Here is a 57,671-nt window from a genome sequence, read left to right as displayed (position 1 = left end):
ACTGGCAATTACGCGCCAACTACCGAAAGATTCGGTGGATACAGTCTTATGTAACCCACCGTATTTTAAAGATCGACCGCAGAGCGTTAAAAATCCAAATCCTCATTTGGCGATTGCACGGCATGAACTGTCCGCTAATTTAGATCAGATCCTAGCGGTAACTAGTGATTTGTTAAAAATGAATGGTAAAGCATATTTTGTTCATCGTCCTGAACGACTAGATGACTTGTTCAGTACCATGGCGACCAATCGGTTGGCACCCAAACGGATTCGGTTCGTCCATCCCAAAGCACAACGGGAAGCGAACATGGTTCTGATCGAAATGATCAAGGATGGGAAACGCAACGGTGTTCGAATCATGCCACCGCTTGTCGTTTATCGTGATGATGGTGAATACAGGGAAGAGGTGCACACATTACTCTATGGCAAGCACAAGTAAGCCGGCTGCGTCCACGACGGCAATCAAAAAATATTATTTTTATGTCCTATTATGTGCTGATCAAACGTTGTATGGTGGTTTTACGGATAACTTGCAGCGACGATTAGCAACGCACAATGCGGGCAAAGGGGCTAAATATACGCGGGTCAGATCACGGCGGCCTTTGCAATTAATTTATCATGAAACTTTCACTGACAAATCAAGTGCGTTAAAGGCTGAATATGCCTTCAAACACCAATCGCGAGCTGCCAAGCTAAAATACTTGTCAGCTCACGATGTAAAAATTTAGCGAAGTTTTCACAATTTATGATTCTATTTCTCGCATTTACTGTTATAATATTTACTGTATCAATATATAGGAGGAATTTTTGTAATGAAAATTATTGCATATGCTGTACGTGATGACGAACGTCCATTCTTCGATACTTGGATGAAAGAAAACCCAGATGTTGAAGTTAAATTAGTTCCAGAATTACTTACTGAAGACAACGTTGACTTAGCTAAAGGCTTCGACGGTGCCGATGTATACCAACAAAAGGACTATACTGCTGAAGTATTGAACAAGTTAGCCGACGAAGGGGTTAAGAACATCTCTCTTCGTAACGTTGGTGTTGATAACTTGGACGTTCCTACTGTTAAAGCACGTGGCTTAAACATTTCTAACGTACCTGCATACTCACCAAATGCGATTGCTGAATTATCAGTAACGCAATTGATGCAATTATTACGTCAAACCCCATTGTTCAACAAGAAGTTAGCTAAGCAAGACTTCCGTTGGGCACCAGATATTGCCAAGGAATTAAACACCATGACTGTTGGTGTTATCGGTACTGGTCGGATTGGCCGTGCTGCCATCGATATTTTCAAAGGCTTCGGCGCTAAGGTTATCGGTTACGATGTTTACCGGAATGCTGAACTTGAAAAGGAAGGCATGTACGTTGACACCTTGGACGAATTATACGCCCAAGCTGATGTTATCACGTTACACGTTCCTGCATTGAAGGATAACTACCACATGTTGAATGCGGATGCCTTCAGCAAGATGAAAGATGGCGCCTACATCTTGAACTTTGCTCGTGGGACACTCATCGATTCAGAAGACTTGATCAAAGCCTTAGACAGTGGCAAAGTTGCCGGTGCCGCTCTTGATACGTATGAATACGAAACTAAAATCTTCAACAAAGACCTTGAAGGTCAAACGATTGATGACAAGGTCTTCATGAACTTGTTCAACCGCGACAATGTTTTGATTACACCACATACGGCTTTCTACACTGAAACTGCCGTTCACAACATGGTGCACGTTTCAATGAACAGTAACAAACAATTCATCGAAACTGGTAAAGCTGACACACAAGTTAAGTTTGACTAATCTCGATTATCACTGAAAATGGCGTCACTCATCTGAGTGACGCCATTTTTTATACTTTCATCTAATGGGGCCTTTTCGAAGCGTTAACCCCAAGCGTACTTTCAATGCTGTTATTATCCATAACAAAAAGCCCACAATCGAGCTGGTTGCACGGCTGTGGGCTTCACAAGTGAGCGATTTTGTTAGCGATAACACAATTAAGTGTTGCTAGGTAAAGGTCTTGCTAGCACGTACTTACCGTGGTTGTTACCAGCATAAGTTGCTCGTAGCTTTAACGCCAGTATGCGTCTATGAAGCGCTGGCGGCTTGAAGAAGTGCTAGCAATAGTTCATTTAGTTCCGCTGGACTCTGGATGATTTGATCAGGAATTACGCTCGGTGTCACCTGGTCATTGCGCCGGTGATTAAACCAAAAAGTTTGCCACCCAGCGTGTTTGGCACTGGTCATGTCGAGTGCTGCATTGTCACCAACGTAAACGGCTTCGTTGGCCTTGATGCCAACCTGATGGGCCCACGTCGTGAAGATCGATGGGTCGGGTTTAGCAATACCCAATTCTTCTGAGATAAAAATGTTATCCGGATGCACGAAATGTTCAATTTGTAATTGATGTAACTTTTGATGCTGAATCGGCGCTGGCCCATTGGTAATGATACCAATTTTAAAAGCGTGACTGAGTTTAGTCAGCGTCGCACTCAGCCCATCGAAAAGGCAAATCTGATTTAGTTCCTGCTGATAGGCCATTTCAAATTGGATAGCCCGATCAGTGCTGATGTGGACTTTGCTGGGTGCTAACGCGTGTCGAATACGGGCGGTTTGCCACGCTTCCAGCGTCATAGTTGTATCAGTGACCTGGTTAAAGGTACGGTCATTAAAATCATGGAACCGGTTAAAAATTTGTGCCAATTCAGTGCTGCTCAAAGCCTGGTTAAAAGTTTTAGTTAAGGCAGCAGTGAACGGTGATTTTTGATCATACAACGTATCGTCAAGGTCAAAAATGATGGCTTTTATCATTATTAAGTGAGCCCCCTATGCGAGATTGTATTTTAACACACTTTCAGGAATTCACAAATTCTTGATGAAATTGCTTGCAAGCACTAGTAATTTTCGGTATACTAATTTTCGGTGTTAAAACCAATTCACACCTACTGCGATAATCATGGCGGTGCTCGGGAGAGTGCCATGATTAGTTGAACGGTGGGGAGGAATAAAACAAATTTTTTGGAGGCACATTTATTATGGCTGTTATTTCTATGAAACAATTGCTTGAAGCCGGTGTCCATTTCGGTCACCAAACTCGTCGTTGGAACCCAAAGATGAAACCATACATCTTTACGGAACGGAACGGCATCTACATCATTGACTTACAAAAGACGGTCAAGATGATCGACTCAGCTTACAACTTCGTTAAGGATGCTGCGGCTGATGATGGTGTTATCTTGTTTGTTGGGACTAAGAAACAAGCCCAAGATTCAATCGAAGAAGAAGCAACCCGTGCAGGTCAATACTACGTTAACCATCGTTGGTTAGGTGGGACTTTGACTAACTGGAACACTATCCAAACACGGATCAAGCGTCTTAAAGACTTGAAGAAGATGGAAGCTGATGGCACCTTCGAACGGTTACCTAAGAAGGAAGTTTCATTATTAATGAAGCAACGTGCCAAGCTTGAAAAGTTCTTGGGCGGTATCGAAGACATGCCTCGGATTCCAGATGTAATCTTCATCGTTGATCCTCGTAAGGAACAAATCGCCGTTAAGGAAGCTCAAAAGTTGAACATTCCGATCGTTGCGATGGTTGATACGAACACTGATCCAGATGACATCGACGTTATTATTCCTTCAAACGATGACGCAATCCGTGCCGTTCGTTTGATCACTTCTAAGATGGCTGATGCTGTCATTGAAGGTCGTCAAGGTGAAGACGAAGATGTTACTGAAGATTCTTTCAAGGACAACAAGGACGCTAAGAAGTCCGTTGACTCATTGGAAGACATCGTTGAAGCTGTTGAAGGCGACAACGACGCCAAGTCTGACAAATAATTAATTGAAATAATTAGGCTGCCTAAAAATCGCGGACCATTACGGCCTGATTTTGCGGGCAGCTTTTTATCTAAAATCAAGATACTCAAAGGAGAGTAAACTATGGCAAAGATTTCTGCAGCACAAGTTAAAGAACTTCGTGATAAAACCGGTGTTGGTATGATGGACGCTAAAAAGGCGTTAGTTGAAACTGAAGGCGACATGGAAAAAGCCGTTGACGTTTTACGTGAAAAAGGGGTTGCTAAGGCCGAAAAGAAGAGTGGCCGGGTTGCTGCCGAAGGGATTGCTGCTGTTGCAATCAAGGACAACAAAGCTGCCATTGTTGAAATCAACTGTGAAACTGATTCAGTTGCTTCAACTGACAAGTTCAAAAACTTGGTAACTGAAGTTGCCGACGAGATCGCTGAAGAAGAACCAGCTTCCGTTGACGACGCCTTAGCTTTGAAGACGGCTAACGGGACGGTTAAAGATGACGTCATCGAAACGACGCAAGTAACTGGTGAAAAGATCAGTCTTCGTCGTTTCCAAGTTGTTGAAAAGGGTGCTGACCAAAGTTTTGGTTCATACATCCACAACGGTGGCCAAATTGCAGCCTTAGTTGTCTTAGACGGTGCTGACAGTGCTACTGCTAAGGACGTTGCCATGCACGTCGCTGCTATCAATCCTGAATATGTTAACCGTGAACAAGTTCCTGCTGACCGGTTAGCTCATGAAAAAGACGTGCTTGTTAAGGAAGCCTTGAATGAAGGTAAACCTGAAAAGATTGTTGAAAAGATGGTTGAAGGCCGTTTAAACAAGTGGCTTTCAGAAATTAGCTTGGATGACCAAGAATTCGTTAAGGATTCTGATCAAACTGTTGCGCACTTTGTCGAATCAAAGGGTGGCAAGGTTAGCTCATTCATTCGTTTTGAAGTTGGCGAAGGAATCGAAAAGAAGGCTGATAACTTCATCGATGAAGTTATGAACCAAATTAAAGACTAATTACTGACTAAGGGATTAGCTAATTGGGGATTACGACGGAAAGCAATTTTCGGCGTAGTCCCTTTTTGTAAAGTAACGGGTTGAAGCCGCTTTAAAAAGAGAATTCGGTTAATTTTTGCGCCGGATTACGGCTGATACCAAACGCTTATTGAAATATATGGTAAAATGATAGACAGATAATTTCGAGGAGGACAAAACGATGTCGGAAGTTAAATATAAGCGTGTAATCCTAAAACTGAGTGGGGAAGCCTTAGCTGGTGAGAAGGGCTTTGGAATCAATCCCCCCGTCATTAAAACGGTGGCAGAGGAACTTAAGGACGTCTATGACATGGGCGTACAAATTGCAATCGTCGTTGGCGGTGGCAATATGTGGCGTGGCGAAGCTGGTGCCCAGATGGGTATGGAACGGGCCCAAGCTGATTATATCGGCATGTTAGCCACGATTATGAATGCCTTGGCACTCCAGGATAATCTCGAATCAATTGGTGTGCCGACCCGGGTTCAAACATCCATTGAAATGCGACAAATCGCGGAACCATACATTCGGCGGAAGGCAATGCGCCATCTAGAAAAACGCCGGATCGTTATTTTTGCCGGTGGTACCGGGAGTCCATATTTCTCAACGGATACGACCGCCGCATTACGGGCCGCTGAAATTAACGCGGATGCGATTTTGATGGCCAAAAATGGCGTCGATGGTGTTTACTCGGCTGATCCTAACAAGGATGCTAGTGCAGTTAAATTTGATACGCTTACCCATCTCGACATTATCAACAAAGGGTTACAAGTGATGGACACTACGGCAAGTTCCTTATCGATGGATAATGACATTCCTGTCGTGGTCTTTAACTTGAATGAACCTGGAAACATTCGGAAAGTCGTCGCCGGTGAACACATCGGGACAACAGTCAGGGGGAAATAATATGGCAATTACAGAACCAATTTTAAAAGAAGCACAGGAACGGATGAAGAAGGCGGAAGCCGCTTTACAACGCGAGCTCGGTAATATTCGGGCTGGCCGGGCTAACGCATCATTATTGAATCGGATTTCTGCAGATTATTACGGTGCGCAAACACCACTTAATCAGATGGCGGCAATTACAGTACCCGAACCACGGGTCTTAATGGTGACCCCATTTGATAAGAGTGCCCTTAAAGAAATCGAAAAGGCTATTTTAGCGTCAGACCTCGGTATTAGCCCAGCTAACGACGGTTCTGCGATTCGGTTAGTTATTCCGCAATTAACGGAAGAACGGCGTAAAGAACTTGCCAAGGACGTTAAGGCGGAAGGTGAACGTGCCAAGGTCGCCGTTCGAAACGTGCGTCGTGATGCAATGGAAGCCTTGAAGAAGGGCCATAAAGATGGTCAATTCACTGACGACCAGTTACATCAGTTAGAAGACCAAGCCCAAAAGTTAACGGATCAAGCGGGTAAGGACGTCGACGCGATCGTTGCGGACAAAGAAAAAGAAATTTTGGAAGGTTAATGACCGACCAATTTATTAAGGCTTGGAGAAATTCAAGCCTTTTTTTGTTGACGAATAGTTAATTAGTGCTTTTTTTGGTAAAATAGTGCATAGTTAAGCTATTTTTATGGAGGTGCGCCTTGTTCGCTTTTTTTAATAAGAATGATCCTGCAGATAACACCGACGTGCAATTGGATCCTGAACGTATTCCAGCCCATGTCGCCATTATTATGGATGGCAATGGGCGTTGGGCCAAAGCACGGCATTTACCACGAGTTGCTGGCCATAAGGAAGGTATGAACACGGTCAAAAAGATTACGATTGCCGCAAGTGATTTGGGCGTTAAAGTCCTGACGCTTTACGCGTTTTCAACTGAAAATTGGAAGCGGCCAACTGATGAGGTTAATTACCTCATGCAACTGCCAGTGAGTTTCTTTGATACTTTCGTACCGGACTTGATAAAAAATAATGTGCGGGTGCAAGTCATGGGCTACGTTGATCACTTGCCAGAAGCAACGCAAAAAGCAGTCCAAAATGCGATTGCAGATACCAAAGATTGTGATGGGATGGTGCTGAACTTTGCTCTCAACTATGGTTCACGGGCCGAAATCGTGACCGGGGTGCAAAAAATTGCCCAGCAAGTGCAAGATGGTCAATTAGCGGTTGGTGATATCGATGATGCAACCATCGACGCAGCACTGATGACGGCACCACTTGCGCCATACAATGATCCAGATTTGCTGATTCGCACGAGTGGTGAAGAACGCATTTCAAATTTCTTAATGTGGCAGATTGCCTACAGTGAACTGGTCTTTACTGATGTGAAGTGGCCGGATTTCACAGCGGCGACCCTTCAAGCCTGTATCGCGGATTTTCAGAGCCGTGATCGGCGCTTTGGTGGGTTGTCGGATCATAAATAAAAGGGAGTTTTTGGTATGAGACAACGAGTCATTACGGCTGTCGTTGCGTTAATTTTATTTATCCCAGTCATTTTTGTGGGCGGGGTAACCTTAGATATTGTGGCCATGTTGTTAGGGGCCGTTGCGATGAGCGAGTTACTCGTGATGCGTAAAAAATTATTGATTTCATTTGAAGCAATCGTAAGCATGCTTGCAGTTATGATTCAAATTGCACCGAATAACTGGTTCAATGGCTTACCAGACCAATTAAACAAGGAGTACGTGGTTTACTTCTTAGTTATCTTGCTACTGTTACACACTGTGTGGTCGCGGAATCGCTTTTCATTTGATGATGCCGGAATGTTGACGTTAGGCGTCCTGTACATCGGGATGGGCTTCAACTACTTCACGGCTGCGCGGGGTGTCAGTGTTTACATGTTACTCTTCCTGATGTTCATTGTCTGGCTGACAGATAGTGGGGCTTACATGGTCGGACGCAAACTGGGTCGGCATAAAGTCACACCGATCAGCCCCAATAAAACATGGGAAGGTTGTATTGGGGGTAGCGTGATTGGTGTGATCGTTGCCAGTGCCTTTGCAATTGGGTTTCACGTCGGCTATGCTAGCGTCATCAGTATGGTACTGATTACTTTAGTCTTATCAGTAGTTGGCCAGTTTGGCGATTTAGTAGAATCCGCGTTGAAGCGTTACTATGGTGTTAAGGATTCTGGTAAGATCTTGCCGGGACATGGCGGTATCCTAGATCGATTTGATAGTATGTTATTAGTTTTTCCAATTGCACATTTATTCGGCCTCTTTTAAGCTGAGTACCCGAAACGCGGGAGAAAGGAGCGCTTAATTGATCGTTACAATTATTACGTTCATTATCGTTTTCGGAATCTTGGTCATCGTCCATGAATTTGGGCACTTTTACTTTGCCAAAAAGGCTGGGATTCTAGTGCGTGAATTTTCTGTCGGGATGGGGCCCAAGGCGGTCGCGTTTCGTCGTAATGCAACAACTTATACGTTACGGTTTCTGCCAATCGGTGGTTACGTACGGATGGCCGGGGTGGCCGATGATGAAGATGAAGAACTCAAGCCCGGAACGCCAGTTAGTTTGCAAATTGGTCCGGATGGGATTGTTCATTCAATCAATGCTAGTAAGAAGACAACGTTGTTCAATGGAATTCCACTGTCAGTGACGGCGACTGATCTCGAAAAAGAACTCTGGATCGAAGGTTATGAGAACGGGGATGAAAGTGAAGTTAAACACTACGCCGTCGATCATGACGCTACGATCGTTGAAAGCGATGGTACCGAAGTTCAAATTGCACCGGTCGACGTCCAATTTCAATCGGCCAAGTTATGGCAACGAATGTTGACGAATTTTGCCGGACCGATGAATAACTTCATTTTGGCCATCATTACATTTGCAATTCTTGCCTTTATGCAGGGTGGTGTTACGAGTACAACGACCCACGTAGCGGCGACGACAGCAGACTCAGTTGCCCGTACGGCCGGTATTCAAAAGGGCGATCAAATCGTGGCGGTTAACGGTAAAAAAATGACGAGTGCCCAATCGATTTCGCTGTTGATTCAAGACAGCCCGAAGCAACGGTTGACTTTGACCATCAACCGGGCCGGTCAGACTAAAAAAATTGCGGTTACCCCTGCTGCCAAGACGGTCTCTGGTAATCGAATCGGTCAAATCGGGGTCCAATGGGCGACTAAGACCGACACGAGCCTGGGGGCCAAGTTAGCATACGGCTTTACTGGTTCGTGGGGAATTACCAAACAAATTTTTCAAGTGCTTGGTCGGATGGTCACTCACGGGTTCAGTTTGAACGATTTAGGTGGGCCGGTGGCAATCTTTGCCACGACCTCGCAAGCCGCTAAGTCCGGGGTGCGCACGGTGATATATTTGCTCGCCGTGCTGTCGATCAACCTTGGAATTGTTAATTTATTACCGATTCCAGCACTTGATGGTGGTAAACTATTATTAAACATTGTTGAAGGCATTCGGGGTAAACCACTACGGGTGGAAACGGAAAGTGTCATTACCTTGATTGGTTTTGGCCTCCTGATGTTATTAATGATTCTAGTAACTTGGAATGATATTCAGCGATATTTCTTCTAAGTGATATTTAATTTGGAACAATAAGGAGAAGATTTGTAGATGAAACAGTCGAAATTGTTAATCCCAACACTCAAGGAAGTGCCTAATGATGCCGAAGCCTTGAGTCATCAAATGATGTTACGGGCGGGCTATATCCGACAAATTTCAGCCGGAATGTACGCTTATTTGCCATTGGCTTACCGCGTATTGACGAATATTGAAAAAATCATTCGGCAAGAAATGGAAAAAATTGATGCAGCGGAAATGCTGGTACCAGCAGTCATTCCAGCTGAGTTGTGGAAAGCAACTGGGCGTTATGAGACATACGGTCCAGAACTATTCAAGCTGAAGAACCGCCATGACCGAGAATTTATCCTTGGCCCCACGCACGAAGAAACGTTTACGTCAATTGTTCGCGATGAAATCAAATCGTATAAACGGTTGCCATTGACTTTGTATCAAATCCAGGCTAAGTATCGTGATGAAGATCGGCCACGTTATGGGTTACTTCGTGGGCGTGAGTTCATCATGAAGGATGCCTATTCATTTCACGCGGATGAGGCCTCATTAGATGACACGTTCCAAGATATGGCGCAAGCTTATCAGAATATTTTTGAGCGGGTCGGCTTGAAGTTTCGTTCAATCATCGGTGATGGTGGGGCGATGGGTGGAAAGGATTCCCGTGAATATTCGGCCATCGCACCGGTTGGTGAAGATACAATTGTTTATTCGGATGCGAGTGATTATGCGGCTAATCTTGAAATGGCTCGGAGTTTATACGTCCCAAAGAAGTCACATGCTTCGTTAAAGGATATGGAAAAGATCGATACTCCCGGAGTGGGCACGATCGACGAACTGGCTGAGTTCTTAAAAGTTGGTGCTGACCAACTGGTTAAGAGTATTCTGTTTATTGCAGACGATCAGCCAGTAATGGCACTGGTTCGTGGCGATCATGAAGTCAACGATGTTAAGTTGAAGAATTACCTTGGTGCGGATTTTTTGGAAATGGCTACGCCAGAACAAGCCCAACAATATTTGGGCGCTAGCTTTGGTTCACTCGGCCCAGTTAACGTTCATGATGACGTTAAAATTGTCGCTGACCAGTATGTGAAGGACATGGTCAACATTACGGTCGGGGCTAACGAAGACGGTCATCACTTCACGAACGTCAACCCTGAACGTGATTTCCACGCGGAAGCTTACGTTGACATTCGCTTTGTTCAGGAAGGTGAGTTATCACCAGATGGTGCGGGCGTCTTGAAGTTCACCAAGGGTATCGAAATTGGACATATTTTCAAACTTGGCACCCGTTATTCTAAAGACTTGCACGCAGAAGTCTTGGATGCCAATGGACGTAATATTCCGGTAATTATGGGCTGCTATGGGATTGGTGTCTCACGGTTGTTGTCTGCCATCGCTGAACAACGCGCTGATGAAAATGGGTTGATTTGGCCAAAAGCAATTGCACCATTTGATGTGCACGTGATTCCGGTTAACCCGAAGAAAGCGGACCAGGTTGAGGTTGCCGACCAAGTTGAAGCACAATTAGAAGCCGCTGGGTACAACGTTTTGTATGATGATCGGAAGGAACGTCCTGGTGTGAAGTTTGCTGATTCCGACTTAATGGGCATTCCTGCTCGGATTACCATTGGGAAAAAGGCCAGCGAAGGAATCGTCGAGATCAAGCTTCGCCAGACTGGTGAGACTTTGGAAGTTAAACAGGAAGAAATCGCCAACAACTTGGCCGTTCTGCTCAAGAATATCGATTAAAATGCTGCAAAACTAAGTTAATAAAAATATGGCAACTACCCGTTGATAGTCGCCAACAACAATCACCTGGTTAGATTCCGTTGACTGGGTGATTTTTGTTTGCCGATTAATCACGTGGCTCAACGGTCAGACTGTGATAAAATAGTAACGTTTCAAGTGAACGATTTGTGCGTTCACTGAAGATTATTTCAGATGCCGTTAATCGCCGAGGCATCACGGTCTCGGTTAAGCAAACTGACAAAGTAGTGCCAACTGTGGACCGCGGCCCTGAGCACTTAATTGGGGTTCTAGTTAATATTAAAAGTCTTGCTTGGCGTTGGGTTAGTTGTTAGCGACTAAGTCATCGTTGAAACGGGATTCTGTTTCTAGTGGGTCACGGTTAGCAGCTTTTGATTTTAAGATTGGATTTGCTTTAATATATATGCAAGCGCAAATTAACAAGTACGGTGCGTGTCTTACTAACTGATTGTAATCAACAAAAGGAGGACCACTGGTGAGTTTAAACCAACAAGAAATGTTCGAGAAGTTACTCGAACAAATTGAAATGCCAACGGGTCCTGAATTTACAGAAGCAGCGATCGATAAATTGACCGTTCATCAAGCTTCCAAGGTTTGGGAATTTCATTTGCATTTCCAACATGTTTTACCTTATACACAATTTATGACTTTTCAAAACAAACTCCAAATCGCCTTTAAAGAAATTGCACGCGTGACCTTTACGATCGTGACTGATGATACCGAGGTCAATGGTCGTGAACTAGCTGAATACTGGGAATGGATCGTTCAGCACAGTGGGATCAAGTCGCCCCTGGTCCAATCATTGTGTAACAGCAACGTGCCGACTTATGAAGATGGTCGGGTTATTTTGTTGGCTGAAAATGAAGTTATTCAAAATTTTCTAACTAACCAAGCATTAGGGCCGATTGAGAGTACCTATCATCGCTTGGGCTTCCCGAAGTTCTCCGTCCACACGATGATTGATGAGAGTGCTTCACAGGCGAAGATCAAGGAATTTCATGAACAAAAAGCGAAGTCTGATCAAGCGTTGGCTCAAAAAGCGGAAGCGGCTATCAAAAAGGCCAATGAGAAACGGCAAAAGCAGGCGGATGCACCAGCACCAATTGATGGTCCTGTCCAATTAGGCAAGCAGATCAACCCGCAAGAGCCGGCTAAACAGATGGTCCAAATTACTGAAGAAGAACGGTCGGTCGTCGTGGAAGGCTATGTCTTCGATATGGAAGTGCGGACGTTGCGTTCCCAGCGGCAGTTATTGATTCTAAAGGTGACCGACTATAGTTCGTCAATGGTCGTCAAGAAGTTCTCACGGAATGCTGATGACGAGGCACAATTCGCGGCACTGAAGCCTGGAATGTGGGTACGTGTACGTGGTTCTGTGCAGGAAGATAGTTTTATGCGCGATTTAACGATCAATGCGTATGATATTAACGAAACGTCGCATGCCAGTCGGCAAGACACGGCGCCGGCAGATGAGAAGCGGGTTGAATTGCACTTGCATTCTAATATGAGTCAGATGGATGCAACCAACAGTGTCAGTGATTATGTCAAACAAGCCGCTAAATGGGGCCATCCGGCGATTGCGATTACGGATCATTCGGGGGCACAGGCGTTCCCAGAAGCGTTTGCGGCTGGTGAAAAAAATAATATCAAAATTTTATACGGTGTCGAAGCTAACATGGTTGATGACGGGGTGCCGATTGCTTATAATGACGCCCACGTTGATTTGAAAGAGTCCACCTACGTTATTTTTGATACTGAAACAACGGGGTTGTCCGCCATTTATGACCGGGTCATCGAATTGTCAGCGGTTAAGATGGTCAAGGGGAACGTCGTTGATCAGTTTGAGGAATTTATTGACCCTGGTTTTCACTTGTCGGAAACAACCACTAATTTGACGAGTATCACCGATGATATGGTGCGGGGCTCTAAATCGGAAGAAGAAGTGTTTAAACTTTTCCGCGAATTTTATGGTGATGCAATCGTGGTCGGTCATAACGTCACCTTTGATATTGGCTTTATGAATACGGGCTATGCCCGGCATCACATGGGGCCGATTACAAATCCAATTATTGATACGTTGACGCTGGCGCGGTGGCTGTATCCGAATTTACGCGGGTACCGCTTAAACACCCTAGCCAAAAAATTCAACGTTAATTTGGAGCACCATCACCGCGCCATCTATGATGCTGAGACGACTGGTCATTTGAACCACCTGTTTTTGAAAGATGCGGAGGACCGTTATCAGGTTCAATTCCACGATCAGCTGAATGATCATATGAATGAAAATGCGGCTTACCGCCATGCCCGGCCATTTCATGCGACATTGTATGCGCAAACCCAAGCGGGGTTGAAAAATCTCTTCCGAATTATTTCCTTGTCGAATGTTGAGTACTATTACCGCGTGCCCCGTGTACCCCGCAGTGTTTTAAACAAATATCGGGATGGCATCCTGGTCGGTTCGGCTTGTTCTAGTGGTGAAGTCTTTACTGCAATGATGCAAAAGGGGAAGGAAGAGGCCCGACAAAAGGCCGGCTACTATGACTTCCTGGAAGTACAACCGAAACCGGCATATTCGGCGCTGATCGAGAGTGGTTTGATTGCTGATACGGATCATTTGGAAGAAATTATCAGCAACATGGTGGAACTAGGCCATGAGATGAATATCCCGGTTGCTGCTACGGGGGATGTGCATTATCTGAATCCTGAGGATAAGATTTATCGTAAGATTTTGATTCATTCACAGCCCGGTAACCCGTTAAATCGGACTGAACGGCCAGACGTGCATTTTCGCTCAACGGATGAGATGCTTAAAGATTTCGATTTCTTAGGTACGGAGACGGCACATGAGGTCGTGGTTGACACGCCCCGCGCGCTTGCTGACCAATTTGAAATCGTGCGACCGGTCAAGGATAAGTTGTATACTCCGCGGATGAAGGGTGCCGAAGCGGAAATCGAAAAACTGACGATGGACCGTGCCCATGCGTGGTACGGTAATCCGTTGCCAGAAATCGTCCAAAAACGGGTGGATAAAGAGCTGAAGAGTATCATCGGTAACGGGTTCTCGGTCATTTACTTAATTGCCCAACGCCTAGTGTTTAAGAGTAATAAAGATGGTTACTTGGTTGGGTCTCGGGGGTCAGTCGGTTCGAGTATCGTAGCGACGCTGTCTGGGATTACTGAAGTGAACCCGATGCCACCGCATTATCGGTGTCCAAATTGTCAGTACTCGCACTTTTATACGAATAACGAGTATGGATCGGGCTATGATTTACCACCTAAGGATTGCCCTGAATGTGGGACTGACATGGTGCGTGATGGGCAAAACATTCCCTTCGAAACGTTCTTAGGATTTTATGGGAACAAGGTGCCGGATATTGATCTGAACTTCTCTGGGGACTACCAACCTATTGCCCATAATTACACCAAAGTCTTGTTCGGTGAGAAAAATGTGTACCGAGCCGGGACAATTGGAACGGTCGCTGATAAGACTGGTTATGGTTATGTCAAGGCGTATGAACGGGATACGAATCAAACACTTCGTTCGGCGGAAGTTGACCGATTAGCAAAGGGAACGACTGGCGTTAAACGGACGACTGGGCAACATCCGGCCGGTATTATTGTTGTGCCGGATTACATGGATATTTATGATTTCACGCCCGTCCAGTATCCGGCTGATGATCAGAGTGCGGCCTGGCAAACGACCCACTTTGATTTCCATTCGATTCATGATAATATTTTGAAAATTGATATTCTGGGACATGATGATCCGACGATGATTCGGATGTTACAAGATTTGTCGGGTGTCCAACCTGAGAGTATTCCACCAGTTGATCCGCACGTCATGAAGATTTTCTCCAGTCCTGAAGTTTTAGGAGTCACAGAAGACCAGATTTTCTCGAAAACGGGGACGCTGGGAATTCCAGAATTTGGGACGCGGTTTGTCCGTGGGATGCTCGAAGAGACTCACCCATCCACGTTTAACGAATTACTTCAGATTTCAGGACTTTCACACGGGACTGACGTGTGGTTAGGAAATGCTGAAGAATTGATCAAGGATGGCACGGTTACGCTGGCCGAAGTTATTGGTTGTCGTGATAACATCATGACCGACTTGATTCACTACGGCATGGAATCTGATATGTCTTTCCAAATTATGGAACACGTGCGGAAGGGTCGGGGGATCCCGGATGAATGGCAACAAGCAATGAAGGATGCCAACGTTCCCGACTGGTACATTGAATCTTGTCTAAAGATCAAGTATATGTTCCCGCGGGCCCATGCGGCAGCCTATATCTTAATGGCGTTGCGGGTGGCTTACTTTAAAGTGTACTTCCCGTTGATTTATTACACGGCTTATTTCTCAGTCCGTGCTGACGATTTTGACCTGGTTGCGATGGCCCATGGTAAAGATGCTGTCAAAGCGTCGATGAAGGCGATCACTGACAAAGGGATGGATGCTAGCGCCAAGGAGAAAAACTTACTGACCGTTTTAGAGTTAGCCAACGAAATGTTGGAGCGGGGCTTTAAATTCTCCATGGTCGACCTTGACAAATCTGATGCTTCGGATTGGCTGATCGATGGTGATACGTTGATTGCGCCGTTCCGAGCAGTTCCGGGGTTAGGGTTGAACGTTGCCAAGCAAATCGTTGCTGCCCGAGCGGACAAGCCGTTCCTGTCGAAGGAAGACCTGTCTAAGCGTGGAAAAGTGTCGAAGAGTTTGATCGACTTTATGACTGAAAATGGTGTGTTAAGTGATTTGCCAGATGAAAACCAACTCTCGTTGTTCTAGAAAACACGACAATTGTTAAAGTTTGATGAATTTTTGCGGTGGTTGATGCATTTAACAGCACTCAGACAGATTTATCTGATTTAGGGCCTGTAATGTTGATACACCGGCAATTGTCAGGCTGTTGAAGCGGAAGCTTACTGTGACTTGAAAGCTAACGGCTAAATGCTATAAATGGCGTAAACTTGCGGTTTCAACATAATTGTGCTAATATATGGGTTGTAATTTAAAACTCGTTAACGAGTGAGCAGCGATGCTCACTCTTTTTATTGGACTAATCTGAATAGGAGGCGCAGCCTTGAGTAGTAATGTTGTTGAAACCATTCAGCCAGTGGCCGCAGCCATTGTCAGTGCTCACCAGTTTGAACTCGTGGATCTTGAATTTGTTCGCGAGGGTCAAAGCTGGTATTTGCGATTATACATTGACAAACCGGGCGGCATTAATATTGAAGAATGTGCAATGGTTAGTGATGAACTTAGTGAAAAGCTAGATGCGATGGAGCCTGATCCCATTCCCCAAGCTTACTTTTTGGAAGTTTCTTCTCCTGGTGCGGAACGCCCATTGAAGAAGGAAGCAGATTTTCAAAATGCTATTGGTAAGTACGTGCACGTTGGCTTATACCAGAAGTTGGATGGCAAGAAAATTTTTGAAGGTGATTTGACAGCGGTGACGCCGACCACTTTGACCATCGATTACTTGGATAAGACACGTCACAAGACGGTGACGATCAACCGAGAACAAATCTCACAAGCCCGCTTAGCGGTAAAGTTCTAAATAAGTAAAGGAGTCTACACATGAGCAAGGAATTATTAGGGGCCTTAGACACCCTCGAATCAGAAAAGGGCATTAAAAAAGAAGTTGTCATCGAAGCCTTAGAAGCGGCACTCGTTTCAGCCTATAAGCGTAATTATGGCCAGGCTCAAAACGTTGAAGTTGACTTTGACCAAATTAAGGGTAATATTCACGTTTATGCCGTTAAAGAAGTGGTTGAAGACGTCTTTGATTCACGTTTAGAAGTTAGTTTGCAAGATGCATTGGCTATCAACCGAGCCTACGAAATCGGTGATGATATTCGATTTGAAGTAACACCGAAGAACTTCGGCCGAATTGCAGCGCAGACGGCTAAGCAAGTCATCATGCAACGAGTTCGTGAAGCAGAACGTGGCATTATTTATGACGAATACAGCCAGTATGAAAATGAAATCGTCACTGGTGAAGTTGAGCGCCAAGATAACCGATTTGTCTACGTTAGTTTGGGCAAAGTAGAAGCGGTCATGGGTCGTTCTGATCAGTTACCTGGTGAAGTTTATCGGATTCATGACAAAATTAAGGTTTACGTCTCGAAAGTTGAAAACGCAACGAAGGGCCCCCAAGTATTCGTTTCGCGGACTGCACCAGATTTGTTGAAACGTTTGTTTGAACAAGAAGTTCCTGAAATTTTCGATGGCATCGTTGAAATCGTTTCGATTGCACGTGAAGCCGGTGATCGGGCGAAAGTTGCTGTTCGTTCAAACAATCCTAACGTTGATCCAGTCGGTACCTGCGTCGGTCCCAAGGGACAACGGGTTCAAACGATTGTCAATGAATTACACGGCGAAAATATGGACATCGTGGAATGGACGGATGATCAAGCCGTATTTATCGCGAATGCATTGAACCCAGCGGAAGTTTTGGATGTTATTTTTGATCCTGAAAATGAGCGGGGTTGTACCGTGGTCGTTCCAGATTATCAATTATCATTGGCAATCGGTAAGCGTGGTCAAAATGCTCGTTTAGCTGCTAAATTGACCGGGTTCAAGATCGATATTAAATCGGAAACCGAAGCTTCTGATATAATGGATGCAAACCCTGATGATGTTGCAGTTGCCGAAACGGAAACGACTGAAGCAGCATCAGACGCGGCAGTGCAGTCCGATACCGGCGAAGATGAGGAACCAGCAACGTCCGACGCAGCCGTGGCGACGCCTGCCTCAGAAACTGCTGTGGATGAATCAGCAAGTGACGCTGAATAAGTTCGTCACTAAGTGAGTGAAGTAACTAAAGGAGGTCTGGGATTATGAAAAAAAGAAAAGTGCCGTTACGAAAGGACATTGTGACGGGTGAAATGCATCCCAAAAAAGACTTAGTCCGGGTCGTTAAGAATAAGCAGGATGAAGTGTCCGTTGATCCGACTGGTAAAAAGCCGGGACGCGGCGCCTACATTGCCTTAGACGTACAAGTTGCACAACGTGCCAAGCAAGAAAAGACTTTTGATAAGGCGTTTGGTATCAAAGTGGGTGCAGACTTTTACGATGAGTTAGTGGCTTATGTTGATCATCAACAAGCCCGAAAGGAACTCTTCGGAAATGACGCCTAAGCAAGCTTGTTTAAACCTACTGGGCCTTTCACGGCGTGCCAGCAAGCAAATTGCAGGCGAAGGGCTAGCCCTGGCTGCAATTCGTAATCAGACGGCTAAACTGGTCTTTATTGCCAGCGATGCCGGTCCCACGACTGCCAAAAAGTTTCATGATAAGGCCCAATCTTATGATGTTCCAGTGATCGATACCTTTACTAAAGCAGAATTAAATACGGCTACTGGTAATAAGCGCACTGTTTATGCAATTACCGATGCCGGATTTGCCAAGAAAATGGTGGCGATCATGACACAGTAAAGGAGGGTGAAGATATGGGGAAAAGCGAATTTATGAGTTAGCGAAGGAGCTCAACGTCCCAAGTAAACAGCTGATTGCGCAAGCACAGCAGTTGGGATTCTCCGTCAAAAATCATATGTCGACACTCGGTGACAGTGAGGCGCGCCAGTTACAAGGCACGACCACAGTTACCCATCCTAAATCTCAACCGGCTCCAGCTAAAACGAGTCGGGCTACGCAAGCCGTAGCAAAAAATGTGACACGAACTGCTAATCAGCAGCAATCCAACTCGCGTCATCAACAGAGTGGTGATTCTTTGAATAATAATCGTAATAATAACCAAAATAATAGTCAAAGTCGTAATAGTAACGGTAATCGAAGCAATAACGGCGGTAACCGTACTAACAGTAATAACGGCAATCGTTCGGCCAATGCTTCACGGAGCAACAGTGCTCGTAATAACGGTGGGAGCAATACGAACCGGTCTAACAACAATAATAATAATAACCGGTCTAATAATAACAATCGCTCAAATACGAGTAACAACCGCACCAACAATACTGGTAATCGAAGCAATAATGGTGGTCAGAACCGGAACAACAACCGGACTACGACGAACAACAGTAACCGGAGCAATGGGTCGAATAATAGTTCGCGTAATGGCAGCGGCCGCTTTGGTGGTAGTTTGAATAGCAACAATAACGGTGGTGGTCGTTATCGTGGCGGTAACAACAATAACCGTCGGCGTAACAACCGGAACAATAAGAGCCGGAACAATAAGAATCAACGGATCCGCCAGGTCAATAATAAGCCAGCGCCAGTTCGTAAGGACAAGCCGTTGCCAGAAACACTGGTTTACACGGTCGGCATGAATGCCCAGGATTTGGGTAAATTATTGCACCGTGAACCTGCTGAAATTATCAAGAAGTTATTCATGTTAGGGGTTGCAGTTAACCAAAATCAGTCCTTGGATAAAGATACGATTGAAATCTTAGCCACTGATTACGGGATCAATGCGCAAGAAAAGGTCCAAGTTGATGTGACCGATTTGGACAAGTTCTTTGATGATGAAGTTAATAATACCGACAATTTGGCGCCACGGGCACCGGTTGTTACGGTCATGGGACACGTTGACCATGGGAAGACGACCCTATTGGACCAATTGCGGCATACTCACGTTACAGAGGGCGAAGCCGGTGGGATCACTCAGGCTATTGGGGCTTACCAAGTTAAGCATGATGGTAAGGTTATTACATTCCTGGATACGCCAGGACATGCGGCCTTTACTGAAATGCGGGCGCGTGGTGCTGACATCACCGACATCACCGTGTTAGTTGTTGCTGCTGATGATGGGGTCATGCCACAAACAATCGAAGCCATCAACCATGCTAAGGCTGCTAAAGTACCAATCATCGTTGCCGTTAACAAGATTGATAAGCCGGGTGCCAACCCTAACCACGTGATGGAACAATTGACTGAATATGGTCTGATTCCTGAAGATTGGGGTGGCGATACAATCTTTGTTCAGATTTCAGCGAAGTTCGGTAAGAACCTAGATGAATTGTTGGATATGATTTTACTTCAGTCAGAAGTGCTTGAATTAACGGCCAACCCTAAGCAAAATGCTGCGGGATCTGTATTGGAAGCTAGTCTTGACCGTGGAAAAGGTTCTACCGCAACGTTACTTGTTCAACAAGGGACCATGCATGTTGGTGATCCAATTGTTGTGGGGAATACTTACGGAAAAGTCCGGACGATGACCAATGACCATGGTAAGCGGATCAAGGAAGCCGTGCCATCGACGCCAATTGAAATCACTGGTTTGAATGATGTGCCGGATGCTGGTGATCGCTTCGTGGTCTTTGATGATGAAAAGACGGCCCGTGATGCTGGTGAACAACGTGCTAAGCAGGCATTGATGGAAGAACGGAAGCAAACTGCTCACGTCACCTTGGATAACTTGTTTGATTCAATGAAACAAGGTGAACTTAAGGAAGTTGACGTGATTATTAAGGCTGATGTTCAAGGTTCTGTTGAAGCTTTAGCTGGTAGTTTACGTAAAATCGACGTTGAAGGTGTGCGGGTCAATATCATCCATACAGCGGTTGGGGCGATCAACGAAAGTGACGTGGCCTTGGCGGAAGCAAGTAACGCGATTATTATCGGGTTCAATGTGCGGCCAACACCACAAGCCAAAGCCCAAGCCGATACTGACGATGTTGATATTCGCTTGCATCAAGTTATCTACAACGCGATCGATGAAATCGAGAGCGCGATGAAGGGAATGCTCGAACCAACTTATAAAGAAGAAATCACTGGTCAAGCCGAAATCCGTGAAATCTATAAGGTTTCTAAGATCGGTACGATTGGTGGTGGGATGGTCACTGATGGTGTCATCCACCGGGATTCTGGTGTGCGGGTCATTCGTGATGGTGTCGTTATTTATGATGGCAAGTTAGCTAGCTTACGGCGTTTCAAGGACGACGTTAAGGAAGTTAAACAAGGCTTTGAACTTGGGCTTCGAATCGAAGATTACAACGATATTAAAGTCAACGATGTTATTGAAGCTTACGTGATGAAGGAAGTTCCAGTTGAATAACCTTTAAAAGGGGGATTAGCAGATGGCACAACATTATCGAGTTGGTCGTTTGGAACAGGAAATCGAACGCGAAGTTAATGATATTTTGTTAAAACGGGTTCGTGATCCACGGGTTGCGGGTGTAACCATTACCGGTGTAACGGTAACTGGCGACCTTCAACAAGCGACCATCTACTACAGTATTTTGTCAGATAAGGCATCCGATGGTGAAAAGACGGCGGCTGGATTGACTAAGGCGACGGGATTAATTCGTAGTGAATTAGGCTCACGACTTAGCATCTATAAAACCCCGGAATTAACTTTTGAACGCGACAACTCGGTTCAATACGGTAGCCGGATTGATGAATTAATTAATAACTTAAAGCGTCAAGATTAGGCGCTGGAAAAATAGTCGTTGTGAATCCAGATGGATTGTCAGCGACTATTTTGTGTTCAAATTGAATGGAGCCGTTCGCTGTCAATCACTGAGGTTCAGCGGTTTAGATGGTGCTGATTGTAGGGTCACACTAGTCATTCACACACTGCTTGAACGTTGTCGGTAGACTGACTAATCAAGGTAGCCTGCTCGCGACCGTCGCAAACAATTGGTTTAATGAGTAGTCGTACTGAAGACGATTTTTGTAAATAGTAGTAGGATGAGGCGAATTACGCATCGTGGCGCTTTTACAAGCGAAAATGATTTCTTAATTGCAAAATTAAAATGAAATTAGGGTTGACGAATCAAAATGAGAATGTTTTAATATAAACAATCAATGAAACGGAAAGGATAGATGATTATGACGACGTTAGCATTCAACGCAACTTATTATTATGGCTTTGCTTATTTTAGGTAGCGCCCGTGTTGGAACCTTAGATACGGACGGCACCTACGTTCGTGTCTAAGCGAAGTCAATTCATCTTGGCCAGCTAGACACCGTGAGTCTAGCTGGAATAATATCATCAATTAGGATTAAATTTTGATGAGCCGGCTAGATTTTCACAATCTAGCCGGCTTTTTTTATTTCCACGAAGGAGTTGTTATTCATGCGTCAGCACCAATTATCAATCAGTCTTTACTTAAACTACTTTATTCATGGTATTGGCTTAATTATTTTAACGCAAAATATGCAAGCGTTAGGTCAACACTGGCAGACCCCGTTAGCGACGGTTTCCTATGTCATTTCTGGGATTGGCATTGGGCGCTTACTGGCCTACTTTATTCTGGGAAATTTATCAGATCGTTTTGGCCGTAAAGTCTTCGTCAATCTTGGCATGGCTTGCTACTTCACGTTCTTTGTGGGGATGGCATTGGTCACTAATATTCAGCTGGCATACGGTTTGGCGATTTTGGCCGGTATTGCGAACTCCGCGTTGGATGCGGGAACCTACACGACGTTTATTGAAATGGGTGGGCGGCAAGGTTCAGCCAATGTCTTATTAAAGGCCTTCATGTCTGCCGGTGAATTCTTATTACCACTGCTCGTTGCCAACTTTGAAGCACAAAGAATCTGGTATGGCTGGTCATTTATCCTGGCCGCGGCAATCCTAGTGGTCAACAGTATCCTGTTGAACCGGCAGCAGTTTCCACTAAAAAATCAAGTTGCTCAAGCCGGAACGGGCGTATCCCAGCAACCACTTAAGAACCGGCGCTGGTTGGCGACAGTTGGTTTAGCTGGTTATGGGTATACTTCGATGGCACTTATGATCCTCTACACGCAGTGGGTCAGCTTGTTTGCCACTACGACGTTGCATTTTTCGTCAGTGTTAGCGCACTGGTTGCTTTCACTTTACAGCATTGGGTCAATCACCGGCGTTATTGTGATTTTCTGGTTGTTACGTCGTGGGGTGGCAGAAACCAAATTGTTGTTGGCAATGAATGGCGGCTCGCTGCTGGCGTTAGCGGTTATCTGTTATAGTCCAGCGGCTGGGCTGTCCATGCTGGCGGCTTTCGGGTTTGGGTTTACTGCTGCGGGTGGCGTGATGCAGGTCGGCCTCAATTTATTTATCAAAGGCTATCCCCACATCAAGGGCCGAATCACAGGAATTTATTTCACGTTTGGCAGTATTGCTTCCTTCACGATTCCGCTCGTGACTGGGTGGCTGTCAAAGCAAAATATTGCGACCGCGATGCGCTTTGATTTAGTTATTGCTGTCAGTGGTCTCGCCTTTGTCGGCCTAGCTGTATGGGCGCTACATGTCCCAACCACACTTAGTCAAGAACACCAACGTATCAATCATATTGACCAGCAAATCGTCCGATTACTCAATCAACGTTTTGAGACGGTTACAGCCATCGGGGAGTTGAAGCAACAACAGCAACTTCCGGTATTAGACCAGCAACGTGAACAACGGGTGTTACAACAAGTTGCGGTGAAGAGTATCCAGACCGCGCATACCCCTTATTTACAAGCTATTTATCAAGCAATTATGCATAACTCACGCGCATATCAGACGGATTTACACACGAATTTACACAAGGAGGATATTGATCATGATTAATTACGTTACGGCAGGCGAATCGCACGGGCCTCAATTGACAGGGGTGCTGACCGGTATTCCGGCTGGCTTACAGCTAGACATTGATGCCATTAATACAGGCCTCGCAGCCCGGCAAGGTGGGTTTGGCCGCGGCAATCGCCAGCAGATCGAACATGACACCGTCCAAATCACTGGTGGCGTGCGGCACGGTGTTACGCTAGGTTCCCCGATTGCATTAACGATTATGAATCGCGATCACGCGCACTGGGCAGCAATCATGGATCCGGTAAGTCCAGCTACGGCAACCAATACGTTGCGGCAAGTCACTCGTCCACGTCCGGGGCATGCTGACTTAGTAGGCGGAATGAAGTATGGTCATCGCGATCTACGAAACGTGCTAGAACGTTCCTCAGCTCGTGAGACAGCCATGCGAGTGGCTATCGGTCAGATTTGTAAGCAATTATTGGCGCAGCTAGATATTCACCTAGTTGGCTACGTTCAACAAATTGGCCCTAAGCAAGTGACGGCCGATTTAACACTATCCGTTGATCAATTACAAGCCCAAATCGCGCAAAATGATTTGCGATTACCAGATGCGGCCTTGGTTCCCGAAATCCATGAGCTGATCACAGCAACGAAGAAGGCCGGGGATACCTTGGGTGGTGTTATCCGGGTCGTTGCCGAAAATGTGCCGGCTGGTTTGGGCAGTTACACGAACTGGGATACCAAATTAGATGGACAGTTAGCTGCAGCAGTGATGGGAGTCAACGCCATGAAAGGTGTTGAAATTGGTGATGGATTTGCGGCTGCCAGCCATTATGGTAGCCAAGTGATGGATGAGATTAGTTGGGATGAACACGCCGGCTGGTCACGGTTGACCAATCATTTGGGCGGCTTTGAAGGTGGCATGACTAATGGAATGCCGATTGTTGTTAAGGCCGCCATGAAGCCGATTCCAACACTTTACAAACCATTACAAAGTGTGGATATCGCGACCAAAGTCAGCCAAAAGGCGAGCGTAGAGCGTTCAGACACGACGGCCATCGTCCCCGCCTCGATTGTGGTTGAAAGTGTGGTAGCGATTGAATTAACGCGAGCATTGACGGCAACGTTTGACGGGAGTAACTTAGCTCGCTTCCAGCAAACAGTGACGGCATACCGCGAAGAACTCCGACAATATTAGGAGGGCCTATGCAGATTCATACTTTAGGCCCGACCGCCACGGATAGTTACGCGGCCGCGCAAGTTTATAATCATCGCAACTGGCAGGACCAAGCGGTGATTGTCAAACACCCGAGCTTTGAAACCATTTTAACTGATTTAACGGCCTATTCTGGTGACCAACTGGTGATACCAGCTGCTTTCAAATCAGACACACTGAATGCCAGCTGGGGGGATATACATTACGCATTATTGTCCCAATTAACGTTGAGCAGTTGTTTTATGACCCAGCTCGATCCACTTGTCGTGCTCCAACGAGTAAATGCCGATAATCAAATTGGTTACACGCATGCAGCGACCGCCCAATTGTTGACGAGGGTCGTGCATCAGGTCGTGGTGCAAACAGTCGCCAGTAAGTATTTAGCGTATCAGGCTTATCAACGTAATCAGGCGGCCTACGTGCTAACTAATGAGAAAAACGTGACACTGACGACTCATGAACGTGAACTTGCACGTTTGACACCTTCGATGTTGTGGTGCGTCTATCAAATAAATTAGGTGATGATGATTAATGATAAAAAAACTAAGTATTCAACCAGCTAGTGGGTTACAAGGTGACTTAAGTGTACCAGGCGATAAAAGTGTCTCACATCGAGGCTTGATTTTAGGGGCAATTAGTCAAGGGACGACGACCTTGCACCACTTTTTGCCAGCCGCCGATTGCTTATCGACTTTAACGGCGCTGCAAAAGTTAGGGGTGCCAATCAAGCGTGTCGATACGACCGTTACGATCAGTGGCCGCGGCTTACGTGGGTTGACCCAACCACAACAACCATTAGACATGGGGAATGCGGGGACGGCCACTCGCTTATTAACTGGGTTGTTAGCCGGTCAACCGTTTGAGACGACCTTGGTCGGCGATACGTCCCTTAGTCAACGGCCGATGGAGCGAGTGCGTCAACCATTACAAGCCATGGGGGCGCAGGTACAATTAACAGCCGGGCACTTACCGATGACGATCACTGGTCGGACTTTACATGGTAGTCGTACCGAGATGCAGGTCGCTAGTGCACAAGTTAAGAGCGCCTTGATTTTAGCAGCCCTGCAAGCCGATCAGGCAAGTACGATTATTGAAAAATTACCGACTCGTGACCACACTGAACGGTTGTTGCAACAATTTGGTGGTCAAATTGAAACGGCGCCTGATCAACGAACAATCACGGTCCAACCGCAGCCAGCCTTGGTTGGTCAGTCACTAACGATTCCTGGCGATTTTTCCTCGGCTGCGTTTTTCGTGACAGCCGCGACGATTATTCCAAATTCACATGTCCGGTTAACGAACGTGGGACTGAATCCGACACGAACGGGTTTCTTAAACATTTTACGACGGATGGGTGGTCAAGTGACGGTCGATCATGAACACCGGATGGGCGAACCAGTTGGCACGCTTGACGTGCGGTTTGCACAACTGCATCCGGTCCAAGTCACTGCTACTGAAATTCCTGCCGTAATCGATGAACTGCCACTAGTTGCATTGTTGGCTGCGACTGCGAATGGTATTAGCACAATCAGTGGGGCTGCTGAATTACGAGTCAAGGAAACCGATCGCATTGCAACGATTGTGACCGAGCTTCGAAAACTTGGTGTTCAGATCACTTCGCAACCGGATGGCTTCGTGATTGATGGTCGCAAGTCTTGGCGGCAGCCGACCGAGCCATTAGCCAGCCATGGCGATCACCGAATCGGTATGATGGTGGCGATTGCAGCGTTGCGATTAGCCGCTCCCGCCGAACTAGAGTCCGCCGAAGCTGTGAACATTTCATACCCGACGTTCTTTGAAGATTTAGCACGTTTAAGCCAGGGGGTGTGAAGATGACAACTGTATTGATCAAAGGTTTGGGGCTAATTGGCAGTTCGTTGGCACTAAGCATTAAGCAGGCCCATCCCACGGTGCACATTATTGGGATTGATCGTGACGATGTCAGCCTGAGTTATGCGCGTCAACAGGGTATGATCGATGCTAGTGGCACTGATTTGGCCGCGGTCGCGAGCGACGCTGATGTGATTATTTTAGCGGGGCCAGTTGATGTGATCGTTGCTGACTTGCACCGACTGGCTATGATGCCACTCAAGGCAGGGGTGCTTGTGACGGATGTCGGGAGTACTAAACAAGTGGTGATGCATGCCGCGCTTGCCATACAACAGCACGGTGTGACTTTCATCGGCGGTCATCCAATGGCGGGTTCACATAAATCGGGTGTGACGGCTGGCCGCGCCAACTTATTCGAGAACGCCTTTTACTTGTTAGTGCCGGGCCGGACTAATCAAGCAGCCGTTCAACGGCTGCAAGCATTGTTAAAAGCGACTCACGTCAAATGGTTGACGGTCACTGCAATACAGCATGACCGGATTGTAGGACAGTTAAGTCATTTGCCACATATTGTCGCTGCGGCTTTAGTTGATCAGACTCAGGTGGCTTTGGCAGATTCGGCACTCGGGTTGCGATTAGCGGCTGGTGGGTTTAAAAGTATTACTCGGATTGCCAGTTCGGACCCCACGATGTGGGCGGCCATCCTGATGACTAATGCTGAACTAATAACCAATCAATTGCAGGATTATATTGACCAACTGTTGCGCATCAAGACAGCCATTAGGGTGCATGATCAAGCAACATTGTACGAATTTTTTGCGACAGCTAAGGTGACGCGTGATCACTTGGGACCGGAACAGTTGGGAGGACTACCAAACTTTTATGATTTGTTTTTGAACGTCCCCGACCGTGTTGGCGCTCTCGCGGATGTCACTCAGCGGCTCGCACAGGCTCAGCTGAGCTTAGTCAATATTCATATTTTAGAGATTCGTGAAGAGATTGATGGTGTCTTGCAACTGACGTTTAGTGATCTAAAGACGAGAACGCAAGCATCGTCGTTGTTAGCTGATGCGGGTTATCAGATTGTAAGGAGGAATTAAGAATGCGAGCAATTTTAATTGGATTTATGGGTAGTGGGAAAACAACGGTCGGTCGGCTTTTGGCGGCCGGGTTAGCAACTAAACATGCTGATTTAGATGATTTGATTGTTCAGCGGGCGGGACGGTCGATTACGACTATTTTTGCGGAGCAAGGAGAGGGGTACTTCCGGCAATTGGAGCATCAGACTTTGCTCCAAGCACTCGAAACACCCGGGATTTTATCGACCGGTGGTGGTACTCCGACCATTGCAATGAATGCAATTAGTCTGAAACAAAGCACGGTGCCAGTTATCTGGTTGACGGCTAGTGATCAAACCACTATTAACCGTGTTAAAAATGATACTAGCCGACCACTTGTCAATGAATTGGATACAGGGGCACTGATTGCGTTGAAGCAACGGCGCCAAGCCTTATATGCCGCTGCGGCCGATTTGACGATCGCAACCGATCAACTGACACCCCAGCAGATTGCCCGCCAAATTCAGCAGTGGCTGAATCAGCAACCAGTTGCGCTCCAGGCTTGAAGAACCATGTAACTGTCAACTGTGGTTAGCGTGCCGGTTGCATTTTAAGACGATAACATTGAATAAGCGTACATCAGCCACACTAAGGTCGTTGCACGCTTTTTTGATGGCAGCATATGTTGAAAGTCATCGGCGTAATTAGGGACGGTCCCGCGCGGTATCCTTTTGATAAGGGGACTAATTTGTGCGATTCTTGTTTTTCAGTCGTTTTATTTGACTAATAGGGATTAAGCTCACGGTTTTCTGGATCAATGAGTTAAATACAGCTTTGCCAGGCACATACGTGGTCGTCAGTGGCACCGGACCAGCGTGTCGATTTGGGGTATCTTAGTTGCGGTGCTCAGGGCCTTGAATTCTGTGATAATCCGCTTACATATTTGTGAGGTGTGGTATACTGAAAACCGTCGATTAAGAACGATCGAATCCGTGGCACGGCGATTGGCTGCCACTAGAAACCGAATTTAAATGATTGAAGGCGTTTTTTATGTTGAACGGGATTCTACCATTATATAAACCTCGTGGGATGACGAGCTTTGACTGTGTCGCTAAAATCCGACGACTCTATCAGACCCGCAAAGTAGGTCATTCAGGGACACTGGACCCAAATGTGGATGGCGTTTTACCGATTTGTATTGGGAATGCGACTAAAGTTGTGCAATTTTTAGTGGCTTCTGGCAAAGAATACCAAGGGAGCATTACCCTCGGATTTGCAACGACTACTGAAGATTTAGATGGTGAGGAGATTGCGCGCCAAGCGGTCACAGAGCCGTTCACAAGTGACCAAGTTGATGCTGCGCTGGCACAGATGACGGGGGCCATTACGCAAATTCCACCGATGTTTTCAGCAGTAAAAGTAAATGGGCGGCGTTTATATGACTATGCGCGCAGTGGTGAAACTGTCGAGCGCCCAGAACGGCATATCACAATTAGCAGCTTCAAGCAACGGCAGGCATCTACCTATGACTCGGCAACCCAGACTCAGACGATCTATTTTACGGTCGCTTGTAGTAAAGGGACTTATGTTCGCACGCTAGCGGTGGATGTCGGCAAAGTGCTCGGGGTACCCGCTGTGATGAGTGATTTGACCCGATTAAAGAGTGGCGGCTTTACTTTAGATGAAACCGTGACCTTTGAGGAAATCGCGGCCCACGTCGATGCTGGAACGGCCGGAGCATTATTGGCGCCAATTGATAAAGCTTTAAGTCAGTACCCGCGAGTCACGTTAACGGATGAGCAGTGGCAACGGGTCAAAAATGGGGCCTTTATTACGGCGGCAGAAGGGCAACAAACTGATCCAGATGCGAACACGATGGTTGCGTTAGTTTACCAAAACAGCCTAAAATGTCTATATAGTTATCGACCGGACGAACAGCGGTACAAGCCGTTCAAAATGTTTGCGGTCAATTAAGGAGTTTTTGTCATGCAGGTGATTAATTTAAAGTATCCCGTGGCGTTGAGTCAGATTCCCGAAGGACCAATCGTATTGGCCTTAGGATTTTTTGACGGCGTTCACCGTGGACATCAGCAAGTCGTTGCAACGGCACGCCAGGCCGCTCAGGCGCAACACGCCAAACTAGCGGTGATGACGTTTGACCAGCATCCGTCAGTTGTTTTTAAACACACTGATCCGCAGCAAGTCCGTTATTTAACGACAATTGATCAAAAAACGGCATTGATGAGTGAGCTCGGCGTTGACATCTTATATGTACTTCACTTTGATGCCACGGTCGGTGCCATGCCACCCCAAACGTTTGTCGATCAGTTAATTGTTGGATTACACGCACAAACGGTGGTTGCTGGTTTTGATTACACGTACGGGCCAGCTGAAATTGCAAATATGCAGCGTTTGAATGACTATGGTCATAACCGGTTTGAAATCATTGAAGTTCCTAAGGCGGAATTAGATGCTGAAAAGATCAGTTCCACGCGGATTCGCCGCGCTTTGGACGCGGGAGATATCGATACGGCTAACCGGTTACTGGGCTATCAATATGAAACTGCCGGCGAAGTAGTTCATGGTGAAGCGCGGGGCCGAACGCTCGGCTTTCCAACGGCCAACGTTGCTCACGGGCCCAATACCCGGGTTCCCGGAATTGGCATTTACGCGACGATGGTGCAGATTGGGACACGCTGGGTTATGGGAATGGCCTCAGTTGGACGAAATGTCACGTTTGGTGATCACCGACCAATCACGGTTGAAATATACTTATTAGGTTTCCAAGGAGATCTTTATGGCCACAATTTAACGGTGCGTTGGGGGCACCGGATGCGCGGTGAAATTAAATTTGCTGGGGCGGATGCCTTGGTTGCGCAATTAAAGCGGGATGAACAAAACACCCGTGACTATTATGTGGCGCATCCCTTTGTGGTCACACCCCGGATTCAAGTTGCACAACAATCAAATCGTTTGGAGGCACAATGAATGGACACAACAACAATTTTTCAACACGGCACATTAGGCTTACTTGTTCCCGGATTATTTGACGGGACGATTACGGCTGGTGAACTCTTAACCCATGGTGATACGGGTATTGGGACGTTAGACGGTCTCAATGGTGAAGTGATTATTCTAGGAGGTCACGCCTATCAAGCACGTGAGGATGGTCAAATTCGGGAAATTCAGCCCGAAGAGACGTTACCATTTGCATCGGTGCACTTTGAAAAGCCTGATATTAGTGCGCAATTAGCTGCAATCACACAAACTGATTTCGAGCAACAAGTGGTTCATGACTATCGTTTGACCAACGTGTTTGCGGCTATTCGCGTCGATGGGACCTTTGCAAAAGTCAAGACGCGAGTCGCGCCTCGTCAGGAGCCACCGTACAAAACATTAGTCGCGGCAACGGCAACACAACCGGAATTCACCGGTGAACATGTTGACGGAACGATTATTGGCTACTACGCACCGCATTTGTTCCAAGGCGCTACGGTCGGTGGCTTTCACTTACACTTTCTAAGTAAAGACCATCAATTAGGTGGACACTTGCTGGGGTTTGAAGTCGAACAAGCGACGCTGAAAGTTCAACATTTTGCTGACTTTCATGTGCACTTGCCAATCGACAATGAAGCGTACTTACAAGAACAATTTGATAATGAAACCATTGATCATGCCATTAATAAAGCTGAACGTTGATTAGTTTGAAAGCTGATTACCGTTAAGGCCAGGTTTCACTAGAATGTCTGTTGGCAATGTACATCAGGCTAGTCAAAAATCTCGAGAGTCTGTAACTCTTGAGATTTTTTTGTTGTGGCTGGTGTGCTGAGTAATGGCAGCAGAAAAGCGAGTAGTCTGCTAGGCACCATGCTTGCATTGTGAAGGGTGAGGGTGTATATTAGCACTCGTAAGTAAGGAGTGCTAATTGGGGGCGACGGTCAATTAAGTCCAGTCATAGTGGGACTGGTGTCCTAATAATTTAAGCATTCTTTTCTAGAAATACTTTGTCTTTCCTTGACTTTCATCAGGGTGGTTGTTATATTAGTAATTGTGTTAGCACTCCATTAAGTTAAGTGCTAAAAAGAGGTGATGATCACGTTAACTGAACGACAAAGCCTAATTTTAAAGGCCATTGTCCGTGACTATACCGAGGGCGGTAATCCAGTTGGATCCAAATCGCTAGTTCAAGAACTACCGATCAAGGTCAGTTCAGCGACGATTCGTAATGAAATGGCCCGACTAGAAGATTTAGGATTAATCGTCAAAACGCATTTGTCTTCAGGGCGAATTCCATCGATTAAGGGGTATCGGTACTATGTTGACCATATCCTAAAGCCTGAAAAGGTGGATGGCAAAGACTTGAAGGTGATTCAACATTCATTAGGCGGTGAATTTCACAAGATCGATGAGATCGTTGCTCAGTCGGCGGATATCTTGTCGCAACTGACAAGTTACACGACCTTTACATTGCGACCTGAACTTAAAGATAGTCGGTTGAGTGGTTTCAGACTCGTTCCGTTGGGGAATCATCAAGTAATGGCGATTCTAGTGACGAATAATGGTGACGTTGAAAACCAGACGTTTACTATTCCTAGTGACATTACCGGCGATGAGCTGGAACCGGTCGTTCGTTTCATCGACGATCAACTGGTTGGCCTGCCGTTACAAGACGTCCTCCGCCAATTAACGCATGAGATTCCGTTAAAACTTGCACAGTATTTGCAAGATCCAGATGGTTTCTTAGATATTTTTGGCAGTGTGTTGTCCAAGGCAGCTTCCGAGCGCTTTTATGTTGGTGGTAAGTTGAATTTGTTCAACTATACGGACCAGCAGAGCCCTAAAGAGTTACAGTCATTGTACTCGTTACTCGACCAAACGGACCGGTTAGCTAACGTGATTGGTCCACCCGGTCAACGGATTCAAGTCCGAATCGGTAATGAGATCACCAACGATTTGTTGAAGAACTACAGTTTAATTACCGCGACTTACGATGTTGATCAACACGGACAAGGTGTGATTGCCTTGCTCGGGCCGACCGCCATGCCGTATTCACGGATGATTGGACTGATGGGTGCGTTCCAACGAGAATTAGCCCGCAAATTATTAGATTATTACCGGTACTTTGACGAGTGACGGACAGGGAGATGAAAACATTGGCAAAGAAATCAACGCGGACGACGCCGGAAGATTCACAAGCGTCAACAACTGATTCAGCAGCAATGTCAACTGCCAGTGAAGCGACACAGGCAGCGACGAGTGCGACTGATGATCAAGCTGAGCAAACGACAGCGGTCGATCCGACACAACAAATTACTGATCTCAAAGCGCAATTAGATGCGAAAGATGACCAGTTATTGCGTGCACAGGCGGAGATCGTCAACATGCAAAACCGCAACAAAAAAGAACAAGCGGCGCTGTTGAAATATGACGGTCAAGCACTTGCAAAGGATGTCTTACCAGTTCTGGATAACTTGGAACGGGCTTTGGCAACGCCAGCTGACGATGAAGCGGCCCAACAGTTGAAGAAGGGTGTCGAAATGGTCTATGGCCATTTACAGGATGCTTTGAAAAAACATGGGGTCACCGAAATTGCGGCTGCGGGCGAAAAGTTTGATCCCAATATTCACCAAGCTGTTCAAACGGTGCCAGTTGATGATGATCATCCAGCTGATACGGTAGTACAAGTCTTACAACGGGGTTACCTATTGAAAGACCGGACCCTCCGTCCAGCAATGGTTGTTGTGGCACAGTAATTAATCAATAAAAATACTAAATTAAAAAGAGGTTTGTTAATTTATGGCAAGTAATAAAATTATCGGGATTGACCTCGGGACTACTAACTCTGCGGTAGCGGTTCTTGAAGGTAATGAACCTAAGATTATCACCACTCCTGAAGGTGGCCGGACGGTTCCTTCAGTTGTGGCATTCAAAGATGGCGAAACTCAAGTTGGTGAAGTTGCCAAGCGGCAAGCAATCACTAACCCGAATACGGTAGCTTCAATCAAGCGTCACATGGGTGAAGCTGGTTACAAAGTTAGCATCGAAGGTAAGGACTACACCCCACAACAAATCTCAGCAATGATTTTGCAATATATCAAGGGCTTTGCTGAAGATTACTTGGGTGACACGGTTGAAAAGGCCGTTGTGACTGTTCCAGCTTACTTTAATGATGCCCAACGGCAAGCAACTAAGGATGCTGGTAAGATTGCCGGCTTAAACATTGAACGGATTATTAACGAACCAACGGCGGCAGCTTTAGCCTATGGTTTGGATAAGACCGACAAAGATGAAAAGATTTTAGTCTATGACCTTGGTGGTGGGACTTTTGATGTTTCCATCTTGGAATTAGGCGACGGGGTCTTCGAAGTATTATCCACAAATGGTGATACCCACCTTGGTGGTGATGACTTTGACCAAAAGATTATCGACTGGTTAGTTGATGGCTTTAAAGCTGACAACGGTGTTGATTTATCAAAAGACAAGATGGCCTTACAACGGTTAAAGGATGCTGCTGAAAAGGCTAAGAAGGACCTTTCAGGTGTTTCTGAAGCTCAAATTAGTTTGCCATTTATTTCCGCTGGTGCTAGTGGCCCATTGCACTTGGAAACCACGTTAACACGTGCTAAGTTCAATGAATTAACTGCTGACCTAGTTGAAAAGACGCGCATTCCTGTTGAAAATGCCTTGAAGGATGCTGATTTATCGGCTAGTGACTTAGACGTTGTCATCTTGAATGGTGGGTCAACTCGGATTCCAGCTGTTCAAGAAGCTGTTGAAAAGTGGACTGGCAAAGAATCTAACCATTCTATCAACCCTGACGAAGCGGTTGCTTTAGGGGCCGCTGTTCAAGGTGGTGTGATCACTGGTGATGTTAAAGACGTTGTTTTGCTCGATGTTACGCCACTTTCACTTGGTATTGAAACCATGGGTGGGGTCTTCACTAAGTTGATTGACCGTAACACGACGATTCCAACCAGCAAGTCGCAAGTATTTAGTACGGCGGCTGATAACCAACCAGCTGTTGACATTCACGTGCTCCAAGGTGAACGGCCAATGGCAGCGGATAACAAGACGTTAGGTCGCTTCCAATTAACGGATATTCCGGCTGCACCTCGTGGTGTTCCTCAAATCGAAGTTAAGTTTGACATCGATAAGAACGGGATCGTTAACGTATCTGCTAAGGATATGGGAACTAATAAAGAACAAAAGATTACCATCAAGAGTTCATCGGGTCTTTCTGACGACGAAATTGATCAAATGGTCAAGGAAGCCAAGGAAAACGAAGAAGCCGATAAGAAACGTAAAGAAGAAGTTGACTTGAAGAACGAAGTTGACCAATTGATCTTTACTACCGACAAGACTTTGAAAGATCTTGAAGGCAAGGTTTCAGAAGATGAAGTTAAGAAAGCCAAAGATGCTCGTGATGCTTTGAAGAAAGCTCAAGATGATAACAACATTGACGAAATGAAGGCCAAGAAGGACGATTTGAACAAGATCGTTCAGGACTTATCAGTTAAGTTGTATCAACAAGCTCAAGAAGCTCAGGGTGCACAAGGCGGTGCCGACAGTAATGCTGCTGGCAATGCCGACTCAGCCAAGGGCAGTGATGACAACACGGTTGACGGTGATTTCGAAGACTTGGATAAAGACAAGGATAAGAAGTAGCACCGGCAGAACAAAAAGGCCAAGGCCACGTGGCTTTGGCCTTTTTGCTTTAAATATGCTAGTATTAATGAGACTTAATTAAGGTTCATTAGGAGGTTACAATGGCAGAGCAAGACTTATATAAGGTTCTGGGTGTTGAAAAGGATGCCAGTCAGGACGAAATCAAGAAGGCGTACCGCAAGCTTTCGAAGAAGTATCATCCTGATTTGAATCATGAACCTGGCGCGGAAGAAAAGTTTAAAGCTGTCAATGAAGCGTACGAAACGTTAGGCGATGCCCAGAAGCGGGCACAGTATGATCAATTCGGATCGACTGGTGGCCAACAAGGTTTCGGTGGCGCCGGCGGTTTCGGCGGTCAAGACTTTGGTGGCTTCGGTGGCGGTGGCGGCTTTGAAGATATTTTCAGTTCCTTCTTCGGTGGTGGCGCTGGTGGTTCACGGCGTTCTAACCCAACGGCCCCGCAACAAGGCCGAGACTTACAGTATGAGATGACACTGAAGTTTGAAGATGCGATCTTTGGTAAGAAGACGACCATCACCTACAATCGTGAGGAACAGTGTGAGACTTGTGGTGGCTCTGGTGCCAAGCCAGGAACGTCACCAGTGACCTGTTCGAAATGTCATGGTGCTGGCTATATTCAGGTACAGACTAATACGCCACTCGGTCGAATGATGAGCCAACAAGTTTGTGACGTTTGTCATGGAACTGGTAAAGAAATCAAGGACAAGTGTGCCACTTGTGGTGGCTCTGGTCATACTGAACAAAGTCATTCCATCAAAGTGACGGTTCCTGCTGGAGTTGAAGAAGGCCAACAAATGCGGCTTCAAAATCAAGGTGAAGCGGGAACGAATGGTGGCCCTTATGGTGATTTATTCATTATCTTCAGAGTTGAGCCAAGTAAGGACTTTGAACGGGATGGCGCGACGATTTACTTCAAGTTGCCGATCGACTTCGTTCAGGCCGCTCTTGGTGATGAAGTTCAAGTTAAAACGGTTCACGGGGACGTTAAGTTGAAGATCCCAGCTGGTACTCAGACGGGGACAACTTTCCGGTTACGTGGTAAAGGTGCACCACGATTACGTGGCAATGGCAACGGCGACGAACGCGTTACCGTTAATATTGAAACGCCAACGCACTTGAACAAGGGTCAAAAAGAAGCTTTGAAGACCTTTGCTAAAGCTAGCGGCAAATCAGTTGCTGGCAATGGCAAGAGTTCGTTATTTGACAAGCTTCGGGGTGTTTAACCGAGCGAACTAATTCCAGAAATATACAAAAAGCTGGGCGATGCCCATCACAAAAATGTGATGAGGATTGTTCAGCTTTTTTTAGTGTCAATCAAGCACTCCGGCCTGTTTATTAAGTGACCTTTCAGTAACACGGTTTTTGTGCAAACTGTTTCGTTATCCTGTCGTCCGGGGATTAGTGAGTGCTAGAATTAGTCAAGGAGGTGAAGTAATACGCTGCTAGCTTACGGGGGACGTAACGTTGATGTTACAAAACCGTTACAAATATGTCGTATCAGCGAACGAAAATGCAGGATTTTGATCTTTTTGAGCCGGCCTAACCGTTATTGGTCGGTAGGTTGTTACACTATAACTTGAACTTACGTCCTATTGGCGGCGTAGCTAATATCACCAATCGGTTCGTAATTGATAGCTAATGGGGAGGTCAATCATTGTGAAGCAAAGCAAACTTTTAGTAACAGTTTTGCTTGGACTGCTGATTGTGGGTGCTGGTGGCGGCTACTATGTTTATCATACAGAGCGGCAAGCAGCGATTGCTAAAAAGCGTCAAACTGACAAAGCATTGAATAAGAAAGCGGCATTAAAAAATAGCCAGCTTAGTCGTAAGATTAACCAGACAACGTTTTCGAATAATAAGAACACGGATGAGCAAGTGACTAAGGCTTTAAACCTAAGCCATTTTGTGGGGTCAGCATTAGTTGTTAAGAATGACCATGTCATTTATAATCGTGCCTTTGGTTACGCAAACAAGGCTAAAAATCAACGTAATAAAGTCAATTCAAAGTATCAAATTTTATCGATTCAAAAGTCAATGACGGCGGTTGGCATTATGCAGTTGGTGCAGGCGGGGAAAGTTAAGCTGACTGATCCGATTTCGAAGTATTATCCAACTTTAAAGCATGGGCGTCAGACAACGCTTCGCCAAATGTTAGATATGACAACAGGGTTCCGTTTGAAGAGCGGTTCAAAAGAATTCTTACCAGAAAATCAAGTGATTGATTTTGCGGCTCACAATGTTTTTTACTACCCAGATAAAAATGGAATTTATAATTATTCATCCGTTAATTTTCTGTTGCTAGCTGGCATTATTCGCAAGGTAACTGGTCAATCATATCAGCACTTCTTTACAACACATTTTATTGACAAGTTGAATCTGAATGAAACGGGCTTTTTGATTCATGGTCAAGGTCAAGATGCGACAACTGGTTACCGAGCGCTTGCAGACCAAACACTTCCGAATTATGATCAAACAATGCCAGAAAGCAAATCACAAATGGCCAATGAGTTAGGTACTGGGCAAGTTTATATGAGTACAGCGGATTTATTTACCGTTGAAAGTGCCATTCTTAAAGGGCAGTTGCTGTCAAAAAAGAACGTTGCAATTTTGCACACGCGCACAGCCACAGGTGAATATGGCGGTGGTGTTTATAACATGAGTAATGGTATTCGGTCACACGGACTTGGTTATGGCTATGAATCCAGCATCTTCCTCTCACCGGATGGGAAGACTGGTGTTGTATTAATGAGTAACTACTATCGCAAAGCTGCTGGTATTCAAGCAACAGCCAACAAGATTTTTACGGAATTAATGAAGGGTGATATTAAGTAACTGACATTGGGTTAGTGGAGGAGGTGATGGCATGTTTGCAAAGTTGAAAAGCTGGTTTCAACGTCCGGTCGTTCAATTCATTGCACTTACAGTATTTTACTTTGCTGTCATGCTCGCCTTGGTTTATCTTTACGGTTATAGTGGGATCAACCAAGCGAAGTTTATTTACAACGAATTTTAAAAATGGATGCAGTAACACTATTGTTTGGGGGGAGTTTTAATTATGATTAAGAACATCATTACAACGATTGATGATTATGCACGGACGCAACCCAATAACGTGGTTTATGATGTGCAAGGTGTAACGCACACTTATGCGGAATTAAAAGCTTATTCAGATGCCTTGGCGGCGCATCTTGACACGCTCGATTTACCAGCCAAGGATCCAATTATTGTGTTTGGTGGTCAGACGTTTGAAATGATTGCGACTTTCTTAGGAGTTGTTAAGTCAGGTCGGGCGTATATTCCAATCGATACACATTCACCAAATGAGCGGTTAACAATGATTAATGAGATTGCTAAGCCAGCTGCCGTTATTGCTGTTGCTGATTTGCCAACCGGTGTCGGGACAACCCCCGTGATTACACCAGATCAATTGGCGGCTATCTTTGCGACTCCCGTTGATTATCAAGCGGATCATGTCGTTAGTGGCGATGATAATTACTATATTATCTTTACTTCTGGTACCACTGGGATGCCAAAGGGGGTCCAAATTAGTCATGATAACTTGGTCAGTTACGTTGACTGGATGTTGAGTGATGACTTCGGATTGCCTGACCAGCCGAACTCGCTGTCGCAACCACCATATTCATTTGACCTATCCGTGATGGACGTTTACCCAACCTTAGCGTTAGGTGGGACACTATACGCATTACCGAAGGCCGTGACAGATGATTTCAAACAATTATTTGCTGCGTTGCCGACGTTACCAATCAACGTTTGGGTCTCAACACCATCATTTATGGACATTTGTTTGCTAGAACCAAAGTTTAATGCTGAAAACTTGCCAACTTTGACGCACTTCTTGTTCTGTGGTGAGGAACTCACACATAAGACGGCGGCGACACTCAAGAAACGGTTCCCAGATGCCCGGATCTTCAATACGTACGGGCCAACTGAAACCTGCGTCGCGGTAACTCAAATTGAAATTACGGATGCCGCATTAGCGCAGTATGATCGGCTACCAATTGGTTATGCCAAAGCTGATACGCGGATACTTGTGGTTGATGAAAATGGTGAGGCGGTTCCAAATGGCACGGAAGGTGAACTGATTATCGCCGGACCATCCGTTTCGAAGGGGTATTTGAACAACTCTGAAAAAACTGCCAAGGCTTTCTTTGAATTAGACGGGCAACCCGCCTATCATTCTGGTGATATTGGCACGATGGATGCGGACGGTCTGTTCCGTTATCGTGGCCGCGTTGATTTTCAAATTAAAATGCATGGTTACCGCATCGAACTAGAAGAAGTGGATCACTTCTTAGCACAGCAACAGCATATTAAACAAGCCGTTGCCGTTCCAAAATACGATAAAGAGCACAAAGTAACGCAAATGATTGCGTACGTGGTACCAAAGCCGAATGACTTCGAAAGTGACTTTGCTTTGACCACTGCAATTAAAAAGGACCTACAAGGAATGATGATGGAATACATGATTCCACAACGGTTCGTCTATCAAACGAGCTTGCCATTAACGCCTAACGGTAAGATTGATGTCAAGTCGATCATTAAAGAGGTTAACCCAGAATGATTTCTTTTGACCCATATGGTAACCCAACGTACTTTGTGCTGCTCTTTATCGCGTTGTTACCGTTAATGATTGGTCTGTTATATGGTCGGCGATCCCATTGGTATGAATCATTGATATCGTTTATCTTCTTAATGCTGACCTTTGGCGGTGTTAAGTGGCGCACTGGGATCGCGTTAATTATCTATTTGGTCTATCAGATCACACTAGTTTGGTTGTACTCAAAGTATCGACAACGACCAGATTCACCTAATAAGGGCTGGGTTTTCGTTGTCAGTGTGATTTTAGCGATTATTCCACTAGCTGTCGTTAAGATCACACCAGCCGTGGCACATGGTGCTAATTCAATTATTGGTTTCTTAGGAATTTCCTACCTGACTTTCAAAGTGGTCCAGATGATCATGGAGACCCGTGATGGGGTGATTAAAGAATTCCATCCGGTACTGTTTGGCCAGTTCTTGCTGTTTTTCCCAACGATCTCGTCTGGGCCGATTGACCGGTATCGGCGGTTCGTTAAGGATTACGATAGTGTCCCGACCCGTGAAAAGTATCTCGGGTTAGTTGAAAAAGGGGTCCGCTACATTTTCTTGGGATTCTTATATAAGTTCATTTTGGCTTATATCTTTGGTACGCGGATGCTACCTGTCGTTGAACACGCGGCCTTGCAAGCTCACGGCATGTCATGGGCGTTAGTCGGTGTGATGTACGTCTATAGTATGGATTTATTCTTTGATTTTGCGGGTTACAGTTTGTTTGCCGTCGGTATCAGTTACCTGATGGGTGTTGAAACTCCGATGAACTTCAATCAACCGTTTAAGTCAAAGAACATCAAAGACTTCTGGAATCGTTGGCACATGACGTTGTCCTTCTGGTTCCGTGATTTCATCTACATGCGGTTGGTATTCTTTATGATGAAACACAAGGTCTTTAAGAGCCGGATCACAACGGCCAACGTGGCATACGTTATTAATATGTTGATCATGGGGTTTTGGCACGGGGAAACATGGTATTACATCGTTTATGGGCTATTCCATGGTTTAGCAATGGTTGTCAACGATGCTTGGTTACGGTACAAGAAGAAACATCAAGCGCAGTTGCCGTCTAATAAATTTACGGAATACTTTGCGATTTTCCTAACGTTTAACGTCGTTTGTTTCAGTTTCTTGATCTTCTCAGGATTCTTGAACACGTTATTCTTTGGAGCCCGGCCATAATATAATTACAATAAGGGAGCGTAATGACAATGGATGATACAAAAGCAACGGTTTTATCAATTTTAGCAGACTTAACGGGGGAAGATGTTTCCAGTAACATGGACGTTAACCTGTTTGATGAAGGAATCTTAGATTCAATGGGTTCCGTCCAACTTTTATTGGAACTTCAAAATCAATTAGGAATCGAAGTGCCGGTCTCTGAATTTCAACGGTCAGAATGGGATACACCGGCTAAGATTGTTGCAAAGGTTGAGAACTTGCAATGAACGTTGCCAAACGCCTTTTTAAGATTTTTGGGCCAATTATTTTGGCAGCCGTCTTATTATTGGCCGTACTGCTTTCACCGTTCTCATTTGGATTAAACCATATTTCTAAGGATACTGAGAAAAAAGCGGCCGTTTCCTTGTCAGCCAACGTATTAAAAGGTCGGTTAGTTAAACGACAGGCGCTGGATGATGGCTATGTCCCGTTCTTTGGTTCTTCAGAATGGTCACGATTTGATCCAATGCATCCGTCCGTACTGGCAACAAAATATCACCGCAATTACCGACCATTTCTACTCGGTGCGCGGGGGACCCAGTCGTTGACGCAGTATTTCGCGATGCAATCGGTGAAAAAGCAGATTACAAATAAGAAGGCCGTCTTTGTAATTTCGCCACAATGGTTTGTGCCACAAGGAACGCGGAAAGATGCGTTTTCGTACTATTACTCACCACTGCAGACCATTGATTGGTTACAGGATGAGCAGAATACGGCAATGGACCGGTATGCCGCTCAACGTTTGTTACAGATGCCATCGGGTTCTTCTGATCGCATTTTGGAAGGCGCCCTGGCACGTGTGGCAGCTGGGTTTAAACCAACGAGCGCACAAATGACGTATATTAACTATAAGGCACGTGTCCTTGGCAGTGAGGATGAGTTCTTCTCACGTTTTGGAATTGCGGGCAAAAATTTACGGACTGTCAATGCGCAAGCTAACAAGTTACCAGCGACATATAACTTTAATCAGTTAAACCAATTAGCCGGTAAAATCGGTGCGGCGCAAACGGACTCGAACAGTCTTGAAATCAGCAATCAATTTTGGAACACGAAGTTAAAACGTAATTACAAGCGACTCAAAGATTCACAGCGACACTTGAATTACACGAAGTCACCAGAATTTGCCGATTTTCAACTGGTTTTGAATCAGTTTGCAAAGACACACACCGATGTCTTGTTCATCATTCCACCAATCAATCAGCGCTGGTCTGCTTATACCGGACTGTCAATGAAGATGATTGCTCAGTTTGACAAGAAGATTCAGTACCAGTTGAAGAGTCAAGGGTTTAATAACGTCTTGGACCTGACCCAGGACGGTGGTAAGGACTACTTCATGACTGATACGATTCATCTTGGCTGGCGTGGTTGGTTAGCCGTGGATCAAAAGGTTGATCCATTCTTGACTAAGAAGACGAAGCCGGTTCATTATCAGATTAATGACGACTTCTATTCAAAAGAATGGCAATTACTCAAACCCAGTGAAATCAAGGATTTTGAATAACCTACTAAAAAGTACAGGCCATATTGGCTTGTACTTTTTTGTTACGTCATTTATTCAGTGGCGCAGCGGGGTGTCTGGAGCGGTCTGATAGAAAAATTGTGCTTGTGCCACTAACTTGGTATAATTGTAGGGATTAGGATTTAGGAAGAAAGTAGGAAAATCAATGGATAAAGCGACAATGCAAGACCGACAACAACATATTCGGAATTTTTCAATCGTCGCCCATATTGATCACGGCAAATCGACGTTGGCGGATCGTATTCTGGAACTAACTGATACGATTTCCAAACGTGAGATGCAAGACCAAGTGTTGGACTCAATGGACTTGGAACGTGAACGTGGGATTACGATCAAATTGAATGCGGTAGAGTTACACTATCAAGCAAAGGATGGGGAGACTTATATCTTCCACTTGATCGATACACCTGGACATGTTGACTTCACGTATGAAGTCTCACGGAGCCTCGCAGCCTGTGAAGGGGCGGTTTTAGTCGTGGATGCGGCGCAAGGGGTCGAAGCCCAGACGCTAGCCAACGTGTATTTAGCCATTGATGATGACTTGGAAATTGTCCCGGTGATCAACAAGATTGACTTGCCATCGGCTGAACCTGAAAAGGTGCGCAAAGAAATTGAAGATGACATTGGGATTGATGCGGAAGATGCTGTTCTAGCTTCAGCGAAAGCCGGTATTGGTATCGAAGATCTGCTCGAGCAAATCGTGCATAAGATTCCGGCTCCTCAGGGGGATCTTGATGCGCCACTCAAGGCCCTAGTGTTTGATTCCGTCTATGATGATTATCGGGGCGTGGTGCTGAGTGTTCGGATTCATGAAGGCATCGTTCGTCCAGGAGATCGGATCCGGTTGATGAACAGTGGTAGTGAATATGAAGTGACGGAAGTCGGCGTTAATTCACCGAAACCGTTAGCACGGGATTATTTGATGGCGGGGGATGTTGGTTACATTACGGCTAGCATCAAGGATATTCAGGATACCCGAGTAGGTGATACGGTCACGAACGCGAAAAATCCGGCCGAAAAGCCATTGGCGGGTTACCGTGAAATGAATCCGATGGTCTACGCTGGGATTTATCCGACTGATAATGCCAAATTCACCGATTTACGGGAAGCGTTGGAAAAATTAAAATTGAACGATGCCGCATTGGAATTTGAAGCGGAATCATCACAAGCACTGGGCTTTGGGTTCCGGTGTGGATTCCTGGGACTGCTACACATGGACGTCATTCAGGAGCGCCTCGAACGGGAATTTAATCTTGAACTAATTACCACGGCGCCGTCCGTAACGTATCATGTGCGGATGACTGATGGCACGGAGAAAAAGGTGGAAAACCCGGCTGAAATGCCTGAGGCGTCTGCAATCAAGGAAATTCGTGAACCGTATGTGAAAGCTCAGATTATGGTGCCTAATGATTACGTTGGTGCGGTCATGGAATTAGCCCAGCGTAAACGGGGCGAGTTTGATACGATGGAGTACTTGGATAGTAATCGGGTCAACGTGGTTTATCACATTCCGTTGTCCGAAATCATTTTTGACTTCTTTGATAAATTAAAGTCGAACACGCGCGGCTATGCCTCGTTAGATTATGATTTAGACGGCTACCGTGCCAGTGATCTCGTTAAGATCGATATCTTATTAAACGGTGACCAAGTTGATGCTCTGAGCTTTATCGCACATCGCGACTTTGCACCTGCGCGTGGACGCGAGATTGCCGCCAAGCTCAAGACGATTATCCCCCGGCAAAACTTTGAAATTCCGGTACAGGCAACGATTGGTTCTAAAGTCATTGCTCGGACGAATATTAAAGCTTACCGTAAGGACGTGACGGCCCATCTGTACGGTGGTGACCGGACGCGGCGGATGAAGTTACTTGAAAAGCAAAAAGCTGGTAAGAAGCGTATGAAGGCTGTCGGTAAAGTCGAAATCCCGCAAGAAGCGTTCATGGCGGTTCTGAAAACTGACGAAGACGAAAAGCCGAACTGATTAAGTTTATAAAAAATGGTAGCGACATCGATTGATGTCACTACCATTTTTTGCGTTATTGTTTAGATGCAATTGTAATCTGATTAAGATGGTTGTAAGCACCAATTAACCCCAAACATCATCCATATGCGGTAGTTGTAATAAGCCATCGCTAGTCGGGTCAGTTGTGCCGATGGTCTTTAAATGCCAAGTGCCCTGATCGTCCTTGGTCGCAACGACTTTTTTGCGTTTGCCTTCTTGATTTTTGTAGAAGCAGTTTTCACTATCCGCACCGATTTCGCGGGCGAGGACTTCGTTGGATGTGACATAACCGTCATTGGTTTGAAATTTTTCGATTTGGTCGACCGTTGTCAACTGTTCATGACCACGACGATAAATTCTTTCGATGAGTATCATCAGTAAATTCCCCCTAATATTGATAACCTTACTAATTTAATCATATTTTACCATACTCGGATACGCGGCAAAAACAATTCTGAAATGGTTAGCAAATTTATAAGAATTAAAGTTCGATACTTGCTAAACCAATGGCAAATTGGTACACTACTTGTTTAAAGTCTGCTATAATAATAGCTAGATATGAAAATATACTAACGATAAATTAATTTATTATTTAATCAATTTCACATTGTGAAGGAGAGATCAACGACATGTTAAAACGCACGAAACAGTTTCTGCGATCAATACATTATGACTACGATAAAACATATATTAGACCGCTGATGGTGCCCGACAGCGTTTACGTGTTGAAATTCGGTAAGGACCATCGCAACAATCGGGTGGTCGTTAAGTACAGTCATACTTGGACCGGGCGAATCAAAATCAATGAGATCGCGGTTCGGTTGCACAAGCAAAAGCACCCGCGGATCTTTAAGCATGAAGCCGACATGATTAAGTATTTGAATAAGCATCTAACCAAAAAGACCGCAAATAATGATTAAATGAACATGAGGACGGACTAGCAAGGTGGCTAGTCCGTTTTCTATTAGGGGCGAGTAAAACAAGTTATGATAGCAATCGAACGATTTTTAAGCACACGTACGACACCTGAAATTGCGGTGAGCCTACTGGGTAAACAGTTGCGCTTACAGACATCTAGCGGTGTATTGACCGCCTGGATCACAGAAACAGAAGCGTATCTTGGTGCCCGTGATGCAGGAGCTCACGCGTATCAGAACCACCAAACGCCGCGCAATCGCGCACTCTGGCAATCAGCGGGAACAATTTATATTTATCAAATGAGGGCCTGGTGCTTACTGAATATTGTGACACAAGCTGCCGGTACGCCAGAATGTGTCTTGATTCGCGGAATTGAACCAGATGCGGGGCTTGAACGAATGCAACAGCAGCGGCCAGTGCCCATTGCGAACTTGACCAACGGACCGGGCAAGCTAATGCAGGCGCTTGGGTTAGATAAAACGTTAAATGGACAAACGCTGCAACCGGCGACCTTATCATTGGATTTGAGTCATTATCGCCAACCGGAACAAGTTGTGGCGACTCCGCGAATTGGAATTGTCAACAAGGGTGAATGGACAACGGCACCATTGCGGTACTTTGTGGCTGGCAATCCATTCGTATCCAAGATTTCTCGCCGGACCATCGATCATGAACATCATGGTTGGATGACCAGGTGATTGTCAAGTTAATCAGGCTTGTTATATAATTGTTACTAAGAAAAACGTGATAGTCTTAAGCGATGGCGCTTGGCGCTCTAGCTTTCGATGGGAGGAAAATATAAAGATATGAAATGGACTGAAGTAACGGTCAGTACTTCTAATGAAGCTGTCGAAGCGGTGGCAAACATTTTAATGGAAGCCGGGGCCAGTGGCGTCAAAATTGATGATGCCTTGGATTATCAGAATTTAAAGCCTGATCGGTATGGTGAGATCATCGATTTGGCGACGATTCCACACGTTACCAGTGGGGCGAAGATTTCTGCTTATTATCCTGAGACGGTGTTTGTACCGGAAGTCATTCCAACGATCAAGCAGCGGGTTAGTCAGCTGACTGATTTTGGGTTGAATCCAGCACCTAATGAAGTCAGTATGACGGCTTTATCGGATGAAGACTGGGCGACTGCCTGGAAAAAATACTATCACCCCGTCCGAGTTACGCGCTATTTGACGATTGTGCCAAGTTGGGAACAGTACCAACCAGTGCAATCAGGTGAGCTTGTGTTGCGACTAGATCCTGGTCAGGCTTTTGGTACCGGAACGCATCCGACAACCAAGCTCTGTTTGCAGGCGCTTGAAACTGTGATCAATGGTGGTGAACACTTGATCGATGTGGGTACTGGGTCCGGGGTATTGAGTATTGCGGCCAAAGCGATGGGCGTCGGTGCAGTAGAAGCTTACGATCTTGACGATGTCGCTGTGGCATCAGCTCAAACGAATTTGGACTTGAATCCAGTTGCCAAAGATGTTCACGTGGCTGCCAATGATTTATTAGCTGGGATTGACACGCAGGCTGATATTATCGTTGCCAACATTTTGGCTGAAATTATTATTCCGTTGGTACCACAAGCCCGTCAAAACTTAAAACGGGGCGGCTATTTCATTACCTCTGGCATCATCGATGATAAGTTCCAGGTCGTCATGACGACAATTAAGGAAGCGGGCTTCCAAATTACACAACATACGCAAATGGGTGACTGGCACGGTATCGTGGCTTATCTACCAACAGCTGAAGATTAGTGGAGGACTGAAATGCAACGATACTTTTTATCAACACCGATTACGACAACGATCGGGCAAACGTTCACTATCACGGGTGAGACGGTCAAACACTGGGTCAAGGTGATGCGCGCACAACCGGGGGACACTGCGGAATTCGTTACGACGACACATCAAGTCGTGCTGGCGGATTTGGTGAAAAGCGATGGTCGAACAGCTACAGCGACAATCACGGCCGTTACGACGCCCCATGTTGAATTGCCGTTGCCAGTGACTATTGCTTGTGGGTTGTCTAAAGGCGATAAACCCGAACAGATCGTACAACGTGGTACTGAATTAGGTGCGAGCGCCTTCGTGTTTTTCGATAGTCAGTGGGCAGTGGCTAAATGGGCAGCGAATAAGCGGGCCCGCAAGTTGGCCCGCTTGGCGAAAATTGCGCAGGGCGCGGCTGAACAGTCACACCGGACGATGATTCCTAGTGTGAGCTACGCAACGGATTTAAACCAGTTGTTAGCACACGTGTCATATGATACCGGGGTCGTAGCGTGGGAGGAATCAGCCAAACAAGGTGAGAGCAGCCAACTGGTGCAGACGTTAAAAACGATGACCGCACCACAACGACTGCTGGCGATTTTTGGTCCTGAAGGGGGCTTGGCACCACAAGAAGTGGCGACATTACAAACTGCTGGTATCGCGGCAGTGGGCCTGGGTCCACGAATCATGCGGGCCGAAACGGCACCCCTCTACTTACTAAGTAGCGTTTCTTTTTGGTGCGAACTAGTGTAATTTTGCGGTCGGTGGTGTACAATAAATAATCATAGTCATTTAGCAATAAAGCGTAAGCGAGGGAGTTAGTTTGACGGAAAAAATTCGTAAGTTTAATGGCCAGTATTGGCTGATTGCGCTTGTCGTTGGGGTGATGATACCATGGTTGCTACGATTTACGAGTATTAGCCGGTTTCATCAGATTGTATGGCTACTCTTTGTAGTTGACTTTGTGCTGGCAGCAGTCGTTGGCTGGTGGATTCGTCGGACTGAACGGACGGGCTGGTTAGTCTGGCTATTCCCAGTGGGCTGTTTTGTCGGGCTCTATCTATTTTTCCCAACGTATGTCTATTACTTAGCGTTAGTTGATTTAGGCATATCCTACTTAGCATATGGGTTAACTGGTCCCCGCGCGAGTTTGCGTTAAAACGGTTGTCAAGGCACGTTGGGTGGGAACCTCACGTGCCTTTTATTAAATAGAATCTTTGTGGAAGTCGTGGTGATAAAATGCCCAAACAACCTACCTGGACTGCCCAGGATGTCCTGGACATGGTTCAAAAGTATATGAATAGTGATCACGTCGCGTTAGTTAAACGGGCGTGTGATTTTGCAACTTATGTGCATAAGGATCAGTATCGCCAATCTGGTGAGCCGTATATTATGCATCCGATTCAAGTTGCTGGTATCTTAGCTGAATTGAAGATGGACCCTGAAACCGTCGCTTCGGGTTTCTTACACGACGTTGTGGAAGATACTGGTGTTACTTTAGGAGACGTTGAAGAACTGTTTGGTCATGACGTGGCCGTTATTGTTGACGGGGTCACCAAGCTGGGTAAGATTCGGTACAAGTCCAACAAAGAACAGCTTGCTGAAAATCACCGTAAATTACTGTTGGCGATGTCTAAAGATATTCGAGTCATGATTGTCAAATTAGCTGATCGCTTGCATAATATGCGGACATTGCAGCATCTGCGGCCCGATAAACAGCGGCGAATTGCAAATGAAACGTTGGAAATTTACGCCCCCATTGCCGATCGATTAGGGATCAGCACGATTAAATGGGAACTAGAAGATATTTCACTACGTTATTTGAATCCTCAACAGTATTATCGCATTGTCCACTTGATGAATTCGCGGCGTGAGGACCGTGAAAAGTACATCGAGATTGCCATTCAAGACATTCAAAAGGCGCTCCATGATCTGGAACTACCAGAAGCTGAAATTTATGGTCGTCCGAAGCATATCTATTCAATTTATAAGAAGATGCGGGACAAACACAAACAGTTTAGCCAACTTTACGATCTGCTGGCAATTCGGGTGGTCGTGGATTCAATCAAGGACTGTTATGCAGTTTTAGGTGCGATTCACACACAATGGAAGCCCATGCCGGGGCGTTTTAAAGATTATATTGCGATGCCCAAGGCCAATATGTATCAATCTTTGCATACCACGGTGGTCGGTCCTGAAGGTAAGCCCCTCGAAATACAGATCCGGACGTTTGAAATGCACCGGGTCGCTGAATACGGGGTCGCAGCACACTGGGCGTATAAGGAAGGTAAACGCGACGAGGTCCAAGAGACTCAGTCGGGCAACAAGTTGAACTTAGTCAAAGAAATCATTGAGCTACAGGATGAAAGTAAGGACGCTGCCGACTTTATGGAGGGCGTCAAGGGCGACCTCTTTAGTGACCGGGTCTATGCTTTTACGCCCAAGGGTGACGTGACAGAATTACCAAAGGGCGCTGGACCACTGGATATGGCATATTCGATCCATACGGAAGTGGGTAACCATACGACTGGTGCGAAAGTCAATGGCAAGATCGTTCCATTGGATTACCAAATCAAAAATGGTGATATCGTGGATATTTTAACGTCCACTAGTTCAACTGGTCCTAGCCGTGATTGGCAGAAATTAGTCTATACGCGGCGGGCCCGTAATAAAATCAAACAGTTCTTCCGCAATGCTGACCGTGAGGAAAACATCATTACGGGTCGTGATTTGCTTGAGAAGCAGCTACGTGATTTAGAGTTTAATCCAAAAGAAATCATGACTAAGGACAAGGTGACGGCGGTCGCTCAAAAGATGCACTACGGTAGTGAGGATGATTTGTTCGCGGCCTTGGGGTTTGGTGACGTCCAACCGGTAGGGATTGCTAACCGGTTAACGAGTGATGTTCGTAAACAGCGCGAGGCTAATCGGCAGCGTGAACGTGAGGAGGCCATTTTGGCAGACTCTACGGAAGCGCCAGCGAAGAAGAAATCGAAAGATCATCATAATGAGGATCAGGAGAAGCAGGATCGGAAGCGGCAAAAGGTCTCATCTTCTGGTGGGGTGATTATTCAAGGCGTCGACAACTTACTCGTACGTCTAAGTCATTGCTGTTCTCCAATTCCGGGTGATGAGATTGTTGGTTATATTACGAAGGGGCGCGGTGTTTCGGTTCACCGTGTTGATTGTCCGAACGTTAAGAGCGCAGAAGCAAATGGTGAACGGTTGATTGATGTTCAGTGGGAGAATCCCGAGGGTGACCGAACGAACTACAATTCTGATTTGGAAATTCAAGGTTATAACCGTAATGGCATGCTCAACGATGTGTTGAAAGTTATCAATAATCACACGAAATTTTTGACCAATGTCAACGGTAAGGTCGATCACAACAAGATGGTCATTATTAGTGTTTCGTTGGGGGTTCGCAACTTGGAACATCTCCAACGAATCATTGACAGTCTGAAAAATGTTCAGGATCTTTACGTTGTCGAACGGAAAATGTTTTAGGAGGCTTCTATGCGAGTCATTGTTCAGCGGTCACAGCAGGCACAAGTTAGTATTGATGGGAAAGTTCGGGGCACGATTGACCACGGTTTCGTCCTATTGGTTGGTTTTCAAGATGGCGACGGTCAAGCCGAATTGGATTACATCGCGCATAAGATTTTAAACCTCCGCGTTTTTAGTGACGCAGATGGAAAAATGAATTTGAATATTCAACAAGTCGGTGGAGCAATCTTGTCGATATCGCAGTTTACGTTATACGCGGAGACGCGCCATGGTAATCGACCAAGTTTTACAGCGGCGGGTAATCCTGAATTGGCTAGCAAATTGTATGATACATTTAATCAGCAATTAGCTGCCAGTGGCGTGACCGTTGCGACTGGTGAATTTGGTGCCGATATGCAAGTTTCCTTGGTTAACGATGGGCCGGTCACGATTTGTTATGATACTGATCAACGTTGAAGTAAAAGCTGAAAGACCAATCCGGTACTTTCAGCTTTTTGGCTATTACAATTATTAGCGGGAGTGAATGAGATGCGTGAGTTTTTATGGGACCTCGATGGAACCTTGTTAGATACTTATCCAGCCATGGTCCAAGCTTTCCAAAAAGCAGTTGCCGAGTTAGGTGGGACTATTCCGGCTGATACAACGTACCAGCTGATGCGGCAACAGTCAGTTGGTTATGCGGAAAGAATGGTTGCGGCTCAGTATGGTTGGGATTGGCATGATTTACGGGCGGGCTATCAACGTTGGGAGCCACAATTACAGCATGCACCGGCCGCCTTTGCGGGTGCTCAAGCGGTGCTTGAAAAAGTTATCGCAGTTGGTGGTCACAATTATTTGATGACCCATCGTGACGAAAGCGCACAAGCCTATTTACAACGAGCGGGTTTAGCCCAATATTTCACAGATGCGGTCACGGCTGCTCAGCCATTCCCACGTAAACCTGATCCAGCTGCGTTGAATTATTTATTGAATAAACACCAGGTCGACCGTCAACGCGCCGTTATGGTGGGTGATCGCAACTTGGATATCGATGCCGGTCACAATGCTGGGATTGCCGGATATTTATTTGATATTGACTGCCTGATTACGGTGACTAGTGCCCCGGAAGTTCAAGTTACGGATTTAAACGACTTATTGACCTTTGTCGACTAGTCTAGACACTCGAAATATTGTGATAGCTGATGATTGTAGCTAAAAAATTGTATACAAGCCTCGTGACCGAGTCCTCTCAATGAGCTGCACGGGTCGCGAGGCTTGTATTAATATTGCATGAGAATTCGGTCAACGGCTGGTCCGTATGTTTCACCAAAGAGGTTCAGGTGGGCCAGTAAATAATAGAGTTGGTAGCTTGGTAGGCGGTCTTGCATACCGGGCGCAACCGGGTAGGCTGCTTGGTAAGCCTGATAAAAATCAGTATCAAAACCACCAAAAATCGTCGTCATGGCCAGATCCGTCTCTCGGTCACCGTAAAACACGTCGGGATCGATCAAAACGGGCGTACCGGTCGTGTCAAATAAGTAATTACCTGACCACAAATCGCCATGTAACAGGCTTGGTTTTACCGTGTGCATGTGGGAATCTTGCAACAGTTGTTGTCGTAAGCGGTGATAATGCATTTCACGCGTTTCTGACCATAAATGGTGTTCCTTAGCCAAATTGACTAATACATCTAAACGTTGTTGTGTATAGAAAGTTGCCCAATCAGTCTGCCAATGATTAATTTTCGGTAACTTGCCAGCTGTGAAGTCGTGGTCAAGACCAAATTGGGCGTGGTGTTGATGGTGAACTTTGGCGACAGCCGCTCCCAGTGCGGACTGACTGCCAGTCCCGGTCGCTAGCCAATCTAATAAGAGATAACCGTCTGTGGCAATCGTGCCACTGGCGATGACACGCGGTGTCTTAGTCACTGCACCAAGTAGTCGCAATCCAGCGACTTCGTGGTCAAAGAAAGTAACGTCGTTGTGCGGCTGAACCTTCAAAAAATATTGGTGATGACGGGTGATGATTTGAAAGGCCGCGTTGATGTCGCCACCGCTCACTGGTTGCACTTGCTGAATGTCAGTGAGTGGTAGTTGTGCGAGCCAAGTTTTTGTTAAGTGCATGTTAACTCCTCCTTGCTGCGATGTTAAATACGGTTACCATCACTGTAACGCAATTAATTGTTATTAACAATTAGTGGCGTTGATCCGTAAGAGTGTGAAATGAGGTTAGACGTCCGGTACGGAGCTAAAGTGCAGGCAAATAGACGGTTATTTAGGTAAACCGCGTCAGTTGATATGCGATTCATCGATTGAATAGTCGCGAAAAGTGGCCGTTATCCCAGTCACTGGAATAACGGCCACTTTCAAAGACTTCATGCTGACTGCATTATTATTGATTGGCGAAGTAGGTACTCAATCCGGCGTAAACCGCGTGCGCTACTTCTTGAGGGTACTTTTTAGAACTGATCGTCTTGAAGTCCGACTTATCATTAATATAACCCAGTTCCATCAATACGGATGGTCGTGAATTATCACGAATGACCAGAAAGTCACCGAAGTCCGTTCCTTTACTAGGAATTGGCAAGGTCGAGACGTTATTGTTTAACGCCTTGGCTAGTGCTAGTGAGGTTGACTTATGATAGTAATAGGTCGTGATCCCAGAAGCCGTGTTTTTTTCTGGTGAGCTGTCAAAGTGGAAGCTGATGAAGGCGTCTGCATGAAGCTTGTTTGCGATTGCGGGACGCGCACTCAGGCCGACGTATTCATCTGAATCACGGGTTAAAACAACGTGTGCGCCAGCAGCCCGGAGCTTTTTAGCTACAGCTTTAGCGACCCGTAACGTGTACGTTTTTTCCATCTTGCCCTTGCTCGAGAGCGCCCCGGAATCAGAACCGCCGTGTCCGGGATCTAAAACGATGGTGGCTTCAGAGATTTTGGTGGTTTTAGTCAACTGACTGTTATGTTCGTTGACTAACCAACTAGCAATCCAGCCGAATTTATGATCCGCATAACGGACGTATAGCCAATTATTTTTGCGTTTCATAATGTGGACCTTGGTGCCCTTAGACGTAGCGTCCTCGATCGCATAACTCATGCCTGGACCGCTACGAATATTGACGTTGGCAATGTTAACAGTCGCAGTGTTATTAGTCGCTAATAGCACTACAAAGCCAATCACTAGGCCGATAAAAATAACCGTGACTGTGATTTGACGCCAAAATTGTTTTAAAACTTGCATGCTCTGTCACCAACTAGATTTAAGATAATTGCAATTTGAAGTGCTGCAAATAGTATACCAAAAAAACAGCTGACCGACGAAATCTTGAGATAATTTTAACTAGAATCGTTGACTTTTAAGTGATTTTCGTGTAACTTTAACCATATATTAATCAATCGACCGCAGAGAAAGTAAGAGCATTGTACGCCACTATAACCAGAGACCGGTAGTGCTGAGAATTCCGGATAGTGCGCAATGAGGAGACGCTTTTGAGGTGAACGGCAGCGTTCCGCCTGTGATTACAGACGTTATCAATTAGTACTCAAAAAGGTGGTACCGCGCTAATAGCGCCCTTGGTAAATAATCAAGGGCGCTTTTTTTGTCGATTGCAATCAAGGGAGGAACTATTAATGAGATATCAACGGCCTAAAGGCACCGCCGACATTTTGCCTGGCGATAGTGAAAAGTGGCAATACGTTGAAGCAACGGCTCGTGCCGTCTTCAAGACTTATCAATTCAAAGAGATCCGGACACCGATGTTTGAAAATTTCGAGGTCTTCTCACGTTCAGCGGGGGATACTTCTGATATTGTGACGAAGGAAATGTACGATTTTCATGACAAGGGTGACCGGCACATTACGCTCCGCCCAGAAGGAACTGCCGGCGTCGTCCGGGCGTTCGTTGAAAATAAGTTGTACGGTCCGCAAGTTCTCAAACCATACAAGGTTTATTACATGGGACCAATGTTCCGTTATGAACGGCCCCAATCAGGTCGGTTACGTGAGTTCCATCAATTAGGCGTGGAAGCTTTTGGTAGTGAAAGTGCTGCCCTAGACGTTGAAGTAATTGCAATGGGCTATAACTTACTTAAAACCTTTGGCTTGACTGATTTGAAACTGGTCATCAACACGTTGGGTGATCAACAAACGCGTGATGATTACCGACAAGCCTTGATTGATTATTTGGAACCACACTTTGATGAATTGAGTGATGACTCCAAGGAACGGTTACACAAGAATCCATTGCGGGTTTTAGATAGTAAGGCACCGGAAGATCAACAATTTGTGGCCGATGCACCATCGATTTTAGATTACTTGTCTCCGGAAGCTCAAGCGCATTTTGATCAAACTAAGACGTATTTAGATGCATTAGCAATTCCGTACGAGATTGATGCCACGATGGTCCGGGGATTAGATTATTATAACCATACGATTTTTGAAATTATGACCCACTCAAAAGCGTTAGGCAAGGGCTACACGACGATCTGTGCTGGGGGTCGTTACAACGGATTGGTTAAGGAATTAGGTGGCCCTGAAGTTTCGGGTGTTGGCTTTGGCCTGGGTGTTGAACGACTATTAGTGTTGATGGATGCTGAAAACATTGCGGTACCAACTGATGATCAGTTGGACGTCTATGTTGTGGGAATTGGCGACACTGCTAGTGCTACGACTTTGAAGCTGGTACAGGCATTACGGGCAGCCGGTTATAAGGCCGAACGGGATTACTTGGATCGCAAGCCTAAAGCTCAGTTCAAGAGTGCTGATCGCTTGAATGCCCGTTACACGATGACGGTGGGCGAAACCGAGCTGGCTGATCAGGTCGTTAACTTGAAGGCTATGGCTACTGGTGAGGAAACCAAGGTTGCGATGGCGGACATCTATCAAGATGCTCATCAAGTTTTAGATAAGTAGTGTAAACGGCAAGTTTGCCGATTTATAAGGAGGAAGCGTTTATGAAACGGACCACATATGCGGGTCTCATCAATGAGGATTATTTAGGCCAAACGGTCACTTTACAAGGTTGGGTACAAAAACGCCGCGACCTTGGGAGTTTGATTTTTATTGATTTACGGGACCGTGAAGGAATTGTGCAATTAGTCTTTAGTCAGGAATTTTCAGCGGATGCTTTGGCGGTAGCAGATCAGTTACGGGGCGAATACGTCATTGAAGTGCAAGGAACCGTTGTTAATCGGAATGCTGACGCTGTTAATGACCGCATGAAGACTGGTAAAGTTGAAGTTGAGATTCACGATGCCAAAATCTTAAATAAGGCGAAAACCCCGCCATTTTATATTCAAGATGACATTAACGTATCAGATGAATTGCGCTTGAAGTACCGTTACTTGGACTTGCGTCGGCCAGAAATGCAACGTGGATTGAAAATTCGTAATGGCATCACCCAAGCAGTTCATAGCTATTTTGATGCCAACGGGTTCTATGATATTGAAACGCCGTTCTTAACGAAGTCGACGCCAGAAGGGGCCCGGGATTACTTAGTGCCTTCGCGGGTCTATCAAGGGCATTTTTACGCGTTACCACAATCACCACAACTCTTTAAGCAATTGCTGATGGGGGCCGGTTTTGATCGCTACTATCAAATTGCACGCTGTTTCCGTGATGAAGATTTGCGGGGTGACCGTCAGCCTGAATTTACCCAGATTGATATGGAGACATCCTTCTTAACGGCTGAGGAAATTCAGTCCTATACTGAAGGCTTGATTAAGCAAGTCATGAAGGACGTCAAGGGTGTTGACATCAAGACGCCGTTTACGCGGATGACTTGGCAAGAAGCTATGGACCGTTTTGGTTCTGAAAAGCCGGATGTGCGCTTTGGTATGGAACTCAAAGACATGGGCGCGGCCGTTTCTAACGCCGGTTTTAAAGTCTTTGATAATGCACTCGCTAATGGTGGCCTGGTCAAGGCGATTGCAGTTCCTGGCGGTGCTGATCAATATTCTAGAAAGCAAATCGATGCGTACACGGAGTACGTTAAACGGTTTGGGGCTAAGGGCTTAGCTTGGATGAAGGTCACTGACGACGGCTTTAGTGGTCCCGTTGCGAAATTCTTCAAGAACGATGGTGACTTTGAAGCCATTACGAGTGCTGCTGCTGCTAAACCAGGCGACTTATTATTGTTTGCTGCCGACAGTTTCAAAGTAGTTTCTGACACGCTGGGTTACTTACGGACCGCGATTGCTAAGGAACTTGACTTGATTGATCAAGATCAATACGCTTACCTATGGGTCGTTGACTGGCCATTGTTTGAATATGATGAAGGCATCGAGCGCTGGGTACCAGCTCACCATCCATTCACAATGCCCAATGAAGAAGATGTTCATTACTTGAATGATGGCGAAGATCCACACAAAGCCCATGCACAATCATATGATATCATCTTGAATGGTTATGAACTCGGGGGCGGGTCGATCCGGATTCATACCCGCGAATTACAAGAAAAGATGTTCAAGGCATTGGACTTCACTAAGGAACGAGCCCAAGAACAATTTGGGTTCTTACTGGATGCCCTTGACATGGGCTTTCCGCCTCATGGTGGCTTAGCAATCGGGTTAGACCGGTTCGCGATGTTATTATCAGGTAATGACAACATTCGTGAAGTGATCGCCTTCCCTAAGAATTCCAAGGCGTCAGAACCAATGACCAATGCACCATCGCGGGTTTCTGACCAGCAATTAGCTGATTTGGATTTGAATATTACCAATCCCGTAACGGATGATGAACCAACCGAATAAAAATATTAAGAGCGTCCAGAAATGGACGTTCTTTTTAATTAGTGTTAAA

52 protein-coding genes (1 of these 52 running past the window's edge) are annotated in these 57,671 nt (G+C 45.8%); 48 read left to right on the top strand and 4 right to left on the bottom strand.

Features of this window, described 5'->3' with window-relative positions:
* From E5260_RS08790 to E5260_RS08780, 3 genes are all read left to right on the top strand, one after another.
* Window positions 1-439, top strand: the 3' portion of a protein-coding gene (locus E5260_RS08790) for a tRNA1(Val) (adenine(37)-N6)-methyltransferase (protein ID WP_015825656.1). 320 nt of this gene lie to the left of the window's left edge; the window shows 439 of its 759 coding nt (coding positions 321-759); the start codon falls outside the window, past its left edge; it ends in the stop codon at window positions 437-439.
* A complete protein-coding gene (locus tag E5260_RS08785) occupies window positions 423-728 on the top strand; it encodes a GIY-YIG nuclease family protein (protein ID WP_003640742.1) in 306 nt (101 codons plus the stop codon). The genes E5260_RS08790 and E5260_RS08785 overlap by 17 nt, the downstream gene beginning before the upstream one ends.
* Before the next feature lie 84 nt (window positions 729-812).
* Window positions 813-1,811 (top strand): D-2-hydroxyacid dehydrogenase, encoded by a 999-nt coding sequence (locus E5260_RS08780; RefSeq protein ID WP_003640741.1) that lies wholly within the window; start codon window positions 813-815, stop codon window positions 1,809-1,811.
* 288 nt (window positions 1,812-2,099) lie between these two features.
* On the opposite strand, the gene E5260_RS08775 is transcribed toward E5260_RS08780, so the two are convergent.
* The gene (locus tag E5260_RS08775; protein WP_003640740.1) at window positions 2,100-2,822 is read right to left on the bottom strand and encodes an HAD family hydrolase; all 723 of its coding nucleotides are present in this window, start codon (window positions 2,820-2,822) and stop codon (window positions 2,100-2,102) included.
* 224 nt (window positions 2,823-3,046) lie between these two features.
* Between E5260_RS08775 and rpsB the strand changes: the two genes are divergently transcribed.
* The 35 genes from rpsB to lepA all read left to right on the top strand — a co-directional run bounded on the left by rpsB (window position 3,047) and on the right by lepA (window position 44,680).
* Complete coding sequence (gene rpsB, locus E5260_RS08770; protein WP_003640739.1) at window positions 3,047-3,850, top strand: 30S ribosomal protein S2; 804 nt, start codon at window positions 3,047-3,049, stop codon at window positions 3,848-3,850.
* A 102-nt stretch (window positions 3,851-3,952) separates the two neighbouring features.
* On the top strand, window positions 3,953-4,831 hold the full coding sequence (gene tsf, locus E5260_RS08765; RefSeq protein WP_003640738.1) for a translation elongation factor Ts: 879 nt from the start codon (window positions 3,953-3,955) through the stop codon (window positions 4,829-4,831).
* A gap of 199 nt (window positions 4,832-5,030) precedes the next feature.
* On the top strand, window positions 5,031-5,753 hold the full coding sequence (gene pyrH, locus E5260_RS08760; protein WP_003640737.1) for a UMP kinase: 723 nt from the start codon (window positions 5,031-5,033) through the stop codon (window positions 5,751-5,753).
* A gap of 1 nt (window position 5,754) precedes the next feature.
* Window positions 5,755-6,318, top strand: coding sequence for a ribosome recycling factor (gene frr / locus E5260_RS08755; protein ID WP_003640736.1), 564 nt, complete (start codon window positions 5,755-5,757; stop codon window positions 6,316-6,318).
* 119 nt (window positions 6,319-6,437) lie between these two features.
* Window positions 6,438-7,217 (top strand): isoprenyl transferase, encoded by a 780-nt coding sequence (locus E5260_RS08750; RefSeq protein WP_003640735.1) that lies wholly within the window; start codon window positions 6,438-6,440, stop codon window positions 7,215-7,217.
* A gap of 15 nt (window positions 7,218-7,232) precedes the next feature.
* The gene (locus E5260_RS08745; protein WP_003640734.1) at window positions 7,233-8,018 is read left to right on the top strand and encodes a phosphatidate cytidylyltransferase; all 786 of its coding nucleotides are present in this window, start codon (window positions 7,233-7,235) and stop codon (window positions 8,016-8,018) included.
* A gap of 37 nt (window positions 8,019-8,055) precedes the next feature.
* On the top strand, window positions 8,056-9,333 hold the full coding sequence (rseP, locus tag E5260_RS08740; protein ID WP_003640733.1) for an RIP metalloprotease RseP: 1,278 nt from the start codon (window positions 8,056-8,058) through the stop codon (window positions 9,331-9,333).
* Between the two features lie 39 nt (window positions 9,334-9,372).
* Window positions 9,373-11,082 (top strand): proline--tRNA ligase, encoded by a 1,710-nt coding sequence (locus tag E5260_RS08735; protein ID WP_003640732.1) that lies wholly within the window; start codon window positions 9,373-9,375, stop codon window positions 11,080-11,082.
* A 493-nt stretch (window positions 11,083-11,575) separates the two neighbouring features.
* Window positions 11,576-15,889: a DNA polymerase III subunit alpha gene (locus tag E5260_RS08730; protein ID WP_003640729.1), complete on the top strand. Its 4,314-nt coding sequence runs from the start codon at window positions 11,576-11,578 to the stop codon at window positions 15,887-15,889.
* A 295-nt stretch (window positions 15,890-16,184) separates the two neighbouring features.
* A complete protein-coding gene (rimP, locus tag E5260_RS08725) occupies window positions 16,185-16,661 on the top strand; it encodes a ribosome maturation factor RimP (protein ID WP_003640728.1) in 477 nt (158 codons plus the stop codon).
* A gap of 20 nt (window positions 16,662-16,681) precedes the next feature.
* Window positions 16,682-17,899, top strand: coding sequence for a transcription termination factor NusA (nusA, locus tag E5260_RS08720; protein ID WP_003640727.1), 1,218 nt, complete (start codon window positions 16,682-16,684; stop codon window positions 17,897-17,899).
* A 44-nt stretch (window positions 17,900-17,943) separates the two neighbouring features.
* A complete protein-coding gene (rnpM, locus tag E5260_RS08715; RefSeq protein ID WP_003640726.1) occupies window positions 17,944-18,243 on the top strand; it encodes an RNase P modulator RnpM in 300 nt (99 codons plus the stop codon).
* Window positions 18,233-18,538, top strand: a complete 306-nt coding sequence (locus tag E5260_RS08710; RefSeq protein WP_003640725.1) for a L7Ae/L30e/S12e/Gadd45 family ribosomal protein — start codon at window positions 18,233-18,235, stop codon at window positions 18,536-18,538. Before rnpM ends, E5260_RS08710 begins: the two co-directional genes overlap by 11 nt.
* Window positions 18,539-18,566: 28 nt before the next feature.
* A complete protein-coding gene (infB, locus tag E5260_RS08705) occupies window positions 18,567-21,116 on the top strand; it encodes a translation initiation factor IF-2 (protein WP_033607602.1) in 2,550 nt (849 codons plus the stop codon).
* A 22-nt stretch (window positions 21,117-21,138) separates the two neighbouring features.
* Window positions 21,139-21,492 (top strand): 30S ribosome-binding factor RbfA, encoded by a 354-nt coding sequence (gene rbfA / locus E5260_RS08700; RefSeq protein WP_003640723.1) that lies wholly within the window; start codon window positions 21,139-21,141, stop codon window positions 21,490-21,492.
* 647 nt (window positions 21,493-22,139) lie between these two features.
* Entirely contained in the window at window positions 22,140-23,594 is a 1,455-nt protein-coding gene (locus tag E5260_RS08695) for an MFS transporter (RefSeq protein ID WP_182482027.1), read from the top strand.
* Window positions 23,587-24,756, top strand: a complete 1,170-nt coding sequence (gene aroC / locus E5260_RS08690; RefSeq protein WP_003640721.1) for a chorismate synthase — start codon at window positions 23,587-23,589, stop codon at window positions 24,754-24,756. Before E5260_RS08695 ends, aroC begins: the two co-directional genes overlap by 8 nt.
* 8 nt (window positions 24,757-24,764) lie before the next feature.
* Window positions 24,765-25,292: a hypothetical protein gene (locus E5260_RS08685; RefSeq protein ID WP_003640720.1), complete on the top strand. Its 528-nt coding sequence runs from the start codon at window positions 24,765-24,767 to the stop codon at window positions 25,290-25,292.
* A 13-nt stretch (window positions 25,293-25,305) separates the two neighbouring features.
* Entirely contained in the window at window positions 25,306-26,604 is a 1,299-nt protein-coding gene (aroA, locus tag E5260_RS08680) for a 3-phosphoshikimate 1-carboxyvinyltransferase (protein ID WP_003640719.1), read from the top strand.
* A 2-nt stretch (window positions 26,605-26,606) separates the two neighbouring features.
* Window positions 26,607-27,704 carry a prephenate dehydrogenase gene (locus E5260_RS08675; RefSeq protein ID WP_025015627.1) on the top strand — a complete coding sequence of 366 codons (1,098 nt, stop codon included), beginning with the start codon at window positions 26,607-26,609 and terminating at the stop codon, window positions 27,702-27,704.
* A gap of 2 nt (window positions 27,705-27,706) precedes the next feature.
* Window positions 27,707-28,228 carry a shikimate kinase gene (locus tag E5260_RS08670; RefSeq protein ID WP_003640717.1) on the top strand — a complete coding sequence of 174 codons (522 nt, stop codon included), beginning with the start codon at window positions 27,707-27,709 and terminating at the stop codon, window positions 28,226-28,228.
* A gap of 484 nt (window positions 28,229-28,712) precedes the next feature.
* Complete coding sequence (truB, locus tag E5260_RS08665) at window positions 28,713-29,636, top strand: tRNA pseudouridine(55) synthase TruB (protein ID WP_003640716.1); 924 nt, start codon at window positions 28,713-28,715, stop codon at window positions 29,634-29,636.
* A 12-nt stretch (window positions 29,637-29,648) separates the two neighbouring features.
* Entirely contained in the window at window positions 29,649-30,650 is a 1,002-nt protein-coding gene (gene ribF, locus E5260_RS08660; protein WP_003640715.1) for a riboflavin biosynthesis protein RibF, read from the top strand.
* Window positions 30,651-31,361 (top strand): acetolactate decarboxylase, encoded by a 711-nt coding sequence (gene budA, locus E5260_RS08655; protein WP_003640714.1) that lies wholly within the window; start codon window positions 30,651-30,653, stop codon window positions 31,359-31,361.
* Window positions 31,362-31,751: 390 nt separating this feature from the next.
* On the top strand, window positions 31,752-32,795 hold the full coding sequence (gene hrcA, locus E5260_RS08650) for a heat-inducible transcriptional repressor HrcA (RefSeq protein WP_003640713.1): 1,044 nt from the start codon (window positions 31,752-31,754) through the stop codon (window positions 32,793-32,795).
* A 20-nt stretch (window positions 32,796-32,815) separates the two neighbouring features.
* Window positions 32,816-33,415, top strand: coding sequence for a nucleotide exchange factor GrpE (gene grpE, locus E5260_RS08645; RefSeq protein WP_003645970.1), 600 nt, complete (start codon window positions 32,816-32,818; stop codon window positions 33,413-33,415).
* Between the two features lie 43 nt (window positions 33,416-33,458).
* Complete coding sequence (dnaK, locus tag E5260_RS08640) at window positions 33,459-35,327, top strand: molecular chaperone DnaK (protein WP_003640711.1); 1,869 nt, start codon at window positions 33,459-33,461, stop codon at window positions 35,325-35,327.
* 101 nt (window positions 35,328-35,428) lie between these two features.
* A complete protein-coding gene (gene dnaJ / locus E5260_RS08635; protein ID WP_003640710.1) occupies window positions 35,429-36,571 on the top strand; it encodes a molecular chaperone DnaJ in 1,143 nt (380 codons plus the stop codon).
* Window positions 36,572-36,986: 415 nt separating this feature from the next.
* On the top strand, window positions 36,987-38,180 hold the full coding sequence (locus tag E5260_RS08630; protein ID WP_003640709.1) for a serine hydrolase domain-containing protein: 1,194 nt from the start codon (window positions 36,987-36,989) through the stop codon (window positions 38,178-38,180).
* Window positions 38,181-38,211: 31 nt separating this feature from the next.
* A complete protein-coding gene (locus tag E5260_RS08625; protein ID WP_003640708.1) occupies window positions 38,212-38,361 on the top strand; it encodes a teichoic acid D-Ala incorporation-associated protein DltX in 150 nt (49 codons plus the stop codon).
* A 42-nt stretch (window positions 38,362-38,403) separates the two neighbouring features.
* On the top strand, window positions 38,404-39,930 hold the full coding sequence (gene dltA, locus E5260_RS08620; RefSeq protein WP_003640707.1) for a D-alanine--poly(phosphoribitol) ligase subunit DltA: 1,527 nt from the start codon (window positions 38,404-38,406) through the stop codon (window positions 39,928-39,930).
* Window positions 39,927-41,141, top strand: coding sequence for a D-alanyl-lipoteichoic acid biosynthesis protein DltB (dltB, locus tag E5260_RS08615; protein ID WP_003640706.1), 1,215 nt, complete (start codon window positions 39,927-39,929; stop codon window positions 41,139-41,141). The genes dltA and dltB overlap by 4 nt, the downstream gene beginning before the upstream one ends.
* Before the next feature lie 23 nt (window positions 41,142-41,164).
* Window positions 41,165-41,407, top strand: coding sequence for a D-alanine--poly(phosphoribitol) ligase subunit DltC (dltC, locus tag E5260_RS08610; protein ID WP_003640705.1), 243 nt, complete (start codon window positions 41,165-41,167; stop codon window positions 41,405-41,407).
* Window positions 41,404-42,681 (top strand): D-alanyl-lipoteichoic acid biosynthesis protein DltD, encoded by a 1,278-nt coding sequence (gene dltD, locus E5260_RS08605; RefSeq protein ID WP_003640704.1) that lies wholly within the window; start codon window positions 41,404-41,406, stop codon window positions 42,679-42,681. Before dltC ends, dltD begins: the two co-directional genes overlap by 4 nt.
* Before the next feature lie 163 nt (window positions 42,682-42,844).
* Window positions 42,845-44,680 carry a translation elongation factor 4 gene (gene lepA, locus E5260_RS08600; protein ID WP_003640703.1) on the top strand — a complete coding sequence of 612 codons (1,836 nt, stop codon included), beginning with the start codon at window positions 42,845-42,847 and terminating at the stop codon, window positions 44,678-44,680.
* Between the two features lie 105 nt (window positions 44,681-44,785).
* On the opposite strand, the gene E5260_RS08595 is transcribed toward lepA, so the two are convergent.
* A complete protein-coding gene (locus tag E5260_RS08595; protein WP_003640702.1) occupies window positions 44,786-45,076 on the bottom strand; it encodes a hypothetical protein in 291 nt (96 codons plus the stop codon).
* Window positions 45,077-45,330: 254 nt separating this feature from the next.
* On the opposite strand from E5260_RS08595, the gene E5260_RS08590 reads away from it, so the two are divergent.
* The 8 genes from E5260_RS08590 to E5260_RS08555 all read left to right on the top strand — a co-directional run bounded on the left by E5260_RS08590 (window position 45,331) and on the right by E5260_RS08555 (window position 52,047).
* Window positions 45,331-45,621: a hypothetical protein gene (locus tag E5260_RS08590; protein WP_003640701.1), complete on the top strand. Its 291-nt coding sequence runs from the start codon at window positions 45,331-45,333 to the stop codon at window positions 45,619-45,621.
* 66 nt (window positions 45,622-45,687) lie between these two features.
* Window positions 45,688-46,317, top strand: coding sequence for a DNA-3-methyladenine glycosylase (locus tag E5260_RS08585; protein ID WP_003640700.1), 630 nt, complete (start codon window positions 45,688-45,690; stop codon window positions 46,315-46,317).
* A 108-nt stretch (window positions 46,318-46,425) separates the two neighbouring features.
* The gene (gene prmA, locus E5260_RS08580; protein ID WP_003644481.1) at window positions 46,426-47,376 is read left to right on the top strand and encodes a 50S ribosomal protein L11 methyltransferase; all 951 of its coding nucleotides are present in this window, start codon (window positions 46,426-46,428) and stop codon (window positions 47,374-47,376) included.
* 12 nt (window positions 47,377-47,388) lie between these two features.
* Window positions 47,389-48,141, top strand: coding sequence for a 16S rRNA (uracil(1498)-N(3))-methyltransferase (locus tag E5260_RS08575; RefSeq protein WP_003640698.1), 753 nt, complete (start codon window positions 47,389-47,391; stop codon window positions 48,139-48,141).
* A 70-nt stretch (window positions 48,142-48,211) separates the two neighbouring features.
* A complete protein-coding gene (locus E5260_RS08570) occupies window positions 48,212-48,547 on the top strand; it encodes a hypothetical protein (RefSeq protein WP_003640697.1) in 336 nt (111 codons plus the stop codon).
* An 80-nt stretch (window positions 48,548-48,627) separates the two neighbouring features.
* Window positions 48,628-50,895: a RelA/SpoT family protein gene (locus E5260_RS08565; protein ID WP_003640696.1), complete on the top strand. Its 2,268-nt coding sequence runs from the start codon at window positions 48,628-48,630 to the stop codon at window positions 50,893-50,895.
* Between the two features lie 9 nt (window positions 50,896-50,904).
* Window positions 50,905-51,351: a D-aminoacyl-tRNA deacylase gene (dtd, locus tag E5260_RS08560; RefSeq protein ID WP_003640695.1), complete on the top strand. Its 447-nt coding sequence runs from the start codon at window positions 50,905-50,907 to the stop codon at window positions 51,349-51,351.
* Between the two features lie 72 nt (window positions 51,352-51,423).
* Complete coding sequence (locus tag E5260_RS08555; protein WP_003640694.1) at window positions 51,424-52,047, top strand: HAD family hydrolase; 624 nt, start codon at window positions 51,424-51,426, stop codon at window positions 52,045-52,047.
* 107 nt (window positions 52,048-52,154) lie between these two features.
* Here E5260_RS08555 and E5260_RS08550 read toward each other — a convergent pair whose 3' ends face one another.
* Entirely contained in the window at window positions 52,155-52,997 is an 843-nt protein-coding gene (locus tag E5260_RS08550) for a fructosamine kinase family protein (RefSeq protein ID WP_003640693.1), read from the bottom strand.
* A 268-nt stretch (window positions 52,998-53,265) separates the two neighbouring features.
* On the bottom strand, window positions 53,266-54,114 hold the full coding sequence (locus E5260_RS08545) for an N-acetylmuramoyl-L-alanine amidase (protein ID WP_003640692.1): 849 nt from the start codon (window positions 54,112-54,114) through the stop codon (window positions 53,266-53,268).
* A 389-nt stretch (window positions 54,115-54,503) separates the two neighbouring features.
* Between E5260_RS08545 and hisS the strand changes: the two genes are divergently transcribed.
* Both hisS and aspS read left to right on the top strand, forming a co-directional pair.
* Window positions 54,504-55,784 carry a histidine--tRNA ligase gene (hisS, locus tag E5260_RS08540; protein WP_003640691.1) on the top strand — a complete coding sequence of 427 codons (1,281 nt, stop codon included), beginning with the start codon at window positions 54,504-54,506 and terminating at the stop codon, window positions 55,782-55,784.
* Between the two features lie 41 nt (window positions 55,785-55,825).
* Window positions 55,826-57,622, top strand: coding sequence for an aspartate--tRNA ligase (aspS, locus tag E5260_RS08535; RefSeq protein ID WP_003640690.1), 1,797 nt, complete (start codon window positions 55,826-55,828; stop codon window positions 57,620-57,622).
* Window positions 57,623-57,671: the final 49 nt, after the last annotated feature.

The organism is Lactiplantibacillus plantarum, from assembly GCF_014131735.1.
Classification (GTDB): domain Bacteria; phylum Bacillota; class Bacilli; order Lactobacillales; family Lactobacillaceae; genus Lactiplantibacillus; species Lactiplantibacillus plantarum.
This window is presented reverse-complemented; position numbering and strand designations above follow the sequence as displayed.

What these genes read in the sequence shown, in the direction of transcription:
- rpsB (WP_003640739.1), top strand. Translation starts at nt 3,047, where the DNA reads ATGGCTGTTATTTCTATGAAACAATTGCTTGAAGCCGGTGTCCATTTC.
- E5260_RS08555 (WP_003640694.1), top strand. Translation starts at nt 51,424, where the DNA reads ATGCGTGAGTTTTTATGGGACCTCGATGGAACCTTGTTAGATACTTAT.
- E5260_RS08590 (WP_003640701.1), top strand. Translation starts at nt 45,331, where the DNA reads ATGTTAAAACGCACGAAACAGTTTCTGCGATCAATACATTATGACTAC.
- dtd (WP_003640695.1), top strand. Translation starts at nt 50,905, where the DNA reads ATGCGAGTCATTGTTCAGCGGTCACAGCAGGCACAAGTTAGTATTGAT.
- frr (WP_003640736.1), top strand. Translation starts at nt 5,755, where the DNA reads ATGGCAATTACAGAACCAATTTTAAAAGAAGCACAGGAACGGATGAAG.
- rnpM (WP_003640726.1), top strand. Translation starts at nt 17,944, where the DNA reads ATGAAAAAAAGAAAAGTGCCGTTACGAAAGGACATTGTGACGGGTGAA.
- pyrH (WP_003640737.1), top strand. Translation starts at nt 5,031, where the DNA reads ATGTCGGAAGTTAAATATAAGCGTGTAATCCTAAAACTGAGTGGGGAA.
- E5260_RS08630 (WP_003640709.1), top strand. Translation starts at nt 36,987, where the DNA reads ATGGGGAGGTCAATCATTGTGAAGCAAAGCAAACTTTTAGTAACAGTT.
- budA (WP_003640714.1), top strand. Translation starts at nt 30,651, where the DNA reads ATGGACACAACAACAATTTTTCAACACGGCACATTAGGCTTACTTGTT.
- E5260_RS08625 (WP_003640708.1), top strand. Translation starts at nt 38,212, where the DNA reads ATGTTTGCAAAGTTGAAAAGCTGGTTTCAACGTCCGGTCGTTCAATTC.
- E5260_RS08550 (WP_003640693.1), bottom strand. Translation starts at nt 52,997, where the DNA reads ATGCACTTAACAAAAACTTGGCTCGCACAACTACCACTCACTGACATT.
- dltB (WP_003640706.1), top strand. Translation starts at nt 39,927, where the DNA reads ATGATTTCTTTTGACCCATATGGTAACCCAACGTACTTTGTGCTGCTC.
- dltC (WP_003640705.1), top strand. Translation starts at nt 41,165, where the DNA reads ATGACAATGGATGATACAAAAGCAACGGTTTTATCAATTTTAGCAGAC.
- prmA (WP_003644481.1), top strand. Translation starts at nt 46,426, where the DNA reads ATGAAATGGACTGAAGTAACGGTCAGTACTTCTAATGAAGCTGTCGAA.
- ribF (WP_003640715.1), top strand. Translation starts at nt 29,649, where the DNA reads ATGCAGGTGATTAATTTAAAGTATCCCGTGGCGTTGAGTCAGATTCCC.
- hrcA (WP_003640713.1), top strand. Translation starts at nt 31,752, where the DNA reads ATGATCACGTTAACTGAACGACAAAGCCTAATTTTAAAGGCCATTGTC.
- E5260_RS08675 (WP_025015627.1), top strand. Translation starts at nt 26,607, where the DNA reads ATGACAACTGTATTGATCAAAGGTTTGGGGCTAATTGGCAGTTCGTTG.
- nusA (WP_003640727.1), top strand. Translation starts at nt 16,682, where the DNA reads ATGAGCAAGGAATTATTAGGGGCCTTAGACACCCTCGAATCAGAAAAG.
- rbfA (WP_003640723.1), top strand. Translation starts at nt 21,139, where the DNA reads ATGGCACAACATTATCGAGTTGGTCGTTTGGAACAGGAAATCGAACGC.
- truB (WP_003640716.1), top strand. Translation starts at nt 28,713, where the DNA reads ATGTTGAACGGGATTCTACCATTATATAAACCTCGTGGGATGACGAGC.
- E5260_RS08545 (WP_003640692.1), bottom strand. Translation starts at nt 54,114, where the DNA reads ATGCAAGTTTTAAAACAATTTTGGCGTCAAATCACAGTCACGGTTATT.
- E5260_RS08745 (WP_003640734.1), top strand. Translation starts at nt 7,233, where the DNA reads ATGAGACAACGAGTCATTACGGCTGTCGTTGCGTTAATTTTATTTATC.
- dltA (WP_003640707.1), top strand. Translation starts at nt 38,404, where the DNA reads ATGATTAAGAACATCATTACAACGATTGATGATTATGCACGGACGCAA.
- E5260_RS08685 (WP_003640720.1), top strand. Translation starts at nt 24,765, where the DNA reads ATGCAGATTCATACTTTAGGCCCGACCGCCACGGATAGTTACGCGGCC.
- aroA (WP_003640719.1), top strand. Translation starts at nt 25,306, where the DNA reads ATGATAAAAAAACTAAGTATTCAACCAGCTAGTGGGTTACAAGGTGAC.
- E5260_RS08775 (WP_003640740.1), bottom strand. Translation starts at nt 2,822, where the DNA reads ATGATAAAAGCCATCATTTTTGACCTTGACGATACGTTGTATGATCAA.
- aroC (WP_003640721.1), top strand. Translation starts at nt 23,587, where the DNA reads ATGATTAATTACGTTACGGCAGGCGAATCGCACGGGCCTCAATTGACA.
- E5260_RS08785 (WP_003640742.1), top strand. Translation starts at nt 423, where the DNA reads ATGGCAAGCACAAGTAAGCCGGCTGCGTCCACGACGGCAATCAAAAAA.
- E5260_RS08575 (WP_003640698.1), top strand. Translation starts at nt 47,389, where the DNA reads ATGCAACGATACTTTTTATCAACACCGATTACGACAACGATCGGGCAA.
- E5260_RS08780 (WP_003640741.1), top strand. Translation starts at nt 813, where the DNA reads ATGAAAATTATTGCATATGCTGTACGTGATGACGAACGTCCATTCTTC.
- lepA (WP_003640703.1), top strand. Translation starts at nt 42,845, where the DNA reads ATGGATAAAGCGACAATGCAAGACCGACAACAACATATTCGGAATTTT.
- E5260_RS08585 (WP_003640700.1), top strand. Translation starts at nt 45,688, where the DNA reads ATGATAGCAATCGAACGATTTTTAAGCACACGTACGACACCTGAAATT.
- hisS (WP_003640691.1), top strand. Translation starts at nt 54,504, where the DNA reads ATGAGATATCAACGGCCTAAAGGCACCGCCGACATTTTGCCTGGCGAT.
- dnaJ (WP_003640710.1), top strand. Translation starts at nt 35,429, where the DNA reads ATGGCAGAGCAAGACTTATATAAGGTTCTGGGTGTTGAAAAGGATGCC.
- E5260_RS08595 (WP_003640702.1), bottom strand. Translation starts at nt 45,076, where the DNA reads ATGATACTCATCGAAAGAATTTATCGTCGTGGTCATGAACAGTTGACA.
- E5260_RS08670 (WP_003640717.1), top strand. Translation starts at nt 27,707, where the DNA reads ATGCGAGCAATTTTAATTGGATTTATGGGTAGTGGGAAAACAACGGTC.
- dltD (WP_003640704.1), top strand. Translation starts at nt 41,404, where the DNA reads ATGAACGTTGCCAAACGCCTTTTTAAGATTTTTGGGCCAATTATTTTG.
- E5260_RS08695 (WP_182482027.1), top strand. Translation starts at nt 22,140, where the DNA reads ATGCGTCAGCACCAATTATCAATCAGTCTTTACTTAAACTACTTTATT.
- E5260_RS08710 (WP_003640725.1), top strand. Translation starts at nt 18,233, where the DNA reads ATGACGCCTAAGCAAGCTTGTTTAAACCTACTGGGCCTTTCACGGCGT.
- tsf (WP_003640738.1), top strand. Translation starts at nt 3,953, where the DNA reads ATGGCAAAGATTTCTGCAGCACAAGTTAAAGAACTTCGTGATAAAACC.
- E5260_RS08735 (WP_003640732.1), top strand. Translation starts at nt 9,373, where the DNA reads ATGAAACAGTCGAAATTGTTAATCCCAACACTCAAGGAAGTGCCTAAT.
- E5260_RS08565 (WP_003640696.1), top strand. Translation starts at nt 48,628, where the DNA reads ATGCCCAAACAACCTACCTGGACTGCCCAGGATGTCCTGGACATGGTT.
- dnaK (WP_003640711.1), top strand. Translation starts at nt 33,459, where the DNA reads ATGGCAAGTAATAAAATTATCGGGATTGACCTCGGGACTACTAACTCT.
- aspS (WP_003640690.1), top strand. Translation starts at nt 55,826, where the DNA reads ATGAAACGGACCACATATGCGGGTCTCATCAATGAGGATTATTTAGGC.